Source organism: Flavivirga aquimarina (assembly GCF_030540835.1).
GTDB lineage: Bacteria > Bacteroidota > Bacteroidia > Flavobacteriales > Flavobacteriaceae > Flavivirga > Flavivirga aquimarina.
Genome location: NZ_JAUOEK010000169.1, coordinates 57,672 through 108,597 on the forward strand (window position 1 = coordinate 57,672; position 50,926 = coordinate 108,597).

Consider the following 50,926-nt stretch of genomic DNA (forward strand, 5'->3'; position numbering starts at 1 on the left):
TTATCGTCTTCAGCTTTTTCTAACTTTTCTACGATCTCAATATTCTTTTCATTGGCCTCATTTAATAAGTACTGTGTTTCTTGGTCTTTTGAAGAATTTACACGTGTTAAGGACCTTATGGAATCTGAGAGGTTAGTATGTTTATATAAATATTCTCTAGAAAGTTTAAAGTTTTCGGTAGCATTATAAATATTACTGACAACTAAAAATCCTTCATTAAGTATACTTGTAAAGTTATTTTCTTGCGCAATTTGCAAACCTTCGCTGGCAAAAGCTAAAGCTTTTTCGTAATCGCCAAGTTTGCTATAAATTTTACCATGGTTAATTAAGGCATCACTTTGTGTTTTTTTGTATTCGCCTTTTTTTGCTTGTGCTAAGGATTGCTCAATAATGTCTCTTGCTTTTCTGTAATTCTTTAAAAACATATAAGTTTTCCCTTCTGCTAAAAGAACTTCAGCTAGATTTTCATTTAAACCTTCTTCTTGAAATTTTGATTTAGCAGCTTTATAAGAGTCGAGCGCTTGATGGTAATTCTTTTTTGTTAAATAGACATCTCCAAAAATTTTATAAGATTTACCTAGGTTTTTGTTATCATTTATAATTCTTTGCATTTCAATGGCTTTGTTAAGCGATTGTATGGCGTTGTCTTCCTCTTCAATTATAAGTTGAAGTTTCCCTTTAATGGCATAAATGACTCCAATACTTTTTTTATTATCCGATTTTTTAGCCAGTTTTAAGGCTTCATCCAGATTTTTTTGAGCATCATAATAGTTGTATTTCTCCAATTCAACTTGCGACTGGTCTATACGGTAGTTAATACTATTTTGCTGTATCTCGGGGTCTTCGTCTATTGTTTTTTGAGACAAAGCACTGAGACTAAATAGTATAGTTATTATATATATGTAGTTTTTGATTTGGGACATTATTTTTTAATATTACTGACAAATATAACTATTTTATCGACAAAGTACACTTTTTTTCCGACAAATTACATATTAGATCAATTATTCGCTTAGAATATCCAGTTTCATTATCGTACCAACCTATTATTTTTACCATATTTCCAATAACAGATGTCATACCCGAATCGAAAATACAAGAATGTGTGTTTCCAACTATGTCAATAGAGACAATAGGATCTTCTGTATATTCTAAAATACCTTTGTAATGATTTTTGGAAGCTTCTTTAAAAGCATAGTTTATATCATCTATTGAAACATTTCTTTTTACATTAAAAGTAATATCGGTTAAGGAACCATTTATAACCGGAACTCTTATACCACATCCCCCAATAACCTCTAATAAATCCGGAAATATTTTAGTAAGTGCTTTTGCTGCTCCTGTTGTTGTTGGTACAATAGATTGGCCGGCTGCTCTGGCACGACGTAAATCGCGGTGGGGTTGGTCATGTAAACTTTGATCGGTAGTATAAGAATGAACTGTAGTAATATAAGCTTGATTAATACCACAAAGTTTATTAATAATATCAATCATTGGAGCCGCATTGTTTGTGGTACATGAGGCATTAGAAATGATGGTTTCAGATCCATCTATGCAGTCTTCGTTAACACCTCTAACTATTGTTTTTATAGTATCATCTAAAGGAGGAACACTTAAAACAACACATTTTGCTCCATTGTTTATATGATTTTGTAACTCAGTACTTGTTTTAAACTTTCCGGTAGCCTCAATAACAAAATCTATGTTATATGGTTCCCAATTGGTGGTTTTGGGATGATTGTTATTTAATAAAGGAACTTTTTCTTCGTTTACAATAATGTTGTTATCATCGTATGATACTGTACCATTGAATAGTCCATGAATACTATCGTATTTAAGAAGATGGCTTAAGGTTTTAGTATCGGCTAAGTCATTAATAGCGACAACTTTTATGTTTTTATATTCTTGAAGTAATCTAAAAACACGTCTGCCAATCCTTCCAAACCCGTTAATTGCAACAGTAATCATAATTAATTTATGTGTTTTTGCGCTCGATAAGAAGATCTTACCAAAGCACTACTTTCAACATGGCGGAAACCTAATTCGAGTCCAATGTCTTCGTATTCTTTAAACTGATCGGGGTTTATAAACTGTTTTACGGGTAAATGCTTTTTACTAGGTTGAAGGTATTGACCAATAGTAACGACATCAACATCATTTGCTTTTAAATCGTGAAGTGTTTCTATAACTTCCTCTCTGGTTTCTCCTAAGCCAAGCATAATACCAGATTTGGTACGTCTTTGACCTTGCTGTTTCAAATATTTTAAAACACCAAGACTTCTCTCGTATTGAGCTTGTATGCGAACTTCTCTAGTTAAGCGTTTAACAGTTTCAATATTATGAGATACAACTTCTGGAGCGACATCAATAATTCTGTCTATATGTAGTTCAATACCTTGAAAATCTGGAATTAAAGTTTCAAGTGTCGTTTCAGGATTCATTCTGCGTACAGCTTTAACGGTTTCAGCCCACATAATACTTCCCATATCTTTTAAATCATCTCTGTCAACACTTGTTAAAACAGCATGTTTAATTTTCATGATTTTTATAGATCGTGCTACTTTTTCAGGCTCATCCCAATCTACTGTTTCCGGTCTTCCGGTTTTTACACCACAAAAGCCACAAGAACGCGTACAAACGTTTCCTAATATCATAAACGTGGCGGTACCTTCTCCCCAACATTCACCCATATTAGGGCAGCTTCCGGAAGTACAAATAGTGTTTAATTTATATTTATCGACTAAACCTCTAAGTTCGGTGTATTTTTTACCAGTTGGTAGCTTAACACGAAGCCATTTAGGCTTGGCTTGTCGCTCTGGTAATATATTTGAAGCAGTTTCTGAATTCATACTGTAAAAATTGATCGCAAAGATACGAATAATGCTTTTAAAAGTACTTTATAAAGTGGTGAGGTACCAGATACTAAATCCTATTAAAAAAGAAATGCCTAGCCAGCTTAAAATGTGAAGTAGTTTAGATGGTTGCCAATCTTTGGGTGTGTGTTTGCTTGAAATTAGAATATAATTGATAATAGCATAAAAAGGAGCAGTAATAAAGGATAGAATGGTGGCTACTTTTATAAGGAAACCCATTTCTGATGCAAAAAATATAAAAATAACAATAGTTCCTGTTGCAAGTAAAGCTATCCAAAATTTGTAGGTTAGTTTTGAGTTTTTACCAAAAAGTAATTGTGTTGTTTTTGCCATGACTCTTGGTGAGGCATCTAACGTAGTGAGTGTCGTACTAAACATTGTTGTGAAAGCAGCAATACCAATTATAATATACGCCCAACTCCAACCACCTAAGCTGGTTTTGTACATATTTATTAATTGATTAGAAAATTTTCCAGCAGAGCTACTAAAAGTTTCCGAACTATTAAACATTACCAAAGCCCCTAATAGCAAAAAACCAATGCCTAATATGATAGTACCTATGTAACCGACGTTAAAATCGAATAAAGCAGATTTTGAACCATAAACTTTTGTGTCTTTCTTCTTTTCTATAGTCCAAACCGAATGCCATACAGAAATATCTAATGGAGCCGGCATCCATCCCATAAATGCGATAAGAAATGCAATTTCTACGCTATTATCTGGAAGTATTTGCTTAAAAGACATGGGGGTAGCGTTATTTAATGCCATACTTACAGCAATTAGAGTACTAATGGTTAATGTAATGATGATAACTTTCATTAACTTATCTAACAGTTTATACTTACCTATTAATAGTAATAACAAACAAACGGATGTAATGATAATGGTCCAAACCTCAGTACCACTTATAGAGGCCGTCTCTAAGTTTCCAAAAAGGCTAGAGGCTAAACCTGCGGTTACTATAGTAACTGCGGTTTGAATCGTAAACATGGTCGCTAAATTTAGTACGTAGTAGGTCGCTAAAACCCCTCTTCCTAATTTCTTGTAGCCGTCTAATAAACTTTCTCCGGTAGCTGTAGCATAGCGTGGACCAAATTGAAAAAACGGATATTTAAAGATATTTACTAAAAGTAAAGCCCAAAGTAACCCTAAACCAAAATCGGCACCAGCGCGAGTAGACTGCACTAAGTGTGATACACCCACGGCTGCTCCGGCAAATAATAAACCGGGACCTAAGTTTTTAAGTTTATTAATCATCCGTTTTTTTGAATAATTTCGGCAAGTAATTTTTTTGCACGCAGAAGCTTTACCTTAACATTATTTATAGGTTCATTTAATTTTTTGGAGATTTCTTTATAACTTAATTCTTGAAAATAGCGCAGGTTTATAACTTCCTGATAGTGCGGTTTTAATTTCTTGATATCTCGAAGCAGTTTTGCTAGATGCTGTTCTGTAATGAGTTCGTCTTCGGCAGAAGGTGATTCATCTAATATTTGATATACAGATTTATCATCGTTAGAAATAATTTGGGAAATAGAATTCTTTTCTTTTCGCAGTAAGTCTATATGGATGTTTTTAGAAATGGTAATAAGCCATGTTTTAAACTTGTACTTATCGTCGAATGTTGTAATTCTATCAAAAGCTTTTGAAAATGTTTGAATGGTAATATCCTCGGCATCATTTTCATTATGAATACGTTTTAATTGAAAACCATACACATCATCCCAAAAGACATCTAATAAGTAATTAAACGCTTTTTGGTCGTTTTCTTTTGCACGTTTAATAGCTTCGCTTATTTCCAATAATTAGGTTTTGATATAAGATTATTTATAAAGATAGTTAATTGTATAATAATTAAAAAAACTTCCAACAAAGGCAGTAAAGCTAACAGATCGGTTTCGTTTAATTTTTTTGAAGATTTTTTAAAAACAATATGTTGAATAATAGCTCTTAATAAAAATAAAGCTAAAACAACTTGCCATTGGTGTTTTATAACAACTAATGCGATTGCTAAAGCCCAAAACAGTAATTGAGAACTGTAAATTAAGGCCAATAAAATTTTATGCTTTAACTTATAGTATTTTGATGTTGAGACGTGACGTCTTTTTTGTTTAAACCAATTTTTAAAAGTTGTTTTTGGAGCTGATTCTACAAAGCTGTTTTTTGAAAAGCAGATAGCTGTGTTCTTTTTATTTGCTACCTTATTAACAAATAAATCATCATCACCAGAAAGCACTTTCATATGATCGACAAAACCATTGGTTTTGAAAAATGTAGTTTTTGTATAAGCTAAATTTCTGCCAACACCCATATAAGGTATCCCTAATTTTGCAAAAGAAAAATAGTGTATTGCTGTTACTAATGTTTCAAAACGGATGAGCTTGTTTAATAAAGAGTTTTTAATTTTTGAATAACCACTATAACCCAAAACAATATGTTTCTTTTTGCTAAAATGGTCGCTCATGTTTCTAATCCAATATTTCGAAAGAGGTTTGCAGTCGGCATCTGTAAACAAAAGAATTTCATTTTTTGAGGCTTTAATACCAAGTGTTAAAGCATATTTTTTATTTCCCCAAAAAGCTTCGGTATTTTTTACGTTTACAATTTTGATATTTTCATGTTGGTTTGCAAATTGCTCCATAACTTCTAATGTGTTGTCATTAGAAGCATCATTAATGAGAATGATTTCAAAACTTGGATAGTTTTGGTCAATAGCAGAAGGTAAAAAATTCTGTAAATTTTCGGCTTCATTTTTAGCGCAGATAATTACTGAGACCTCATTGTTTTTTCTAGATTTTTTTTCTTGTTCAAATAAAGCAAACCTTCCAAAGAAAAAAACATAAAAGATTACTTGAATAAAAACTACAGCAATGAATGTGTAGAGAACAAAATCAAGAAGTAACATAAATAATTATGAATGTTGAGGTTCATTACAATCACTAAATTGATCTGGAGTTTTTCCACAAAAACCACAGGCCTCACCACTTTCATTAAGCATTGGGTTTTGACTTGCACATGTGCCGGCAAATTTACCGTCCTTTTTTGTCCAAATTTTAATTGCAATTCCAGCAATTCCTAAGCCTAATAAGATGATGGTTATTAAAAGAAGTTTCATGTGATAATTTTTTGTTTATCAAAGATCATACTTCGACTTATTTCGACTGTGTCCAGCACAAGTCACTTAGCATAAGTATGTAACATCTAATTACTAATATTCCGTAAAGTTTAAAGGTTTTGTAAATGATGTTTCGATATGATTTATTTTCTACAAAGATAATGCTTTTCAATAAAAATAGTGTTGAATATAGTTAGGATATGTTATTTGGGTGACGGATTATATTATTTAGTGTCTCAATAAATAATTTGTACATTGAAATACTAACTAATTAAAATTTAATATTTATGAAAAAATTATTTGCAGAATTTTTCGGAACATTTTGGCTTGTTTTTGGAGGCTGTGGTAGTGCTGTTTTTGCAGCAGGTTATCCAGAATTAGGAATTGGTTTTGTTGGTGTTGCACTAGCGTTTGGACTTACTGTATTAACAATGGCTTATGCTGTTGGGCATATTTCTGGCGGGCATTTTAACCCAGCTGTATCTCTTGGTTTATGGGCAGGAGGGAAGTTTGAAGCTAAAAACTTAGTAGGTTATATTGTAGCCCAATTAATAGGTGCTGTAGTAGCTGCAGCTGCATTATATTTAATAGTAACTAACAAATCTGATTTTATCACTATTGGAGGCTTTGCAGCTAACGGTTATGGTGATTTATCTCCCGATAATTACTCTATGACAGCTGCATTAATTACAGAATTTTTACTAACAGCTTTTTTCTTGTTAATAATTTTAGGGAGTACGAATGCTAGAGCTCCTAAAGGCTTTGCTCCTATTGCTATTGGTTTGGGGTTAACTTTAATACATTTAATTAGTATTCCAATAACAAATACTTCGGTGAATCCGGCACGTTCTACGAGTCAGGCATTATTTGCTGGAGGTGATTTTACATCACAACTTTGGTTGTTTTGGGTGGCTCCAATTGCTGGTGCTATTGTGGCAGGTTTGATACATAAAACGCTATTTGATAAAGAATAATTGAGGGATTATCTTTATTTATATAAGAAGCCTCGCTTTAATAAATTAAAACGAGGCTTTTTTTATAATGTAATATATTGTTTACTGTAAGCTAATTTCTGCAACTGTATTCTCAACGGAGGCAATGGTGTTTCCTCCTTTTGGCTCAATAGTAATATTTAAAGCAAGTGCATTTTCAGCATACGGAATAGACATAAGTTGCCTGTCTGCTTCATTTAAAATCCCTAAGCTTACCATCTGACCTTGTAAATCGGCCCATATTTGGTAGCACTGTTCTTCTGGTAATTGAGGTAGTGAAACCACATCGATCATAGACGTTTTTTCTTTAGGGTTAATGTAAGCAACTGTTTTTAAGTCTTTTGCTCTTTCATTTCCTTTGATGATGTATTTTTCAGTCTCCGGATTATTGAGCTTTAATAGTTGCCTCATAACATTATCAAGCATCAGGTTGTTTTTTTCAATATCACTTCGTAAATCAAAAATTTCATCAACCACTATTTGGTTTTCTTGAGACAGTTTTTGTTTTTGACTATAGAAATGATAAGAAGTACCAGCAAAAATAAAGGCAGCAATACTAGCAGCTACGCTAATTTTATACCACGACTTGTATTTTTTCTGTGTATTTAGTTTAACAACTGGTTTCTCATCAAGCTCTTCTAAAATATTATTTAAGATGCTTTTAGGGGCCTCAACAGCATTACTTTTAGCTACAATTTCTAAATTGTATTGCAATGTGTTGTATTCATTCTGTACTTCTGGATATTTTGAAATATAAGATTCAACCTTTTCTGTTTCAACAGAAGTAGTTTCACCTAATAGATATTTTTCTAAAAGGCCAGAATTTAAAAAAGTAGTTATTTTCTCATTCATGACTTTGTTTAGTTACGGATTATAAATTTTTTTCAATTCACGTAATCCAATTTTTAATCTCGATTTTATTGTGCCCAATGGAATTTCTAATTCATCACTGGCTTCTTGTTGTGTCATGCCCTCAAAAAAGAGTGCATTAATTACTATTTGATACTTTTCATCAAGCTTTCTTAGATGGGTTTTAATATCTAAAACGTCTTGATTTAGTGCATTTGATGTTATTTTATATACGGATGAAGTTTCTATTTGGACTTCTTTATTGCTTTTATTCTTTAAAGATCTAACTTTATCGATAGCAGTATTATACGCAATTCTATATAGCCAAGTAAATAATTTAGCTTTGCTGGAATCGTATTTTTTTGAGTATCTCCATATTTTTACAAAACTTTCCTGAAGCACATCTTGTGCAGTATCATCATCTGATATTATCTTTTTAATAACACCAAATAATGAATCCGAGTAGCTTTCGTAAAGTAAAGCAATGGCTTTTTTATCGCCTTTTTCTAGGTAGTTAATTATTTCTTTTTCTGTAGATGAAATCAAAGTAAATTTGGTTTTAACAATTAAATCAGTATAGTGTTAATTGTGCCAAAGTTAGAAATTTCTTTTAAACTACAAGATATTTACTTCAGCTTCAATAGAAATATCGAAAAGTCTCTTAACTGTTTTTTGTATTAATGTGGAAAGATTTAATATATCAGAACCCTTTGCATTGCCATAATTTACAAGGACTAAGGCTTGATTTTTATGCACACCATAATCGCCAAATCGTTTACCTTTAAATCCAGCTTTTTCAATAAGCCAACCTGCAGGAATTTTTACTTCATCTTCTGAAATGGGGTAACTCGGAATGTCTGGGAAATTTTGTAATAATGTTTCGAAATGAGATTTTGAAATTACCGGGTTCTTGAAAAAACTACCACTATTACCTATCTCTTTGGGGTCTGGTAGTTTACTTTTTCTTATAGCTATAACCGCTTTTGAAACATCCTGAATGGTTGGATGTGCAATATGCATTATTTCTAATTGAGATTTAATAGCACCATAGTTTACATGAAGTTGATGATTGGTTTTGCTAAGTTTGAAGGTTACATTTGTTAGAATATATTTTCCTTTAGCATGTTGTTTAAAAATGGAATTTCTATAACCAAAATCACAATCAACTTTTGTAAAAGTTTTTAACGTTTTTGTGTCTAACGATATAGCTTCACACGATACAAAAGTATCTTTTAATTCAACTCCATAAGCTCCAATATTCTGGATAGGAGCAGTGCCAACATTACCTGGAATTAACGATAAGTTTTCAATACCTCCAAAATCATTATTAATGCACCAAAGTACAAAAGCGTGCCAATTTTCCCCAGCATTTACTTTAACAGTAACAAAATCATCGGTTTCGGAAATGATTTCTATACCTTTTAAATTAATATGTATAACAAGACCTTCAAAATCTTTAGTAAGTAACATATTGCTCCCGCCACCTAAAATAAGTTTGTTAGGATGTTCTTTGAGAACTAAAACCTGCTTTAATTCATCAATACTGGAAACAGAAATAAAAAATTTTGCTGATACGTCAATACCAAAAGTATTGTATGATTTTAAAGATATGTTTTGTTTTATAGACACTAATTATTGTAAACTTTTAAAGCCTCTTTTAAAATATTAACTGCTTTTATTAGACTTTCTTTTTTAAGTACGTAAGCAATACGTATTTGGTTTAAGCCAACGTTTGCCGTGGAGTAAAAACCACCAGCAGGAGCAACCATTATTGTTTCGCCATTAACATCAAAGTTTTCTAAAAGCCATTGTGCAAAATCATCAGAATTTTTTATAGGAAGTTCTACAATACAGTAAAAAGCACCTTTTGGTTTTGCTATTTTTACACCATCTATTTTTTGTAATTCTGAAATTAAAGTATTTCTTCTTTCTACATATTCTTCAATAACCGCATCAAAATAGCTTTGCGGTGTTTCTAGTGCAGCTTCACTAGCAATTTGAGCTAATGTTGGTGGACTTAAACGTGCTTGGGCAAACTTCAAAACGGTTTGGATGAGTGTTTTGTTTTTTGATACTAAGCATCCAACTCTTGCCCCACACATACTATATCGCTTCGAAACAGAATCAATCATAATGGTATGGTCTTCAAGTCCTGTTTCTTGCATGACAGAATAATGCGTGTTTCCATCATATACAAATTCTCGGTATACTTCATCAGCAATTAAAAATAAATCATGCTTTTTAACAATGGCTGCTAGTTTTTGTATTTCTTCTTTAGAGTATAGATAACCAGTTGGATTTCCTGGATTACAAATTAAAATAGCCTTTGTTTTTGGAGTAATCAATTTTTCAAATGCTTCGATTGGTGGTAAAGCAAAATTGTTTTCAATTTTAGAAATTACTGGAACTACTTTTACTCCAGAAGCTGTTGAAAATCCGTTATAATTAGCATAAAATGGTTCAGGGATAATAATTTCATCATCCACATCCATAATGCTTCCAAAGGCAAAAAGAAGCGCTTCACTACCACCTGTTGTTACAACAATATCATCATGAGTAACATGGATGTTGTGTTTAGAATAATACGCTGAAATTTTTTGCCTGTATGTCTCAGAACCTTCCGATCTGGAATACGCTAATATGTCTATATTGCACTCTTTTATCGCTTGTAAAGCAATTTCGGGAGTTTTAATATCTGGTTGTCCAATATTTAGATAATAAATACTTTTTCCTTTTTTTACAGCTTCTTCAGCATAAGGAACTAGTTTACGTATGGGAGATGCAGGCATTTGTTGCCCTTTTTTGGATATTATTGGCATTCTGTGAAAAATTATGCTGCAAAGTTGAGAAAATTATCTTAAATTTTTTTTAAAAAACAAAACTAAATAATCAAGTTAATATAAAAGATTCGTAAATTCATAATATGAAAATTATCATCTCATCAATCAATAAGTTTTTTATTGTTATTTCAATATTTTTTTGTTTCAGTAATCTTGGTTTTTCTCAAAATGAATTTGTTATTCAAAATAAAAAAAAATCGGACAAAATTAGTTTTAAATTAATAAGTAATCTAATTATTTTACCTGTAGAAGTTAATGGTGTAAAATTATCTTTTTTATTAGATACAGGGGTAAGTAAAACGATTCTTTTTAATGTTTCAGATACCCTAAAAATAAAAAATACTGAAACTATTTTTTTAAGAGGTTTGGGTGATAAAAAATCTGTAGAAGCATTAAAATCCAGAAATAATGTTTTTAAAATAGGAGATGTTACTAATTTCAATCAGGATTTATATGCGATTTACGATTCTAATCTAAATTTCACCCCCAGATTGGGTATACCAGTTCATGGCATTATTGGTTTTGATTTGTTTAAGGACTTAATAGTAGAGATAAGCTATTCTAAAAAGGTTATAACCTTAACGAAACCAGAAAAATATAAGTATAAAAAGTGTAAAAAATGCGAAAGATTAAATTTAGAATTTTACAATAACAAGCCTTATATCAATGCTGAAGTAACTATAGAAGAAAAAAAGATACCTATTAAATTACTAATAGATTCTGGAGGTAGTGATGCTTTGTGGTTGTTTGAGGATAACTCTTTAGGGATTAAATCGAGCAATAACAATTTTTATGATTTTCTTGGGCATGGTTTAAGTGGAAGTGTTTACGGTAAACGCTCAAAAGTTAAAAGCCTTTCTTTAAAAAGCTTTGAGCTTAAAATGGTTAATGTTTCGTATCCGGATTCGGTATATATATCACAGGCAAGAAAAATTAAGGATCGAAATGGCAGTGTGTCTGGCAATGTGCTAAAACGTTTCAATGTTATTTTTGATTATCAAAATGCAATGATTACATTAAATAAGAATGGTTATTTTAATGATAAATTTCGATATAATAAAAGCGGTATAGAATTAGCGCACAGTGGATATATGCTAGTAAAAGAAAGGGAAGGGGCTTCTGTTAGTAGTGCTCTTAATACGAATTATAAAAGCCAAAATGCTACAAAAATTATAATAAATCCTCGATATAAATTATCATTGAAGCCTAGTTATGTTATAGTGGAACTAAGAAAAAATTCTCCAGCAGAAAAAACAGGTTTGCTTGTAGGAGATTCAGTTTTGAGTGTAAATGGCAAGCAGGCTTATCAATTTAAGTTACAGGAATTAATTCAAATGTTTTATGGAAATTCGGGTAAACTTATTAAAATAGTAGTTTCAAGAAATAATATAATTCTAGCTTTCGAATTTAAGTTGGAAGATCTTTTTAAATAAAAAAAAGCCTAAACCGTAGTTTAAGCTTTTCTTATTTTCTTTATATAAAGAGTTTATTGCTGTACAATACTTTTGTCTTTCTTTTCTAATACACTTTTCTTACTAGAATCAATAACTAAGCCCTTTATTTTTAAAGCGACTGTAGGTGTTTCGGCATTAGATATAACAGTTATTGTTTTTCTAATAGGGTTTACTCTATTTGTATCGTACTTAACTTCAATTTCTCCGGTTTGTCCTGGTAAAATAGGATCTTTTGGCTTTTTTGGAATAGTACAACCACATGTAGATGAAACTTTAGAAATTATAAGAGGTGCATCTCCGGTGTTTGTGAATTCAAAAGTACGTACACCATTAGATCCTTTTTCGATAGTTCCATAATCGATTGTATCAGACTTAAATTCTATTTTTGCTACTTTATCTTGTGCGTATACAGAAAAACTGACTAGTCCGATAAATAAAATTGTAAATAACTGTTTCATTTGTCTATTTTTTATTGTTTTTATAAGGTAAAATGCCATTTGCATTATATTAAACTGATCTAAAACTTATTAAGATTTAAGTAATGTTTGATTCACTACTTTCAACCATAAATTCATGTCAAACATACTTACTTTTTCTACAATCTGCAAAAATATTAGATATATTACAGACATATTAACATATTCAACTAAGTTAAAAGTACGTATAACTTTTCTGAATAAACCTACCATAAATGTTAAATATTCAACGACCTCTGTTTTATGAATGATATTTATGGTTTCTATCTATAATAATCTTTATTTTTTTACTGTTTTTGAACCAGCTAGGCTTAATTTGCATATTAAAATATCATTTATTAATGAAATTAATAGCTAGGCTCATTTCACAGAAAAAGAAATATAAGTACTTTTGCACATCAATGTTCAAAAACTATTCCAAAGTATGCAAATACCTTCAAAATATGAAGCTAGTCAGGTAGAAAACAAATGGTATGATTACTGGATGAAACATAATTATTTTCATTCAGAGCCAGATGAAAGAGAGCCATATACTATAGTAATACCTCCGCCAAACGTAACCGGTGTTTTACACATGGGGCATATGCTTAATAATACCATTCAGGATGTATTAATTCGTCGTGCACGATTACAAGGCAAAAATGCTTGTTGGGTACCGGGTACGGATCATGCATCTATTGCTACCGAGGCTAAAGTAGTTGCTAAATTAAAAGAGCAGGGCATTGATAAAAACGATTTGTCTCGCGACGAATTTTTAAAACATGCTTGGGATTGGACACATGAATATGGAGGGGTTATTCTAGAACAGCTTAAAAAGTTAGGGTGTTCTTGTGATTGGGAGCGAACTAAATTTACAATGGATGATGACATGAGTGAAGCAGTCATCAAGGTGTTTGTGGATTTGTTTAATAAAGGCTTAATTTATCGCGGTTACCGTATGGTAAACTGGGATCCAGAAGCAAAAACAACTTTGTCTGATGAAGAGGTAATTCATGAAGAGCGACAAGGAAATTTGTATTACCTTAAATATAAAATCTTCACCCCGAACCTCTCCGAAGGAGAGGGAGAGCGTGAGAGTTCACCTCCTTCAGAGGGGTTAGGGGAGGAATATCTAACCATAGCAACAACACGCCCAGAAACTATTTTTGGAGATACAGCTATTTGTATTAATCCAAATGATGAGAGGTTTCAGCATTTACGAGGAAAAAAAGCTATAGTGCCCATATGTAATCGCGTTGTCCCTATTATTGAGGATGATTATGTAGACGTTGAGTTTGGTACGGGCTGTCTTAAAGTAACGCCGGCACACGATGAAAACGATAAGAATTTAGGAGATAAACATAATCTGGAAGTTATAGACATTTTTAATGAAGATGCTTCTTTGAATAGTTTTGGACTGCATTTTGAAGGGCAAGACCGCTTTGTGGCCAGAAAAGCAGTTGCTAAAGAATTGGAAGAAACAGGTGTTTTAGTAAAAACCGAAACCCATATTAATAAAGTAGGAACCTCCGAAAGAACAAAAGCTGTTATAGAACCACGCTTAAGCGACCAATGGTTTTTAAAAATGGAAGATTTGGTAAAACCTGCAATTAAAGCGGTTTTAGGTGATGCCCCTGAAATTAATCTGTTTCCTAAGAAATTTGAAAACACCTATCGTCATTGGATGGAAAATATTCGCGATTGGAATATATCACGTCAATTACTTTGGGGACAACAAATTCCGGCTTATTACTACGGAGATGGAAAAGAAGACTTTGTAGTAGCAGAAAATATAGAAAGTGCATTAAAATTAGCACAAGAGAAGACTTCAAACTCTGGGCTTCAGGCCTCTGATTTAAAACAAGATACCGATGCTTTAGATACTTGGTTTAGCTCGTGGTTATGGCCAATAAGTGTTTTTGACGGGATAAGAAACCCAGAAAATGATGATATAAAATACTATTACCCGACAAACGACTTGGTAACAGGGCCTGATATTTTATTCTTTTGGGTAGCACGTATGATAATCTCTGGGTATGAGTATAAAGATGAGAAACCATTTAGCAATGTATATTTAACAGGGTTGGTTCGCGATAAGCAACGACGTAAAATGGCTAAACAACTTGGTAATTCGCCAGATGCCTTAAAGCTTATAGAGACATATGGAGCAGGCGGTGTTCGTGTTGGTTTGTTATTAAGCTCTGCTGCTGGTAACGATTTAATGTTTGATGAGGCACTTTGTCAACAAGGGAAAGGTTTTGTAAACAAAATTTGGAATGCGTATCGTTTAGTTGACGGATGGGATACAGATACCAATATAGAACAGCCAGAGTCTAGTAAAATAGCGATAGATTGGTACGAATCTAAATTCCAGAAAGCTTTAATTGAAATTGAAGACCATTTTAGTAAGTACAGGTTGAGTGATGCGCTAATGACGATTTACAAGCTTATTTTTGATGATTTTTGCGGCTGGTTTTTAGAAATGATCAAACCAGGATATCAACAACCTATTGATGCTAAAACATTAAAAAGTGTTATTGCCATTTTTGAAGATAATTTAAAAATAGTACACCCTTTTATGCCCTTTTTAACAGAAGATATATGGCATTATATAGCAAACAGAACTCCGGAAGAAGCTTTAATTGTTGCAAAATGGCCAGAGTCTAAACAAATTAATGAAGCTTTAATTAATGAGTTTGAATTTGCTTCGGAAGTTATTTCTGGGATTAGAAATATTAGAAAACAAAAGAACATAGCTTTTAAAGATGCTATTGGATTCTCTATAATTAATAATGAGAAGGTAAATAAAACATTTGATAGTATTATTTCCAAATTGGGGAATTTAGAGAGCATCGATTACGTTTCTAATGCCATTGATGGTGCTTTAACTTTTAGAGTAAAGTCTAATGAGTATTTTATACCAATGGCTGGTAGCATTGATGTAGAAGCAGAAATTAAAAAATTAACAGAAGAATTAAATTATACAGAAGGCTTTTTAAAATCGGTACAAAAGAAACTCTCTAACGAACGTTTTGTTGCCGGTGCACCAGAACAAGTAGTTGCTAGTGAGAAGAAAAAAGAGGCTGATGCTTTGGCAAAAATTGAAACCCTTAAAGCGAGTTTGGCTAGTTTGAATTAGTGTTCAGTGTTCAGTCACAGTATTCAGTTTTTCTTGGCGTCTTTGTGCCTCAGCGAGAATTTTAATGCTCAGTATTCAATTACAGGTGTTGGTGATGTCCAGTAGGAAGTATTCGGTGCCCAATAGCAGGTAAAGCTAGTGTTGGCTGCTGTAGTTTAATGTTCAGTATAACTAATACTATCACCAACAGAAAGCGACCAAGTATCAACCATACCGGCATTAATTTCCAGTACATATTTTGCAGGAAATTTAGAAGGTAATGAGCTTTCATCAAAAGGTTTAGCATTTTTCTGAAAGCTCACTATGTTTTTGTTTTCGTTTATATAAATTAAGTCTAAAGGTATTTTGACGTTTTTCATATAGAAGAAACGTTCTCTAACATCCTCAAACACAAATAGCATACCTTGTTTTGTTTCCATAGAATCTCTATACATTAATCCCGTTTGAATATCGAAATCGGTGTCGGCTATTTCAATATCGAGTTTTACCAGTGTAGAATCAACAGATTTAAAAATGGTAAGTTCCCCTTCTTTTTTAAAAGCAATTTCGGTTTGTTTTATTACTTTTTTATTTTCTTTACAAAACGACATATTTAAAATTAAACCACTCGAAATTATAAAAGTTACTAAAGGGAAACGTTTAAAAAACATATTATTTAACAGCTGTTTTTGGTTTGTAAATAAACATAAAATATAAACCAATAAGAATAAATGGGATACTAAGCCATTGCCCGGTATTTAAATTAGCCCAATTAATGTATTCTTCTCCTTGAGGTTCCTTTGTAAATTCTATAAAGAAACGAATGGTCCATAGTAAGATTAAAAACAGCCCGAATAAAAAACCTGTTTGTTCTCTTTTTTTAGTTTTAGAATAGAAGTACCATAAAATTAAAAACACAAAAATATAACAGAAAGATTCGTATAGCTGCGATGGGTGTCTATAAGGGACTTTTTCCAGCAATTCTGTAAATTGAGGATTATCGGTTACGGCATTGTATGCTTTTTGTACATCTTTAATTCCTGTAAGTTGTGTAATTTGACCCTTGTAGTATTCGTCTTGAATAAAACGAACTCCTAAATTAGAGTCGGTAACTTTACCAATAATTTCAGAATTGATAAAATTTCCAATTCTTATAAAAATAGCTCCAGAAGCAACCGATATAACAACACGATCTAAGACCCATAATAATGATTTGTATTTATACTTTTTACGATACAAATACATACCTATTATAATACCTATAGCAGCGCCATGGCTTGCTAATCCTTGAAAGCCGGTAAATTCAAAGCCTCCTTTAAATTTGAATGGTAAAAAAATGCTAAAAAAGTCTTGCGATATTAATTCCGATTGATAAAACAAAACATGACCCAAACGTGCCCCTAGCATAGTTGCTAACACGGTGTAAATAAATAACGGATCTAGATAGTCTAAAGATATTTTTTCTTTAGTAAAAATACGCTTCATAATATACCAGCCAATTATAAAGGCAACGACCCACATAAGACTGTAGAAATGCAATTTGAAATTTCCAACAATGTCAATTCCAGTTACAGGATTCCAATCAAATTTTAATGTATGCATACGTTTTATTTTTTACTTTAAAAGTTCTAAAATTTCAACCTCAAAAATGATATTGGATTTTGCTGGAATTCCTCTACCTCCAGCTTCTCCATAAGCTAAATGATAGGGGATAAATAAGGTTGCCTTATCTCCAACATTTAATTGTTGTAATCCTTCTTTAAAACCAGCAATCATACTGGCATCCGGGCCAATATCTGCTGTAATAGGTTGGTATCTATTGGCTGCTTTAAGTTTTTCATTTACAGCATCTAAAGCTTCAGCTGTTTTTAAATTACTGGTTTGCAGTAGTTTTCCATTTTCAAAATATACAGCATAATGAGTAAGTACACTGGCATTTTCTGGTAATTTTTCACCAGAGCCTTTTTCGGTAATAATATATTGTAAGCCAGAAGGTAGCGTAATAGCTTCAGCTCGTTGTTTGTCAAATTTTTCTTTAGTGGCTTTTAAAATCGCTTCTTTTTTTGCTTTTCTTTCTTTTTCTTTACGCTCTGCTTCTGCAAAATGATTGTTAAATGTATTTGGAGCATCAAAAGATTTAGCTTCTTTACCTTTTCTTATAATGTTTAGTTCTTTAATTACAACATCTTCTACGGGTCTGTTTCTAGATGCGGTTTTTACATTAGAAATACTGTCTTGAACATTTATACCTATCACTAACTCACCAAAAACATTATACCCGTTGTCTAAGTAAGGTTTTGGAACTTCGGTAATAAAGAATTGACTTCCGTTTGTATTGCGCCCTGAGTTTGCCATAGATAAAATACCGGGTTTATCATGTTTTAAATCCGGATGAAACTCGTCTGTGAACTTATAACCAGGACTTCCATTACCAGTACCGGTAGGGTCACCTCCCTGAATCATAAATTCATTAATGACACGATGAAAAATAAGTCCATTATAGAATTTTTTTCCTTTATAAATACTATCTACCATGGTATTAGTGCCTTCTGCTAATGATACAAAATTCGCAACCGTTATAGGAGCTTTTTTTTGTGCTAATTTTGCAACCATAATACCTTCTGTAGTAATAAATTCTGCATATAACCCATCTTCAAGATCTGGATATTGGGTTTTGCATGAGGTTAAAGTTATTAAAAAAGTAATTAATAAAATTTTGATTGAATTTTTTAAAATGGTCATTTTAATTAGTTTGATTTTGGGTAATAGAATTTACTGTAACTTCACAAATTATAGGTGTACTACGACCTATTTTGTTTTCATCGCCATAATAACCATATGCTTTTTGTGACGGAAAAAGAAAGGTAATAGTTTCTCCAATTTTCATTAGTTTTAAACCTTCACGTAAACCCGTAAACAGTTCTTGTTTATCCATAGCATAGGTCTGGGTTTTAATATCTTCTTTTGAATATATCAGGCTGCCATCCAATGCTTTTACGTTGTAATTATAGTTTACAATATCTCCAAAAAGAGGCGTTTGTAATGTGTCTGTTTCTATTTTGTTATTGTAGTAATACCAGAAGCCGTTTTTTGAAGCTATATAACTTTTGTTTTGTGCTTGCATAATTTTTTCTATAGAAGCCTGTTCTTGTGCATTGAGTTTTTTATTTCGTTCTACCGAAGCATCTATAAAAGAACCAGTCTTTACAGAAATGGGGCGTCTGGTTTCAGGTGTTTTACAGTTTAATGCCAGTAAAACAATGGCTAATGTTAATAATTTATTCATCATTTAGGGCTTTATTATAACTAGGCAATATACTAATAAATTTAGCAACAGTTGCCTCTAGTGACAAATCGCTTTTTCCACCAGCAGCATTAGTATGACCACCACCACCAAAATGGGCTCTGGATAATTCGTTAACAGAAAAATTTCCTTTTGAGCGTAATGATATTTTTATAATGCCTTCTTGTTTATCTTCAATAAAAATAGCAGCTAGGATAGTATTTTTTAATGATAAGGCATAATTTACAACGCCTTCAGTATCCCCTTTTTTATAATCGTATTTAAATAACTCTTCTTGAGAAAGTGTTATATAAGCTGTTCTTGATTCTGGTATGACTTTTAAATTACTTAATGCACAACCAAGTAGTTGCAAGCGTTCGTAGCTATTTGTATCGTAAACATTGTTATGAATTTCTGTGTTTTTGGCTCCTTTTTCAATAAGTTGAGCTATTATTTGGTGTGTTTTACTAGTAGTAGATAAAAACCTAAAAGAACCAGTATCTGTCATGATACCAACATATAAGCAAGTCGAAATGTTGATGTCTATTAGGTGCGTATCGCCTAACATATCAATAAAATGATAGACCATTTCGCATGTAGAACTCATACTAACATCACTAAACATGTAAGTAGCATAATTATCGGGTGCTTGGTGATGATCAATCATGATTTTTAGAGCATGACTTTTAGCTAATATAGTTTCCATGCTACCAGCTCTATGAAAAGCATTAAAATCTAAGGTAAATATAATATCTGCAGCCTCAATTAATGCATTGCATTTTTTAGTCTGAGAATCATGCTTTAATATCATACCGTTTCCGGGTATCCATTTTAAGAAAGTAGGAAAATCGTTAGGAACTAAAACATGTACGTCGTGATTGCCTTTTAAAAGATAATGATAGAGGCCAAGCGTAGAACCGATAGCATCGCCATCTGGGTTTTTATGAGATACTATTACGATCTTTTTTTTAGTGGATAATAGTTGTTTTATGCTTGTGATGTCTTGTGTATTCATAGCTGACGAAGATACAACTTTTTAAAATTGGATAAACTTGTTTTTAATCGGAAAAGCATTACTTTTGCTGCAAAATTAAAACAATATAATGGCAACGAATAAAACATTTACAATGCTTAAGCCAGATGCTGTTGAAAAAGGACACATTGGCGCAATATTAGAAAAAATTTCAGCTTCAGGATTTAGAATCGTAGCAATGAAATTAACACAAATGACAAAAGCTGATGCAGAAGCTTTTTATGCAATACATAATGAGCGTCCATTTTTTGCTGATTTAGTTGAATATATGACTCGTGGCCCTATTGTTGCAGCTATTTTAGAAAAAGACAACGCTGTTGAGGATTTTAGAACATTAATAGGAGCAACAAACCCTGCTGATGCAGCTGAAGGAACGATTCGTAAACTATATGCAGCGTCTATTGGAGAAAATGCTGTACACGGTAGTGATAGTGACGAAAATGCAGCTATTGAAGGTGCTTTTCATTTTTCCGGGAGAGAGATGTTTTAAGTTATTTGGAAAGAAGAAATTATATAAAAAAAGCCTGTAACAAATACTGTTACAGGTTTTTTATTTTAAAAAGTATTAAATTACTTTCATATTTTTTGCATTTATTTCTTTTTAAAAATTTCTACATTATAATTAACTATAATTTAGAGTTTTTGTAATAAAAAAGTCTACCATTATAAATGATAGACTTGTAATTGTAAATTGTTAAAGTATATACGTTAGACTACTTTTACGTTTACGGCGTTTAATCCTTTTCTACCTTCTTGTAGATCGAATTCTACTGTATCACCTTCACGAATTTCATCGATAAGTCCTGAAATGTGTACGAAATGTTCTTTGTTGTTGTCTTCTTCAACGATAAATCCAAAACCTTTAGAATCATTGAAAAATTTTACGGTACCTTTACTCATTGTATTGTTTATATAAAAATTAAGTCACAAATATAGTATAAATAATCGTAGCTTTTTTGTTTTTTATAAAAATTTCGCATAAATTACCCTTGTGTAATTATCGGAGTACCAGTTTTTTAATAATTTCTTTTCCTAATTCCTCGTTAAGCATATTGATTATTTTTTGTTTCCCATAACTCAATTCTTCTCTAAGAACACTTGAAGTTAGCTGTATATATAACGTATCTCGTTCTAGGCTTATCGAGGCTGTGTAATTATTTACACCATTACCCATAAGGCTTGTCCATGCATCTGCAACATTCACTTTATTTAAGCCCTTTTCTAATTTATTTGTCTCTACAAATTCTTTAAGAGCATCTTGAATACTAATATGTTCGTTGTGTCGTTTTGCCATCGGTTTATTTATAACTTAAATATTTCATAAGATTGATGTACCTGTTTTACAGTTGCTTCTGTGCGCTCTGCATGAGTGTCGCTTATAAATAACTGTCCAAAATTTTCGTCATCTACTAATTTAATAATTTGAGTAACACGATGTTCATCTAACTTATCAAAAATATCATCTAGCAATAAAATAGGGTTTACGCCACTTTGGGATTTTATAAAATCGAACTGAGCTAATTTTAAAGCAATTAAGAATGATTTTTGTTGACCTTGGCTTCCAAATTTTTTAATAGGATGCCCTTCAATATTAAAATGCAAATCATCTTTATGAACACCAACGCTTGTGTATTGCAAAGCTTTATCTTTGTTAATGGCGTTTTGTAAAAGCGTATTTAATGAGCCGTTAAACAAGTCGCTGTGGTATACCAGATCTACCGTTTCGTTACCATTGCTAATAGCTTCGTAACGTGCTTTAAAAATAGGAATGAACGTTTTTAAAAAGGCATCTCGTTTCTCAAAAACACGAGTTCCAAAGTCTGTTAATTGATTGTTATAAACTTCTAAAGTATCATTATTAAAGGTATGATTTAAAGCGAAATACTTTAGTAATGCATTGCGCTGTGCCAGTATTTTATTATAGTTGATTAAATGGCTTAAATAGGTTTTATCACTTTGAGAAATGACACTATCTATAAACTTTCGTCGGGTGTCGCTACCTTCTGTAATCAAATCTCTATCGGCCGGCGAAATAATCACTAAAGGCAAAAAACCAATGTGCTCACTAAACTTTTCATAAACTTTAGCATTGCGTTTAATAACTTTTTTTTGACCTCGTTTTAGGCTAATAGCTATTTTTTCAGAATTATTGTCTTTTATATAATCGCCATTTATAACAAAAAAATCTTCATTGTGCTTAATGTTTTGGGTCGCCACCGGATTAAAATAACTTTTCCCAAAAGACAAATGGTAAATGGCATCAAGCACATTGGTTTTTCCAATACCGTTATTACCAACAATACAATTTATCTTATCATTGAAAGTAAACGACTTACTATCAAAATTTTTATAATTAAGTAATGAAAGTGATTTTAAAATCATACAAAAAGTAACTTAAAGGTCATTTAGTAGTGAAACTCTTTAAAAGAAGTGCAAATTATTGAAAAATATCAAATAAATACCCTTTTAGTTATGAAGAAAAATTATATTTTTGCGGGCATAAATACAGATAGAATACATGGCAACTTATAATAAAAGAGGATACAAACCAAAAAATAAAGTAGAGAAAGAACAAAACATTGAAGCAGACTCTACTACAGCTGAAGTTTTTAATACACTCGATGAGACTGCATCAAAGACAGAGGCGTTTGTTGAAAAAAATCAAATATATATTTTTATAATTATAGCACTTGTAGCTGTAATTGTTTTAGGATCTTTAGGGTATAAGGAATTTATATCAAAGCCTAAGCAGGTATCTGCTATGAACGATATGTTCCAGGCGCAAAAATATTTTGATCAAGCAGTTATAGGTGTTGAAAAAGATTCATTGTACAATTTGGCTCTAAATGGCGGAGAAGGAAAGTTTGGTATGTTAGATATTATTGATGAGTATGGTGGTACACCATCTGCTAATTTAGCAAGTTATTACGCGGGTACAGCTTACTTAAGATTAAAAAATTATAAAAAAGCTGTAGAGCATTTAGAGAATTTTAAAAGTGATGACGAAATATTAGCACCGATAGCTAAAGGAAATATTGGTGATGCTTTTGTGCAATTAAATCAGCCAAATGAAGCTTTAAGCTATTACGAACAAGCAGCCGAAATGCGTAATAACGACTATACAACACCTATGTATTTGTATAAAGCAGGAACTATTGCATTAGATTTAGGAGAAGCAGATAAAGCATTAACTTATTTTGAGAGAATTAAAAATGGGTACCCTAATGCAACAGAAGCCTCTAAAGTAGATGTGTTTATAGGTAAAGCTCAAGTATTGACAAATAAATAAATTGGCATAGCATGGCTACGGCAAATAAAAATTTATCCGATTACGATAAAACAACAATCCCAAACGCGAATAAATTTCGGTTTGGGATTGTTGTTTCAGAGTGGAACGATACCATTACAGAAGGTTTGTATAAAGGTGCATACGATACTTTGATTGCGCATGGTGTTTTGCCAAATAATATAATTCGTTGGGATGTTCCGGGTAGTTTCGAACTTATTTACGGAAGCAAAAAAATGCAAGAACAAATGGTTAATGCAGTTATTGCTATTGGTAGTGTTATTCAAGGAGAAACAAAACATTTCGATTTTGTTTGCGAAGGTGTAGCACAAGGTATTAAAGACTTAAATGTTATACATGAAACACCAGTAATTTTCTGTGTCCTTACAGATAACACAATGCAACAAGCCATAGAGCGCTCTGGTGGTAAGCATGGTAATAAAGGCACCGAAGCGGCTGTTGCTGCTATTAAAATGGCCGAATTACGCAGGAATAGTTAGTTTAGTATTCAGTATTCAGTATTCAGTATTCAGTGTTTGGTAGGTGATTTTCTTTGTGGCTTTGCGTCTTTGTAATATTATCTACGTAAGAAAATGTTTAACATGTGATTTTTGGCTATTCGTTTTATACTTCTAACTTCGCACTTCAACCTTCAAACTTTGTTTTTGTTTTGTTAACAATTTTTGGTATTCAAACCCCTGTTTTCTCCCTATTTTTAAGTATTTTTGAAGTATAAGCATTCAATTATTTTGTTTAAGCAACGCAAAAATAAAACCTTTAATTATAAATCTAGATTTTCTAAAGAAGATCAAAATGATTTAGGTTTAGAAGATAATTTTGACACCGAAGATTTTGCTTCCAAATGGCAACGACAAAGAGGTAAGAATGTTCAGGTTAAAGGTGCCCTGCCAGTGAGAACTTTAATTTTAGTTTTGGTATTATTATTGCTTTGTATGTATTTATTAGAGAAAAAATACATGTAACTTAAAAGCTTAGAAATTATGGGGATATTAAAATTGCGAAAAAATAAAAAATTTAATTACACACCGCGTTATTTCGATGATAAAGGTGAAGGCAACCCTTTTGAAATTAAACATAAATTTGATGAATATAGGAAGACTGTTGGTAGTAATGCAGGTTTAAAAACAAAAATTAATAATGCTTTAGATGACTTAAAAAGCAATCAGGACAGAGAGGTTAACAAGCGTGTTTTAATAATTGTAGCTATTCTTGTTCTGATATTTCTTTTTATCATCGATTTCGATTTATCTATTTTCTTTTCTAAGTAATACATGGCAGATATTATCCAGCTTTTACCAGATCATGTAGCCAATCAAATAGCTGCAGGAGAAGTTGTACAACGTCCAGCATCTGTTGTTAAAGAGTTGCTTGAAAATGCTATTGATGCAGACGCTTCAACCATTAAACTTATTATAAAAGATGCCGGAAAAACATTAATACAGGTTATTGATGATGGAAAGGGGATGAGTACTACTGATGCCCGTTTGAGTTTCGAGCGTCATGCCACTTCTAAAATTAGTACTGCCGACGATTTATTTCAATTACATACAAAAGGATTTCGAGGGGAAGCTTTAGCTAGTATAGCCGCCATAGCACATGTAGAATTAAAGACTAGACAAGAACAAGATGATGTTGGTAATGTTATTACCATAGAAGGTAGTAATATAGTTTCACAAGAAGTCGTAGTGACGCCAAAAGGAACATCCGTTTCTGTGAAAAATCTCTTTTTTAATATTCCTGCAAGGCGTAATTTTTTAAAATCAAATACGGTTGAACTAAGACACGTTATAGATGAATTCCATCGTGTGGCACTGGCACATCCAGATATTAGTTTTGTATTATATAACAACGGAAGCGAATCTTTTAATTTACCTGTTAGTAACTATAGGCAGCGTATCGTTAATATTTTTGGAAATAAAACCAATGAAAAGTTGGTGCCTGTTGAAGAGGATACTGAAGTTCTTAAAATATCAGGATTTGTTGGAAAACCTGAGTTCGCAAAGAAAACAAGAGGCGAGCAGTATTTTTTTGTAAACAACCGCTTTATAAAAAGTGCCTATTTAAATCATGCCATTACTTCGGCATTTGATGGTTTATTGAAAAATGGTACGCATCCAAGCTATTTTTTAAATTTAACGGTAGATCCGCAAACTATCGATATTAATATACACCCAACAAAAACGGAGATTAAGTTTGACGATGAGCATACTTTGTATGCCTTGTTGCGTTCGGCAGTAAAACATAGTTTAGGGCAGTTTAATATAGCACCCGTTTTAGATTTTGAACGTGATCCAAGTTTAGATACACCATACGATTATAAAAATAACGTTGCAGATACTCCTAAAATAGAAATAGACAGGAGTTTTAACCCATTTCAAGAAGAAACACAACCGAAAACAACTGGTACATCTACCTATAAAAAAGAACCTGTTGCAAATTGGGAAAGTTTATATGTAGGTTTAGAATCTAAAGGCACTAAAACGCAACAAGATTTTAGTGAAGTGCATTTTGAAAGTGAAGAGTCTACGCCTTCTATTTTTGATGATGAAAAACAAATAGAAACTGCAAATACGACCTATCAGCTTCACAATAAATATATTGTAAGCACCATTAAATCGGGTATGTTGGTTATAGATCAACATCGGGCTCACCAACGTATTTTATATGAAGAGCTTCTTAAAAATATGACTATTAAAGAAGCGGTGAGTCAGCAATTATTATTTCCGCTTCAGCTACATTTATCAACCCAAGAAATTACTATTATAAAGGAATTGAAAGGCGATTTAGAAAATACGGGGTTTGTATTTTCAAGTATTGATGACGAATCTCTTGAAGTTACAGGTGTTCCGGTATCGGTACCAGAAAGTGAAGTGCCTATTATTTTAGAACAATTAATTAGTGATGTAGAAAATGAAGTGCCGGATAGTAATTTTAGTGCAACCGATTTATTAGCAAAATCGATGGCGAAAAGTTTAGCCATTAAAACAGGACAATCATTACAGAAAGATGAACAAGAACATTTGGTAAATAAACTGTTTGCTTGTAAAGAACCAAATATTTCACCTACTAACAGGTCAACATTTATTACGTTAAGTGTTGATGAGTTAGACAAAAAATTTATATAGATTATGATGAGGATTTCAGAGACTGTTAAACATCTAATAATCATTAATGTGATTATATTTATAGGTACTTTAACAGTAGGTGAAGGTATTTTGTTTTATGATTTATTTGCCATGCATTTTCCGAAAAATGAAGCCTTTCAGCCATGGCAAATTATTACTCACATGTTTATGCATGGAGGGTTTGAACATCTTCTTTTTAATATGTTACTACTATTTTTTGTTGGGTCCGGACTGGAGTTTGCAATAGGAAGGAATAAGTTTTTGTTTTTATATATTTCTGCTGGTTTAGGGGCACTTATATTACAGCTAGGGGAGCATTATCTTAGATACCATTTAATGGAGACTCAAGCGTTGAGTTTAGGAGCAACACCAGAGCAAATAATTAAAATATTTAAAGAAGACAAAGTTTTTGTTGATATTGGCCCTAAATTTAATCAAATATATAACGGTATTACGCTTGGAGCATCGGGAGCAATAATGGGAGTATTTGCGGCTTATGCCTTTCTATTTCCAAATAGAGAAGTGTATTTACTTTTTCCTCCAATTCCAATTAAAATAAAATACCTAGCTATAGGTATGATAGGTGGTGATTTTCTAAGTGCACTTTTAACAGGAACTCCTTTATTAGCTAATAGTAATGTTGGTTATTTTGCACATGTTGGAGGCGCATTAACCGGCTTCTTAATTATGTGGTACTGGAAAAAAACGCAGTTTAACAGAAACCGTTGGAATTAATGACCTCGCTCTCTCAAGACATAAAAGATAAATTGTCCAGACTTAATGTGCTGGAAAAAATTATAGTTATTAATGTAGTTATTTATATTCTTGGCTTACTTTTAAAATCTAATTTAGGCTGGTTTGAATTACCAAGTGGCTTTTCTGATTTTATAATGAAGCCATGGGCTATTATAACCTATGCTTTCTTGCATTACGATTTTTGGCATCTTTTTTTTAATATGCTCTGGTTGTATTTTATAGGACGTATGTTTTTAAACCTCTTTAGTCCTAAGACAGCATTGAATATTTATTTTTTAGGAGCTATAGCCGGAGGTTTGTTGTTTATGTTATGTTATACTATGTTTCCTAATGTGTTTGGAACAAACTCGCGCCTATTAGGTGCTTCGGGTGCCGTGAGAGCCTTATTAATTTTTCTTTGTGCTTATATGCCAAATCAAGAACTCCGATTTTTTACATTTAATATAAAACTTTGGTATATAGGTGTTGCTATCGTTATAATTGATGTGATTGGCGTATTTTCTGGGATTAATAACCCCAATGGTAATTCCGGTGGTTATTTGGCACATTTGGGAGGCGTATTATTAGGCTATTTTTATGCGAAACAATTATTTAAGGGTCAAGATATAGGTAAAGGTTTTGAGCGGTTTATGGATACTGTTTTTAGCATGTTTAAGTCATCAAAAAAAGGACCGTTAAAAACGGTTCATAAAAATAAATCGAAAGTAGGTGGGTATACTAAAGCCGATTTTAAAGAGTTTAATAATCAAAAGAAAATAGATGTTATCTTAGATAAAATAAGTAAAAGTGGTTATGATAGTTTAACCGCCGAAGAAAAAGAGTTTTTGTTTAGAGCAGGAAAATAGTTTTTATTGGGGGAGACCAAAGATAGTAATAAGCAGACATGCATTTGGGGCAGGAAATACATTCGTTAGTCGAAAATTTCTTACATAAAGAGATTTATGAATTATCTTCTCTTTTTTAAATATTTCAAGAGGGATTAATGAGACAATCTAAATCCAGAACGTTATTTTATTGGATATTCTATTAGTTTTCTAAAAGAGAAATTAACGTGTTTACTAAAAAATAGTCAAGCAGTAAACATTAAAATAGAATTTGTGCATCGGTTTATGATGTTTAAATCATAATATGAAAAAATTAAGTTTTATAAATAAAATTATCTACTTTATAAATATAATTGTAGCACTTTTATTATTGTTTTCATTTGCCTTACCGTTTTTACCCCCTAAAACATTTTCCTTATTATCTGTACTTAACTTAGGTGTTTCGTTTTTAATATTAGTTAATGTATTGTTCTTTATCTTTTGGCTAGTAAAGCTTAAAAAGCAATTAATGCTGTCTTTTTTTGTGCTTTTTATTGGGTATATTTCTTTTGGGTCTTTGTATAAGTTTTCATCTTCAAAAAAGATAGAAAGCCCAAATAATATAAAGGTTATGAACTACAATGTAAGATTATTTAACCTTTACGATTGGATTCCTGAAAAAAATATAGAAAACAAAATTATAGATTTTATTAAGGAAGAGACTCCAGAAATTTTAAGTATTCAAGAATATCACCCTCATAAAAATATCGACCTTTCCTTTTTTAAACATAAATATGAGAAGCTTTCGGGAAAAAAAACAAAATACGGACAGGCTATTTTTTCACAGTATCCCATTGTGAATTCCGGATCTATTGCGTTTCCAAATACTGGTAATAATGCGATTTTTGCTGATATTGTAAAAGGCATTGATACAATTAGAATTTATAATATTCATTTGGAATCTTTACATATTGACACCAATGTTGAAACTCTTAAAAAAGAAGATTCCGAGCGCCTTTTTAATCGAATAGGAGCTACATTTAAGATGCAACAGTTTCAAACAGAATTATTTTTAATGCATAAAAAAAAGTGTAAACATAAGATGATTATATGTGGCGATTTTAATAATACAACATTCTCTTATGTGTATAGAAAAATTAAAGGTAATTTAAATGATACGTTTAAAGAAGCTGGAAATGGGTTTGGACGTACTCACGATTTTAAATTTTTCCCTATGCGAATTGATTTTATTTTTTCTGATGAAGCATTTTCTGTAAATGGTTTTAAAGCTTATGATGCTCATTATTCTGATCATTATCCTATTATGGCGACGCTTGATTTGGGAGGGGAAGAGTAGGTCGTATTCAGTGGTCAGTGTTCAGTGACCAGTATTCAGTTAGTTTAATGGAAGATTAAAAGGTTCTGTTTTTAGGCGTTTGTGTTTTCGCGTCTTTGCGATAAAAAAGATGTTCATTGTTTGGTAAGTTGTTGGAATTTGGTGTTTTTTTATTGAAGTTTTAAAATCTGTAAATCAAAATTAAGCCCAAAGTTTACATAAAAGTACAATCAATTGTATCCGCAATAATATGGATGACCAATCCCAAGCCTATTAAACGCGTTTTCTTTGGAAATAAAAGAATAATATATACTGCTATGGCATAATAGGAGTGTAGAGGATGAAAATTAATGCTACATCTACTAGGGTCGAAAATAGGGGTTGCCAGCAAATGATCTAAATCGATCCACATACCAGAAAACATAATTAGAAATGCCAGTTTCCAAAATCGTTTATACCAAATTAGCGCGACTAATAATGGAATAAAAATATGACATCCATAATGAACAACTGTTTGTAGCATTATTGTACAGTAATGGTTTGAGATTCTAAATAATTTAAAGCATTTGGGCCTTCATTAAAAAGTAAATCTAAAATACTTAGATTAGGTATAAAACCGTGTTTGTCACCAAACACTTGTGTGTAAGTTTCAAAATGTTGAATTGATTCTTTTTTAGCATTTACTAAGTGTCTGAAGTCTGTTATACCTTCAATTGTTTTTTGATACGTTTTAGATTTTGACGTGTTTAATTCTAATTGTAAACAGTCATAAATGACTTCGAGACATTTAAAATTATAATCTAAAATATAGTTGAATTTTGTATGAAACAAAGGTTGTAGTTCATCTTCGTAATATTCAAAAAAAGGCGATGTTCTATAAGCTGAAAGTAATGATTTCCAATGAAGGCTTTGCCATTTTTCTTCGTTAAAAATTTTTACATCTCGATATTTTTGACGATTCTTTTGCGAATGGATTACTGGAATGTTTAAAGCAAGTTTCCCGTTAGCACCATAAATATAGGTACGATTTCTATAGGTTTGTTTTAAGAAATTATCATCAACCTCATATATAATGTTCTTTGCTTTTACTATGGTAACAAAATGTGCTATGTTAGGAAAGTATGTAGGGTGTATTATGATATTCATTATTTTACTAAAAAGCTTCCGAGCCAAGTATATGCTATAAACATAACAGCAATAATTGATCCTATTAATGTTGTTGGATAACTAAAAGCACTTCCCAAAATAGCAATTAATAGCATGACAGAACCATAAATTAAATTAATAGTCTTGTTGTTTTTCTTGTTTGATAAAACCCCTGCTGTAAAGGGTAAAATTGTAGCAAGGAAAGTTAAACTCAAAATAGTAAAGTAAGTATCATTGGTTAAAATTGAGTAGGATAACATAATAAAAGAAGAAATTAGTAAAGAAAAAAGTACTTGTCCACTCAACTTTTCTTGTTTGTCTAAAAGATATTTTCCATGATTATCTAACATTAGTAGCATATTAGACAAGGGATCCATTACCCAACTTCCTAAGGCAAATAAGAGATAAAGAATAATAAGAGGTATCGCTAAATAAGTTAATCCACTTGCAGATAGTATTTTTAATGAAAATCGATAAATAAGGTAAATACCTATTATAAAGATCCACTGATTTTTATCTGACTTATTACCCATCCAAAAGACATATCTTAAATAAAGATTATAAATTTTATTTTTAGATTTTACGGCTGTAACCATTCCAGATCTAGCAAATTCTAAGTTAGGGTTTAATGTTAATGACTCTTTAAAATGAGTCAATGCTTTTTTTATATCGTTGTTCTCTAAATGACTCCATCCAACATTAGCGTGAGAGTGTGCGTCTTCAGGGTTGTCATTTAACAAAAATTCGATTGAAGAACTTGCTTCTTCTTTTTTATTTAATTTTGTTAATGCAGTTGTTCTTGCATTTAAGCAAAAGATACTTTTTGCATTAATTTTTAGTCCTTCATTGGCATATTCCAATGCATATTCGAATTTTTTTTGTGAAAGTAAAATGTATGATTTTTGACCAAAGAAATTTTCATCATATGGATTTATTTCTATTGCTTTATCAATATTCTTTTCAGCTTCTTTATTATCATTGTTATGTAAATAAATTTGTGATAATAAGAAATAAACGTGTTCATCATTTGGAGCTAAAGATCTAAGTTCTAAAGCTAAGCTTAAAGCCTTTTTTATGTTGCTATTTTGGAAAAAGCATTGAGCTAAATAATACTTAGAAGTAAAATTATCAACGTTTTCAGAAAGAGCTGTTTGAAAATAAGTGATAGCATCTTGGTATCTTCCCATTTCAAAAAGTTGAATACCTCTTTCTAAATTTGGACTATCCATTATTTTTTTATTTTTAAATAAGTTAGGATATCGTCGTAAAGTCCAGACTCATTAGAATATAACGCATAGTTTTTAGCAGAACTAAACCACTCTTTAGTTGATGCTTTCATTTTTTTGAAAGTTTTTATAATGTCTTTTGTTGATAGAGGCTTTGGCACACCGTCTTTAAATGATTCTTTAAGTTTTTGTTCTATAGCTATATCAATACTTGATTTTATATCTGCTCCAGAAAATTCTTTACTTTTCTTTGCAAGTTCATCTAAATCTATATTGCCTATAGGTTTTCCTTTTAGTTCAATATTAAAGATAGATTTTCTCGAAATTTCATCAGGTGGAGAAACAAATATTATTCTATCAAAACGTCCTGGTCGTCTAAAAGCAGGGTCTATATACCATGGTGCATTTGTTGCTCCTAAAACTAAAATACCATCGTTGTCAGATTCTATGCCATCCAATTCTGATAAAAATTGATTAATTACAGTTCTTCCTGCTGTTTTATTAATGTCATTTCTGTTAGCTCCAAGAGCATCTATTTCATCAATAAAAATAACACAAGGCTTATTTCTTCTAGCTGTTTCAAATATTTCATGTAAATTTTTTTCGGAATTTCCTAACCACATATCTAGAATATCATTAATGCCAATATTTATAAAGTTAGCATTAATCTCTCCAGCTGTAGCCTTTGCTATATGAGTTTTTCCACATCCTGGCGGTCCATAAAGCAAAATTCCTCCACCAATTTTTTTCCCATAAGCTTTATAAAGATCTTTGTGTATAAGAGGTTTGATTATCTTTAAATCTATTTCTTCTTTGACTTTGTCCATACCACCAACATCATTAAAGTTAATAGTGGGCTTTTTCAAAATACTTGATGCATCTTCATCTATAAAATCATAAGACGAATTTCCTCCTATTGAAGTTTTAAATAAACTTTCAAAATCTTCGTTTCTGTATTTGTTATTAATGGATAAGATATTTTGATAGATAGAAAGGGCACTAGAATGGTTATTTTGTTTAAGTAAACAATGACAATAAAGTTCAAGGTAATCTATATTATTACTCTTTTCTATAAGTTCTTCTAGGATTACTTCTGTTAAGTTATATTTAGATTGGTTAAAATAACATTTAGCTAAAAGAAATTTATATTTGCTTTTTGGTTCTTTGTCAAGAATTTGAATTAAATGATCCTCAGCTTTAATATAGTTTAAATTATTAATATAAATTTTTGCTACCTGTAACCTTAATTCTATGTTATCAGGAGAAAACTCTAGAGCTTTAAGAAGGCTTTCTAATAAAGAATTGTCCATATATTTATCCTACGTTTAAGCTTTTTTACGTGCTCTCCATTTGTTAAACCCAATCCATCCAAATAATAAAACAAGAAATGGAATAAAATAAGATGTCGCCTTACCACTACCACTTACTGTGGTAAAGAAACGTTCCCAACGAGGATTTTTTATACCATCCCAACTCATCCAAATGAATACTGGTTTACCTACTACATGGTCAAAAGGGACAAATCCCCATGCACGTGCATCAATAGAGTTATGACGGTTGTCTCCCATCATCCAATAATAATTTTGTTTAAAGGTATAAGTGTTTGCTACTTCACCGTTTATTAAAATCTGATTATCCTTAACCTGCAGTGTATTACACTCATACTCTGTAATGACACGCTTATATAATGGCAACACGTCTAAATTTATATCAATAGTTTTTCCTTCTTCGGGGATATATAGTGGGCCAAAGAAATCAACGTTCCATTTATAATTTGGATTGTGTGGAAAAACATTTGGGTCTCTTACGCCTTTTTTCTGCTTTATAGGGGTTATACTTGCAACGTTTGGATGGTTTTTAAACTTAGCTAAAGCTTCGTCTGAAATAGCAGAAAAATGGTAAGTATTTTGATCGTTTATTATTCTAAAGTCATCCGTTATATCATATCGTTTTTTAAGATATGCCTGGCTAAATTGATTTGTTTTTGGTTGTACAAAGTAGCTAAATTGTAAATGCGCTCTGTCTGGTAGCTCATTTTGCTTACCATTTATATATACATAACCATTTCGAATTTCTAATGAATCACCAGCAACGGCAACACATCTCTTTACTAAATTGGTTTTTTTGTCTATAGGCTTATAATAATTTCTATCTGGACGAAAATTATTCATATCCAGTAAAGTGTCTGCCGGTTGATTAAAAACGACTATTTCATTTCTGTCTATTTTTTCAAAACCGGGAAACCTTAAATAAGGTAATTGGAGTTTATTTATCCAAGAGGTTTTTCTTTCTTCAAAATTATCGTTAAATAAATATGATTTTGTTCCTAGTTTAGGAATGGTATCATGCACCATAGGAGCTCCAACAGTTGTCATAGGTATTCTAGCACCATAATGAAATTTACTTACGAAAAGAAAATCACCAACTAACAAAGATTTTTCTAGTGAGGATGATGGTATTGTAAAGGGTTGTATAAAATATGTATGAACTATTGTTGCAGCAACAATAGCGAATAAAATAGAACTCACCCAATCTCCTGCAGATGTTTTTGGTTGTAAATTACGATTTTCAATATGGCTAACATCTGCTATATAATTTAAATAGTAATTGTAAAAACCAAAAGTTATAATGGCTAAAAAAGTATCCATAGGCGAATTTTTACCAAAACTTCTGGCAGTTTCAACCCATACAACAGGAAACATGATTAGGTTTACTATTGGTAAAAATAATAAGATAACCCACCACCATGGGCGTTTTATTATTTTCATTAAAACGACACCGTTATAAACAGGTACAAAAGCTTCCCAAGCTTGTCTACCAGCTTTTATGTATAGTTTCCACGTACCTAAACCATGTATTACTTGTATAATCAATATGAATATAAGCCATTGCGAAAGCGTCATAATTTTATTTTTAATTTTTTATTAGTAGCTAAACTCATAAATGCTGTTACAAACTCATTAAGTTTTAACCAATATTTAACACATCTTTCATTGTGAATACTCCAGTTTTTCCTGCAATCCATTCGGCTGCAATTACAGCGCCTAATGCAAAACCTTGCCTTGTATGTGCTATATGTTCTATAGAAATTGAATCTACCTCACTTTCGTAGTTAACAGTATGTGTTCCTGGGACATTTTCAATGCGTTTTGCAATTATTGGAACTATTTTTTCGCCATTTTCGTTTAATTTCCAGTTGTCATAACCGCTATGTTGCGAAATAATATCGTTTGCTAAAGAAATGGCTGTTCCACTAGGAGCATCCAGTTTTTGCGTATGATGAATTTCTTCCATACTAACATTGTACTGTTTAAGTGTACTCATCATTTTTGCAAGCGTTTTATTAAGCTCGAAAAATATGTTAACACCTAAACTATAATTGGACGTATAAATAAATGCGCCTTTTTTCTCTTGGCACAAAGCGACTGCTTTATCGTAATTGTCTAACCAACCCGTTGTTCCTGAAATAACAGGTACTTGATTGTTTATACAGTTAGATATATTATTAAATGCTTCTGTTGGAATACTAAAATCTATAGCGACATCAGCTTTTGTAATGTCGTAATCTTTATCATCTTTGTCAACAGTCAATACAATGTTATGGCCTCGTTTAATAGCAATTTGCTCAATGGTTTTTCCCATTTTTCCGTACCCTAGTAAAGCTATATTCATTTAAAATTTAAAGTTTAAAGTTAATCCGAGATTGCTCGATGCATCAAATTCGTTAAATCTATAATGAGGTGCCAGCGATAAATTTTCATCTACATTATATTGCATTAAATGGGCATCTACATTAGCATCAATTATATTTAAGGCATAAATCCCGAGTGTTACTAATAATGAAATTTCTTTGTTTTTTCTATAGAATTCTTGAGCTCGTTCTAAATTTTCTGTAGTAACTCTTGGTGTTGTTAATTGTTCGCCATTAGAAAAATAGAACTCATCATCTGTAAAACCTGCTAATCTCCTCTTGTAAGCATCTCTATACCTGTTGTATTCTTTATTGTTCGTTATATAAAAATAAACTCCTGTACCAATAGCTCCATAAACTAATGGGATTTTCCAATACTTTTTATTGTAGGCTTGTCCAAGTCCTGGAAGTACAGCAGAATAGAAAGCTGCTTTAGCTGGGGATAAAGGGTTGATAGGTTTTTTAATTTCTATAATAGAATCTATAATGACTTCTTTTGGAAGTTTTTTTGTTTTCTTATCTTTTTCTTGTGCTGTTGCTGAAAAACAAAATAAAAAGGCAAAGATACTTACTATTAGAAATTTATTTAGCACTCTCAACTAATTTTTTAATACGATTAAAGTCTTCTTCTGAATGAAATGGAATAGTAATTTTTCCTTTTCCGTTTTTAGAGACTTTAACGTCAATTTTATGTCCAAAGTATTCAGAAAATGTATTAATACCTTTTTTTATGTATTTTGGAGCGTCTTCGTTGCTCTCTTTTTCTTTTTTAGATGTGGTTTTTACTTCTTGGGTTTCATTGAAGTTACGAACCATATTTTCGGTTTCTCTAACAGATAATTTATCAGATAATATTTTTTCGTAAATATCCAGTTGAATGGTTGTGTCTTCAATGTTAATAATAGCACGTCCGTGTCCCATAGAAATAAAACCATCTCGCATTCCGGTTTGGATGATTGGATCAAGTTTTAATAGGCGCAGGTAATTTGCGATTGTAGAGCGTTTTTTTCCAACACGTTCGCTCATTTGTTCTTGTGTTAAATTGATTTCGTCAATTAAACGTTGGTATGACAAAGCAATTTCTATAGGATCTAAGTCTTGACGTTGAATGTTTTCAACTAATGCCATTTCTAACGATTCCTGATCGTTAGCGATTCTAATATATGCAGGAATAGTTTTTAACCCAATTAATTTTGAAGCTCTAAAACGACGTTCTCCTGAAACTAATTGATAGCTGTTAAAATCTAACTTCCTAACAGTAATAGGTTGAATAATACCTAATTCTTTTATAGATGACGCTAATTCGCGTAATGATTCTTCACTAAAATTAGTACGTGGTTGAAAAGGATTAACCTCAATACATTCAATATCTAACTCAACGATATTCCCAATAACTTTATCGGCATTTTTATCTTTTACCGACTTAATATCGTTATCTGGGTCTTGTAATAAAGCAGATAAACCTCTTCCTAAAGCCTGTTTTTTGGTTGCCTTAGCCATATAATTTAAGTGTTTTTATTGATGATTTCTTTAGCCAAACTTAAGTAATTGTCGGCACCTTTACTACCGGCATCATAGTTAATTATACTTTCTCCATAACTAGGAGCCTCACTTAGTCGTACATTACGCTGAATAATGGTTTGAAACACCATGTTGTTAAAATGTTTTTGAACTTCTTCAACGACTTGATTAGACAATCTTAATCGAGCATCGTACATAGTAAGCAGTAGGCCTTCAATATCTAATTTGGGGTTATGTATTTTCTGAACACTTTTTATAGTGTTTAATAATTTCCCTAAACCTTCCAATGCAAAATATTCACACTGTATAGGAATTACTACAGCGTCTGCTGCTGTTAATGCATTTAATGTAAGCAGACCTAAAGACGGAGCACAATCAATTAAAATATAATCGTAATCATTTTTAATTTCTGTCAGTGTCTCTTTTAACATGTATTCACGTGCTTTTTTATCAACAAGTTCTATTTCAATAGCAACTAAGTCTATATGTGCAGGAATAATGTCTAGGTTAGGTGTTTCGGTTTTCATTATGGCATCTCTAATAGAAGTAGAGTGTTCTAGTAGTTGGTAGGTTCCTATTTCTACAGATTCTACATCTATTCCGATTCCAGATGTTGCATTTGCTTGAGGGTCAGCATCAATAAGTAATACCTTTTTTTCCAGCACGCCAAGCGATGCCGCTAGATTTATAGATGTTGTCGTTTTGCCAACACCTCCTTTTTGATTAGCAATTGCTATAATTTTACCCATGAAATGATTTGGTTTTGGTTATATTTTTATAAATTTTGTTATAAGAAAATATGAGCGAAAGGTAATGATTTTTGATAAAAAAACGACATTAAATTATGTTTAATAGTGACTATTAAGCTTAATTAATTCTAAATGTCGAGAGTTTATAATTTATAATTTTTCCATTTTCAAAATATAAATACAAATAATTTTTTTTAATAAGACTAAATGACGTAGTTGTTCTGTACATCCATACGTTTGAATGGATATCATTATAAGAAAACCCTAATACATTATTTATTTCATCTTTTCTTAAACCAATTAAATGGCTATAATCTTCATCTATATTGTTCTTTTTTAACTTATTTAAATTAATAATATAGTCAACATCTTCCGTGTCGTGTGTTAATATCTTAGTCAGATCTTTTTCAAGCTTCTGGTCTGTTAATTCATTTGTGTTTTTTTTGATTAATTCTAACCCTAAATTTAAATAATTTTCGGATCCAATACAATTAGGGTTGTATTTGATAATACTTAATCCATAACTTGGTGCTTCACTTAGTGTAATATTTCGTTGTATCACCGTATTAAAAACCATAGATTCAAAATGTTTAATTAATTCTTCCCGTAATTGATTGGATATGTTTGTTCTTGAATCGTACATGGTAATTAATAAGCCTTCAATATCAATATTCGGATTCGATGTTTTTTTTATACTTTTTATAGTTCTTAGTAGTTTGTTTAAACCTTCTAAAGCATAAAATTCACACTGTACTGGTATAATTACCGAATGGGACGCTGTTAATGCGTTAAGAGTTAATAATCCGAATGAAGGCGAGCAGTCAATAAGAATGTATTCATAGTTTTCTATAATATTAGCAAGTGCTCTTTTTAGCTTAAATAGATCAATAGATTTGGATTTATTTACTTCTATAGATGCTAGGCGTATGTTAGAAGGTATAAAATCAAAATGTGCCGAATCCGGTTTAACTATATTATATTTAGGTTTAAACGTATTGGTGAAAAAACTTAAGCTGCTGTATTTAATATCTAAAGGAACAAGACCTACACCAGAAGTAGCATTTGCTTGTGGGTCTAAGTCTATTAAAAGCACTTTTTTTTCAAGGATACCTAAAGTATCTGCCAAGTTTATAGCAGTAGTGGTTTTGCCAACGCCACCTTTTTGGTTAGCTATTGCAATGATTTTGCTCATTAGTTATTAGATAGGGGAAAGTAAAAATACAATTATTTATTAGGAATTAAAACAGAATTTACTGATAATTCATATAAAAAAATGGTATTAACTTACAAAAACCTCTTTACCAACAACTTTCAATCAATCAAAATTTCTAAGATTTTGATGGCTGCATCGCTAATTTTGGTTCCGGGTCCAAATACAGCTATGGCACCTGCATCGAATAAGTATTGATAGTCTTGTTTTGGTATTACACCGCCTACTATGACCATAATATCATTACGACCATATTCTTTTAAGGCTTTAATGACCTGAGGGACTAAGGTTTTATGTCCTGCTGCTAATGAAGAAACACCTAAGATATGTACATCGTTTTCTACAGCTTGTTTTGCGGCTTCTTGCGGTGTTTGAAATAAAGGGCCAATATCTACATCGAAACCAACGTCTGCATATCCTGTGGCTACTACTTTAGCACCGCGATCATGACCGTCTTGTCCCATTTTTGCAATCATAATACGAGGTCTTCTACCATCTTGTTCTGCAAAAATATCGGCTAATTGTTGTGCTTTTTTAAAGGATTCGTCGTTTTTTATTTCTTTACTATACACACCAGAAAATGATTTTATTTGTGCTTTATAGCGTCCAAACACAGACTCTAAGGCATCACTAATTTCTCCAAGAGTAGCGCGTTCGCGAGCAGCTTCTACAGCCAAAGCTAATAAATTATAATCCTCACGTAGGTGTGGATCTTTTGAATTCGCATCAGTCGAATTTAAGGAAAATTTTGCAGCTTTTGTTAACTTTGAAAGAGCTGTAGTTACTTTTTCTAAATTCCTCTCAGCTTTAATTTGATTTAATCGTTCTATTTGTTGGTTTCTAACGGTTTGATTATCGACTTCGAGTGTTGAAATTATATCTTCTTTTTCAAGCCTGTATTTATTAACTCCAACTATAATATCCTGACCGGAATCTATACGTGCTTGTTTTTTTGCAGCAGCTTCTTCTATTCGAATTTTTGGAATACCGGCTTCTATAGCTTTCGTCATACCTCCTAAGGCTTCAACTTCTTCAATTAAAGACCATGCTTTTTGGGCTATATTATGTGTTAGGTTTTCTACGTAATAACTTCCAGCCCAAGGATCTACGGTTTTTGTAATTTTTGTTTCTTCTTGTAAATATATCTGTGTATTTCTAGCTATTCGTGCCGAAAAATCGGTTGGTAAAGCGATGGCTTCATCTAACGCATTGGTATGTAGGCTTTGCGTGCCTCCAAAAGCTGCCGCCGCTGCTTCTATAGTTGTTCTTGCTACATTGTTAAAAGGATCTTGTTCTGTTAAACTCCAGCCACTGGTTTGACAATGTGTGCGTAATGCTAATGATTTTTCGTTTTTAGGATTAAATTGTTTAACCAGTTTTGCCCAAAGTATACGTGCTGCACGCATTTTAGCAATTTCCATGAAATGATTCATACCAATAGCCCAAAAGAAGGACAGCCGAGGTGCAAATGTGTCTATATCCATACCAGCAGCAAGTCCTTTTCTAATATATTCCAGACCATCTGCGAGGGTATAAGCTAATTCAATATCACAGGTAGCCCCAGCTTCTTGCATATGATACCCAGAGATGCTAATGCTATTAAACTTGGGCATTTTTTTACTGGTGTATTCAAAAATATCTGAAATGATTTTCATGGAAGGCGTAGGTGGGTATATATATGTGTTACGCACCATAAATTCTTTTAAAATATCATTTTGAATAGTGCCGGCTAGTAATTCTGGTGCAACACCTTGTTCTTGGGCAGCTACAATATAAAATGCCATAATGGGTAATACTGCACCGTTCATGGTCATGGAAACCGACATTTTATCTAACGGGATTTGATCGAAGAGTATTTTCATATCTTCAACCGAATCTATGGCTACACCAGCTTTTCCAACGTCTCCAACCACGCGTTCATGGTCACTATCGTAGCCTCTATGTGTTGCTAAATCAAATGCCACAGAAAGCCCTTTTTGTCCAGCAGCTAAATTACGTTTGTAAAAGGCATTACTTTCTTCGGCAGTACTAAAACCAGCATATTGCCTAATGGTCCAAGGTCTTCTAACATACATGGTGCTATAAGGGCCTCGTAAGTTTGGCGCTATTCCAGCAACAAATCCGAGATGTTCCAGATCTTTAATATCATCTTTGGTGTAGGTTGATTTTACCTCAATACCTTCAGCAGTCAAAAAAAGGTCTGGCTTTTCGGTTTTTGATTTTTTTTGTTTACTTTTTATTGCGATATGTTGAAGATCTTTTCTCAAGATTATTCAGGTTTCTTATTAAAATCTACTTTAGGTTCAGGTTTGTCCAAATCGACTTTAGAAAAATCGATATCAAAAAGCTTTGAATAAAATAAATCTAATGCTATATAGGTTGCTAAATATTTGTCTTTAATAACAGTTCTGTATTTACTATTTAATGGCGCTCCAAACAATTTGGGGCTCATACTGTTAGTTGTTACAAGTGCATTAAAGGTTGTTTTTAAGGCTGTGTCCTGGATATTGTTTGCTATGCAGTTTACAATAGAACTGTTATAGTTTAAATGGCTTTTAGCATTATTAGCATCCCATAGTGTATTTTCATTTTTTAAAGCTTTAAATACTTCGAGAGTATGGGCAGAGATAACATCTTCATATTTTACTCTTTTATAAGATGCATTCCTTACAAAGTTGCCGTAAGCTTGAGTTAGAGATACATTTTTACCTGTTTTGCTATAAAATTTCAGAATATCGTTTTCAAACGCATATAATGCTTCATGATACAGTTTTGAATTGAAATCATTACATGTCAATACGATAGGTTTATCGGTATATTTATAATCCGAAAATGAGTTGTCGTTTTTACAGTTTAGTAAAGTAAGTACTAATAAAAGTGTAATAATGTTAAAATTCAGGTTCATTTTATTATTCATTTTTTAATCGTTCTTGTTCTTTTTTTTCTGCCAACCGTTTTTCTATTATTGGCTCTATTAATGTTTTTCTTTGATTTGTTTTTACAAAAGGGTAAAGCTCTAACTCATGCTTCATTTTATCTTCTGGGTTTGGATGCTTATTCGTGCCTAATAATACAGCTTCTCCAGCTTTAAATTGGACATCTTCTTTGGCTGCATTTTCCTTAATTTTCCGCTGGATGGTACCCGTTTTTAACTGCTTTAAAAAGCCGCCGTTTTTTTCAATATTTTTGAATAAATCTAATGCTTTTTCGGCTAGTTGATTGGTAATGGATTCTATGTAATACGTACCGTCTGATGGATTATTAACAACATCAAAATAACTCTCGTGTTTTAAAACTAATAGTTGGTTTCTTGCAATGCGTTCGCCAAATTCATTGTCTTTATGGTATATGGAGTCGTAAGGTAAATTACAGATACTATCTGCGCCACCAAGAATTGCACTCATGCATTCGGTAGTTGTGCGTAGTAAATTGGTGTTATAATCGTATAATGTTTTATTGCGTTTTGTTGGAGTTGCCATAATGTGGCAATCTGGATTTGCTTGATATTCGGTTGCTAGTGTATCCCATAACATTCGCAATGCGCGTAATTTTGCAATTTCAAAAAAATAGTTTGTACCAACTGAAAGATGAAAGGTTATTTTTAAATTAGGTAAGATATTTTTATTAGTTTCAAAAAAACTTAAATACTCATTGGCATGTGCTAAAGCGTATGCCAATTGTTGGACCATATTTGCTCCTGCATTTTGGTATAACGAAACATTAATTGGAAGGGATTTTGTATGAGTTATTATCGTTTTAAACTTAGAGAAATCGTCTTTTAAACTGTTATACCAGTTCCCATTTTTTACTAAGTTTCCAATAATATCTGTATGAATATAGATGCCTTTATGAGATAGGATAGTTGTTAACTGTTTTACGAATGCTTCAGAAAGAAATAGTAATTCAAAATAGAGCGGTGTAGATACCGGATTGATATTTTCTAATAAATCGTTAATTGCAATAGTTTCCGAAGGAATAATAAATTTGATACTTTCGGCTCCTCTTTCTATAACATCAATGGCCTTCTCATTGGATTTCTTAACATCTGCTACAAAAATAGATTGGCAAATGTTCCATGTTGTTTTTGTATTTGAAACTTCTGGTAGTTCTTTAAAATCATCGGCATGATAAAATGGTTTTACAGAAATATCTTCATTAGTTTTCCAAACGAGTGTGTCATTATAATCAGCACCTTTTAAATCGAACTGTATTTTTTGTTTCCATTGTTTAGCTGAGACTGTATCAAATTCATTAAACAACTTATTACTCATTTTTTTTAGTTTTTAAACTATCTTCGTATTCAATAATATATATTTCTTCGTTATCGCGTTTCATATAATATGCTTCGCGCGCAAATTTTTCTAAACCATCTGAGGTGCTTAGTTTTTTTATGGCTTTATTATCTTTTTCTATTTCTTTTTTATAATATTCTTTTTCATTTTCCAAAGCTTCCACGTCTGTATTTAATTCGTGGTGTATGAGCCATGAATTAGCATCAAAAAATAGCATCCAAACTATAAAAGTGGCTAAAATTAGGGTAAGCCAATTTTTAAAAGGCTTGAAAAATTTATGTTTTAATAATCCCATTTACAGTTTTTCATTTATTATGGTTTTAACAATATCGATAGCCACAGTATTATATTTATTGTTAGGTATTATAATATCTGCGTATTCTTTCATAGGTTCGATAAATTGATCGTGCATTGGTTTTAATGTTGTTTGGTACCGTTCTAAAACTTCATCTAAATCTCTACCGCGTTCTGAGATATCACGTTTTAAACGTCTTATTAAACGCTCGTCTGTATCTGCATGTACAAATATTTTAATATCAAACATATCCCGTAATTTTGGATTTGTTAAAATTAAAATACCTTCAACAATCATGACCTTTCTTGGGTGTGTTAAAATAGTATCTCCGGTTCTATTATGTTTAACGAAAGAATATACCGGTTGGTGTACGGGAGTATTTTTTTTGAGATCTTTTAAATGATTTGTTAAAAGATCAAAATCGATAGAACGTGGGTGATCAAAATTTGTTTTTACGCGCTCTTCGTAAGATAAATGCGTCGTATCTTTATAATAGGAATCTTGCGAAATTACACCAACTTCGCCTTCGGGTAACTCGTTTAATATCTGATTTACAACCGTCGTTTTACCACAACCGGTACCGCCTGCAATTCCTATAATAAGCATGTGTTGATTTTAGAATTTTACGATCTACAAATTTACTTATTATTTATGTTATTTCTTAGTGATAAAAGAGTTTTAATGAGAATAATTAAATTAAACAGCAATAAAACTAATAAAATTGAAAATTTTAAAAAGTTTACCATGAAATCCTCCTTACTTGTCCATCAACCAGAATAATATCTTTACCCTTTTTAGCTGTTTTTACTTTTACCTTTCCGTTCTTTTTATAGGTCTTAATGTCTTTAGTTTCTCCTATTTGAAAACGATTTATTATGTATTCTGTACCATTGTTTTCAAAATAAATAAGACTGTTGCTGTCAACTTTTAAAGCTCCATCTGGAGTGTTTATATCAGAAGATTTAGAAACATATAATTTTGATATGGTAGCATTTTTAGTTGGTTATCATATAGATGATAAACATATTAAAATATTTGCTAATTGAAAAGTGCTTAAACAATTAGTGTGCCATTTTGTTTTAAGTATTAAAAAAGAAGTATCATTCTGTTACAGAAATTAAGTTTGTTTTTTTATTGGTCTCAACTTTAGTTAAAACTATATACTTTAGTGTATTTCGTTTTCAATTTCTAAAAAAATTTGACACGCACCAGCCTGCCGGCTGGCAGGTTTCACGAATTTACATTAATTCAGTTTTACAATATTTATTCTTTTTCTGTTGTTTTGGTATTTCACGAAAAAGACTTTCAGTCTGCTAAAATGAACCTATGGACTTGACTTCCAATCCATGGTTTATTTAAATTAAGCTTATTTTTTAATGTTTTTGACTTCTTCTTCGGTGACTATTTTATTGTTTTTATTTCCCCAACTATTGGTGATGTAATTCATAACATCAGCTACTTCGTCGTCACTTAATCCTAAAGCAGCCATATTGCTGTTATAAGTTATTCCGTTTACAACAATTTCTCCTTCTAGCCCATATTTAATACCTCTAATACTTTCTTCTCGTTTTTTTATAAGGTAATCAGATTTTGCTAACGGTGGGTATACATTTTCTACACCCTCACCATTAGGTAAGTGGCAAGACATACAAAAGTCTGTATAAATTTCGTTTCCTCTTTCTATACTTTCTTTTAATGGGTCTTGAGGGGAGTGTAAATTTGTATTTGAGTTAAATATAAATAATAATGCAAATAGGGAGATGGCAATTAATTTCATTCGTTTTTTTTATTCTTCTACAATAATTTTATAAATACCCTTTCCTTCAACAGCTATATAAATATAACCGTCTGGAGCTTGAACTACATTTCTAACACGACCTATATCTTCAAATAATTTTTCGCGTTTAACAACTTTGTTATTTTCTAAAATTAGGCGTTCAAGGTATTTGAATTTTAATGAGCCAACAAGTACATTAGTGTTCCAGTCTGGATATTTTTCTGAAGAGACAATAGCCATTCCACTAGGAGCAATAGAAGGCACCCAGTAAAAAAGCGGTTGTTCCATACCTTCTTTTTCGGTAATATCTGTAAATGAGGTTCCACTGTAGTTAATGCCATAAGAAATAACGGGCCATCCAAAGTTTTTACCTTTTTCTACAATATTAATTTCGTCACCTCCTTGCGGACCATGCTCATTTACCCAAATTGCTCCGGTAAAAGGGTTTTTTGCCATACCCTGTGGATTTCTGTGTCCGTAACTAAAAATAGCTGTTTTTGCATTTTGAGTATTTACAAAAGGGTTATCGGCAGGAATACTTCCATCATCATTCAGTCTATAAATTTTACCACAATCTCTGGTAATGTCTTGTGGGTTAACATCTCGATTACCTCTGTCTCCTATAGAAAAGTATAAGTAGCCTTCATCATCAAATTCTATTCGAGATCCCCAATGTTGTCCTTTTTTAGTATTAGGACCGGCTTTATAAAGTTTTTCTAATTCTACTAGTGAGTTGCCATTCAATTTAGCTCTAATTAAGGCTGTATTACCACCATCGTCTTCACCTTCAGAAGAAGCATAGGTCATATAAATCCAACCATTATTTTCATAATTGGGATGTAATTCAATATCTAAAAAACCACCTTGACCGCGAACATAAACTTCTGGTACGCCTTCAATAGTTGTTTTTACTTCATTTTTAAAATGAATGAGTTCTCCAGATTTTTCTGTAATTAACATACTTCCATCGGGTAAAAATGTCATACCCCAAGGAATGTTCAAACCTGAAACTACAAGTTCTGTTGTATAATTAAGAGCAATTGGTTCTTCTGCTTTTACTTCTGATTCTGTTTGTTGCGCACAAGCCGAAAATGCAATTAATATAATAATTAGTAATGAGTGAATCTGTTTCATGACAGTCTTTTTGATTTTAAATTTACATTAAAAAACATAATTAATGTTAATCCCAGTATAATAATTCACAGGATTTCCGGGATAATAGTATCTAGGTGCACTACCACCAAAACCAGACGTATTTATTAAGATTTGTGAGGCATAATGCTCATCAAAGATATTGTTTAAACCCAAAAAGGCGTTTAATTTTAGCTTTTTATTAAGATAAACTTTAAATCCTATTTTTAAATTAGTTAAGTTGTAACTATCAGAATACAAGCTATTAGCATCTGTAATTGGCATACTCCCTACGTATTGAAAGTTAATGTTTCCGTAAAAACCAAAAGCTGAATCAATGAGAATACCAGTATTAAATACATCAGATGGTACTCCCGTTAATTCGTTTCCAGAAAAATCATTTGTATTATCAATAAACTCTTTAAAAGTAAAATTATTTAAGGTGTAATTGGCAAATGTACTTATCGATAATTCTTCTTTTTTCAACCAATCGTAGTTTAAAGAGATCTCTAATCCGTCATGTTGTGTTTTTCCAGCATTAATTCCAATAAACTCATCTTGAGCCGTTCTTCTGGATACCAATAGATTCTTTATGTTTAATCTATAAACAGCCAAATTTAATTGGAGTTTGTTATTTAAAAGTGATGCTCGGGTTCCAATCTCAAAATTCCAGCCTGTTTCTGGTTTTAAATCCGTATTTATTTGCCCATCGGGTAATAATGTTTCATTTAATGAGATAGGAGAGAAACCATGACTAATACTAGAAAACAAACTAATGTTTTTTGAAAACAAATGGGATATCCCTAATTTTGGGGATACGATATTTTTAAATTTAAAACTTCCAGATTGATCTGGATTTTCAACTGAAACAGTAAATCTATCATCTAATTTGTAGGCTGTTTTATTTAGGTTGAAGCCCAAAGAAAGTGTTGTGTTTTCCGAAAACTCATAGTTGGTTTCAATAAAAACATTGTAATAATTTCTTTTTTCTTTAAAGTTAGATAATCTATTGCCTTTAACACTACCATTGCCGGTAGGGAAATCTTCATATAAGTTTTCAAAAGTTCCGTACGTATAAAGATCTTTAAAAAGCTCGCCACCAAGTGTCCAATTTAAATTTTTGTTGAATAATTTATAGTTGCCTAATAGTCTGGTTCTAATACCAAAAGCAAAGGTGTTTTCTTCTAAAATATTAAAAGGGCGTGGTTCATACGCGTCTCTAAAAGAAGTAAAAATACTTGTGACTTGTTTTAATTTTGAATGGTAATTATGATTCCAAGATAACCCAAATACACCGCGTTTTGAATCTTCAAACCCTTTTGATTGTTGCCAAGTAAAAGCTGCTTTTTCTGGATTGTTTAAATAATCGGTTTCATTAATAGAGCTAGGTATGAAGGCTTTTAAATCAACATAACTTGCCAGAAATGTTATCTCATTTTTTTTACTAATATAATGGCTACTATTCATAGTGAAGGTTTGTCTATTATAGGCATTATTTTCTCGATAACCATCGCTATGCGTATTACTATAAACAGCTCTGAAACTATTTTTAGTGGTGCCATGGTTTATGTTTACAATGCCTTTTCTTAACCCGAAAGAACCAATAGATAATTCACCATTTATATTAGAATTATTCAAATAAGCATTTTGTGGTGTTAAGTGAATAGTTCCTCCTAAACCAGCACCATAAATGCTTGAGCCAGCTCCTTTAATAATTTCAAAACGGGATATGGAAGCTAATTCAAAATCTTCAATGGTTGTTTCTCCACTTCCATTTGTTAAAGGTATATCTTTAAAATAAGCTCTAATTTTTGCAGTTCCAAAAAGGTTTCTTGAACCAATACCTCTAATTGTAATACGATTTGTATTAAGTGCGCCATTTTGCATAAAAACTCCAGGTGTTCTATTCAAAATAGGGGCAAAGTCTGTGTTATTTGATAATGCTATGTCTTTAGAAGTAATAATAGCAATGGATGCTGTTGCTTTCTTTAGTTTTTTCGGAATATGATTCGCATTAATAATAACTTCATTTAATTCGGAAGGGTTTATGTTTAGTTGAATAATGTAATATTGGTTTTCTGTAAGTTTAATTGTTTTAATAATATATCCTTCTTTTAGAAAAGTATAATGACCTTCTTTTAAAATCTCAAAACTGCCATCAGGATTTGATGATATAGATGTGTTAGTGTCAATATTTTTTATTTGAGTAAATTTTAATGGGGCACCAGTATCGGAATCAATTATTTTTCCTGTTATTTTTGATTGTCCATTCCCTAAGAAAGTTGCACAAAATAAAATGAAAGCAAGTATTTTTTTTGATTTTAAATACAAAATTATAGATTAGAGTTTTAAAACATCTAAAGTATGATTTTAATGTGATAAAATTTCAGGAAAAATTAATTGCAAAATGAATAAATAAAGTATATTTGCATTCCTTTAAAACAGGATAACCAATTCGGGGCGTAGCGTAGCCCGGTTATCGCGCCGCGTTTGGGACGCGGAGGTCGCAGGTTCGAATCCTGCCGCCCCGACTTTTTAATGTATCAAATAGTATTAAAAGCTTGTTAATCTAATGATTATCAAGTTTTTGTGGTTTTATAGCTATCATTTAATTTGAATAGATTTGGTTAAAAATGTGACCAATTCGGTTACCAAGCTATAAAATGTATAAAAAAGGTAACCGCATCATTTGATTTGACTTTTGTTTTTAATGTTCAATTTTAAAACAAAAGATTATGAAGACTTCAAGTACGTTCAGTATTCTGTTCTGGCTAAAACAAGCCAATGCCAAAAACGGAAAAGCACCGCTTTATGCGCGAATTACGGTAGATGGAAAACGATCAGAGCTATCCTTAAAAAGAAAACTCCCTATTAGTGATTGGGATGCCAACAAAAACAAATTAAAGGGCTTAAGTGAACAGGTCAAACAGGTCAACAATTATATCAAAGAGGTGAATGCCCAACTTTTCGAATCCTACCGAAAATTAAAAAGAGAAAACAAGTTGGTGACTTCCAGCATGATTAAATCGCATTTTTTGGGCATCGATGAAAGCAGTTACACCCTATCGGATATTATAGCATATCATAATGAACATATGAAGTCCACATTGCGCTGGGGAACACAAAAGAACTATTTCACGACCCATAAATATATTTATCTCTTTCTAAGTCAAAAACACAAAACAACGGATATCTACCTGTCAGACCTAAATTATAAGTTCATTATAGATTTTGAACGCTTTTTAAGGCACCGAAACGCTATGGGGAACAATACGGTGATGAAACATATAGAACGGCTACGTAAAATGGTCAGTCTAGCCCATAAGATGGAATGGACGGATAAAGACCCGTTCATAAATTTTGAAGCCAAGTACGAAAAAAAAGAAAGAACCTTTTTAACCTTAGAGAAATTACAGGCTATAGAAAACAAAGCGTTTAATATCCCAAGATTACAGCTGATCAAAGATTTGTTCGTGTTCAGCTGCTATACAGGTCTGTCCTATGGAGATGTAATGGGTTTAAGAACCAATAATTTATGTATGGGTATGGATGGAAAACAATGGATACACTCACAACGGGAAAAGACCAGTATTCCCATAAAGATACCATTGTTATCAAAGCCCTTACGTATCATTGAAAAGTATAAAAAGCACCCAAAATCCATAAATAAAGCAACTTTGTTCCCGACCATATCCGATCAAAAATTAAATTCCTATTTAAAGGAGATAGCAGACATTTGCTCAATACACAAGGATTTGACCTTTCATATAGCCAGACATACCTTTGCTACAACAGTGACTTTGAGCAATGGAGTCCCCATAGAAACGGTATCCAAGCTTTTGGGGCATTCAAAAATCACGACCACTCAGATTTATGCCAAGGTAATAGAGAGAAAGGTAAGTGAGGATATGTGTAAGCTGGAAGACAAGTTTTGAAAGCAGATAACATTTCTGTCCAGTTGATTTATTTAACTTATATAAGGGTCGTTAAGTCTGACGCAGTGCTACAACAGACTACTTCTAAGCTGTTGCATTTTTTAAAATGCTAGCCTAAGTGGCGATTGAATGTCACATTTGAGTGTTTTTATGGTTTTTACTGTAAATGACTGTTTTATCAGTTTTTTATCAACCTTTCTAATCCTTTGTAAACAAAGGCTTTACGGAGTAAATGAAAAATGTAGCGCTGCTTTAGCACGCTACCCTCTTGCTTCTCCCTTAGATTCGCAATGTCATTTACATAGAGTTTTTCTGTAAGATCATTATTCATTAAATAGATATCTTTGATTCGGGAAAAGCCTCCATAGTTCATTCTTTAAATAATAATTTCGTCGAAATAAAAGTTTAAAAATGTTAAAATTTTAATTTAATTTCTAAATTTGAGTTATTAATTATGTAAGATTATATATATTAAACCCGTTGTGCATTTAGGCGATATTAACTTTTAAGTTATTAATATTCCTATTAAACACGAACTTATTGATAAACTGGACTACTGTCATTGCTGTGATTTTGGACAAGATTCTATTTTTGAATCCATCAAAAGATTTAGC

At 31.8% G+C, this 50,926-nt stretch carries 50 protein-coding genes, 1 tRNA gene and 2 pseudogenes (1 of these 53 running past the window's edge); 14 read left to right on the plus strand and 39 right to left on the minus strand.

The window, feature by feature from the left end; all coding sequences use genetic code 11:
• The 7 genes from Q4Q35_RS17780 to Q4Q35_RS17810 form a co-directional block, all read right to left on the minus strand.
• Positions 1–866 carry the 5' end (the start) of an ATP-binding protein gene (locus Q4Q35_RS17780; protein WP_303279368.1) on the minus strand. Its footprint begins 1,315 nt before the window's first position, so the window shows 866 of its 2,181 coding nt (coding positions 1–866); it begins with the start codon at positions 864–866; its stop codon lies off the left edge, out of view.
• Positions 867–951: 85 nt separating this feature from the next.
• Entirely contained in the window at positions 952–1,968 is a 1,017-nt protein-coding gene (gene gap, locus Q4Q35_RS17785) for a type I glyceraldehyde-3-phosphate dehydrogenase (protein WP_303279369.1), read from the minus strand.
• A gap of 2 nt (positions 1,969–1,970) precedes the next feature.
• Complete coding sequence (gene lipA, locus Q4Q35_RS17790) at positions 1,971–2,849, minus strand: lipoyl synthase (RefSeq protein WP_303279370.1); 879 nt, start codon at positions 2,847–2,849, stop codon at positions 1,971–1,973.
• Between the two features lie 48 nt (positions 2,850–2,897).
• Positions 2,898–4,130: an Nramp family divalent metal transporter gene (locus Q4Q35_RS17795; RefSeq protein WP_303279371.1), complete on the minus strand. Its 1,233-nt coding sequence runs from the start codon at positions 4,128–4,130 to the stop codon at positions 2,898–2,900.
• Positions 4,127–4,675, minus strand: coding sequence for an RNA polymerase sigma factor (locus Q4Q35_RS17800; protein ID WP_303279372.1), 549 nt, complete (start codon positions 4,673–4,675; stop codon positions 4,127–4,129). The genes Q4Q35_RS17795 and Q4Q35_RS17800 overlap by 4 nt, the downstream gene beginning before the upstream one ends.
• The gene (locus Q4Q35_RS17805) at positions 4,666–5,778 is read right to left on the minus strand and encodes a glycosyltransferase (protein ID WP_303279373.1); all 1,113 of its coding nucleotides are present in this window, start codon (positions 5,776–5,778) and stop codon (positions 4,666–4,668) included. Before Q4Q35_RS17805 ends, Q4Q35_RS17800 begins: the two co-directional genes overlap by 10 nt.
• A 6-nt stretch (positions 5,779–5,784) precedes the next feature.
• The gene (locus Q4Q35_RS17810; RefSeq protein WP_303279374.1) at positions 5,785–5,988 is read right to left on the minus strand and encodes a membrane or secreted protein; all 204 of its coding nucleotides are present in this window, start codon (positions 5,986–5,988) and stop codon (positions 5,785–5,787) included.
• 287 nt (positions 5,989–6,275) lie between these two features.
• Here Q4Q35_RS17810 and aqpZ point away from each other — a divergent pair, with 287 nt between their 5' ends.
• A complete protein-coding gene (aqpZ, locus tag Q4Q35_RS17815; RefSeq protein WP_303279375.1) occupies positions 6,276–6,962 on the plus strand; it encodes an aquaporin Z in 687 nt (228 codons plus the stop codon).
• Positions 6,963–7,043: 81 nt separating this feature from the next.
• On the opposite strand, the gene Q4Q35_RS17820 is transcribed toward aqpZ, so the two are convergent.
• From Q4Q35_RS17820 to Q4Q35_RS17835, 4 genes are all read right to left on the minus strand, one after another.
• Positions 7,044–7,832, minus strand: coding sequence for an anti-sigma factor (locus tag Q4Q35_RS17820; protein WP_303279376.1), 789 nt, complete (start codon positions 7,830–7,832; stop codon positions 7,044–7,046).
• Positions 7,833–7,844: 12 nt separating this feature from the next.
• Complete coding sequence (locus Q4Q35_RS17825) at positions 7,845–8,375, minus strand: RNA polymerase sigma factor (protein WP_303279377.1); 531 nt, start codon at positions 8,373–8,375, stop codon at positions 7,845–7,847.
• Positions 8,376–8,444: 69 nt separating this feature from the next.
• Positions 8,445–9,458 (minus strand): UDP-N-acetylmuramate dehydrogenase, encoded by a 1,014-nt coding sequence (gene murB, locus Q4Q35_RS17830; protein WP_303279378.1) that lies wholly within the window; start codon positions 9,456–9,458, stop codon positions 8,445–8,447.
• Positions 9,458–10,648, minus strand: coding sequence for a pyridoxal phosphate-dependent aminotransferase (locus Q4Q35_RS17835; RefSeq protein ID WP_303279379.1), 1,191 nt, complete (start codon positions 10,646–10,648; stop codon positions 9,458–9,460). The genes murB and Q4Q35_RS17835 overlap by 1 nt, the downstream gene beginning before the upstream one ends.
• Positions 10,649–10,752: 104 nt before the next feature.
• Between Q4Q35_RS17835 and Q4Q35_RS17840 the strand changes: the two genes are divergently transcribed.
• Positions 10,753–12,102, plus strand: a complete 1,350-nt coding sequence (locus Q4Q35_RS17840; RefSeq protein ID WP_303279380.1) for a retropepsin-like aspartic protease — start codon at positions 10,753–10,755, stop codon at positions 12,100–12,102.
• Positions 12,103–12,155: 53 nt separating this feature from the next.
• Here the strand turns inward: Q4Q35_RS17840 and Q4Q35_RS17845 are convergent, their stop codons facing one another.
• Complete coding sequence (locus Q4Q35_RS17845; RefSeq protein ID WP_303279381.1) at positions 12,156–12,581, minus strand: DUF1573 domain-containing protein; 426 nt, start codon at positions 12,579–12,581, stop codon at positions 12,156–12,158.
• A gap of 442 nt (positions 12,582–13,023) precedes the next feature.
• Between Q4Q35_RS17845 and Q4Q35_RS17850 the strand changes: the two genes are divergently transcribed.
• The gene (locus Q4Q35_RS17850; RefSeq protein WP_303279382.1) at positions 13,024–15,717 is read left to right on the plus strand and encodes a valine--tRNA ligase; all 2,694 of its coding nucleotides are present in this window, start codon (positions 13,024–13,026) and stop codon (positions 15,715–15,717) included.
• Between the two features lie 155 nt (positions 15,718–15,872).
• Here Q4Q35_RS17850 and Q4Q35_RS17855 read toward each other — a convergent pair whose 3' ends face one another.
• The 5 genes from Q4Q35_RS17855 to Q4Q35_RS17875 form a co-directional block, all read right to left on the minus strand.
• The gene (locus Q4Q35_RS17855; protein ID WP_303279383.1) at positions 15,873–16,307 is read right to left on the minus strand and encodes a DUF192 domain-containing protein; all 435 of its coding nucleotides are present in this window, start codon (positions 16,305–16,307) and stop codon (positions 15,873–15,875) included.
• Between the two features lie 61 nt (positions 16,308–16,368).
• A complete protein-coding gene (gene lgt / locus Q4Q35_RS17860) occupies positions 16,369–17,298 on the minus strand; it encodes a prolipoprotein diacylglyceryl transferase (RefSeq protein WP_303279384.1) in 930 nt (309 codons plus the stop codon).
• A 12-nt stretch (positions 17,299–17,310) separates the two neighbouring features.
• Complete coding sequence (locus tag Q4Q35_RS17865) at positions 17,311–18,438, minus strand: peptidylprolyl isomerase (RefSeq protein ID WP_303279385.1); 1,128 nt, start codon at positions 18,436–18,438, stop codon at positions 17,311–17,313.
• 1 nt (position 18,439) lies between these two features.
• Positions 18,440–18,982, minus strand: a complete 543-nt coding sequence (gldI, locus tag Q4Q35_RS17870) for a gliding motility-associated peptidyl-prolyl isomerase GldI (RefSeq protein ID WP_303279418.1) — start codon at positions 18,980–18,982, stop codon at positions 18,440–18,442.
• Entirely contained in the window at positions 18,975–19,994 is a 1,020-nt protein-coding gene (locus tag Q4Q35_RS17875) for a DHH family phosphoesterase (RefSeq protein ID WP_303279386.1), read from the minus strand. The genes gldI and Q4Q35_RS17875 overlap by 8 nt, the downstream gene beginning before the upstream one ends.
• An 88-nt stretch (positions 19,995–20,082) precedes the next feature.
• On the opposite strand from Q4Q35_RS17875, the gene Q4Q35_RS17880 reads away from it, so the two are divergent.
• Positions 20,083–20,502, plus strand: a complete 420-nt coding sequence (locus Q4Q35_RS17880; RefSeq protein ID WP_303279387.1) for a nucleoside-diphosphate kinase — start codon at positions 20,083–20,085, stop codon at positions 20,500–20,502.
• Between the two features lie 218 nt (positions 20,503–20,720).
• Here the strand turns inward: Q4Q35_RS17880 and Q4Q35_RS17885 are convergent, their stop codons facing one another.
• The 3 genes from Q4Q35_RS17885 to recF form a co-directional block, all read right to left on the minus strand.
• A complete protein-coding gene (locus Q4Q35_RS17885) occupies positions 20,721–20,912 on the minus strand; it encodes a cold-shock protein (RefSeq protein ID WP_303279388.1) in 192 nt (63 codons plus the stop codon).
• Between the two features lie 97 nt (positions 20,913–21,009).
• Positions 21,010–21,306: a DciA family protein gene (locus Q4Q35_RS17890; protein WP_303279389.1), complete on the minus strand. Its 297-nt coding sequence runs from the start codon at positions 21,304–21,306 to the stop codon at positions 21,010–21,012.
• 8 nt (positions 21,307–21,314) lie between these two features.
• The gene (recF, locus tag Q4Q35_RS17895; RefSeq protein ID WP_303279390.1) at positions 21,315–22,394 is read right to left on the minus strand and encodes a DNA replication/repair protein RecF; all 1,080 of its coding nucleotides are present in this window, start codon (positions 22,392–22,394) and stop codon (positions 21,315–21,317) included.
• A gap of 136 nt (positions 22,395–22,530) precedes the next feature.
• Here recF and Q4Q35_RS17900 point away from each other — a divergent pair, with 136 nt between their 5' ends.
• From Q4Q35_RS17900 to Q4Q35_RS17935, 8 genes are all read left to right on the plus strand, one after another.
• Positions 22,531–23,301, plus strand: a complete 771-nt coding sequence (locus tag Q4Q35_RS17900) for a tetratricopeptide repeat protein (RefSeq protein ID WP_303279391.1) — start codon at positions 22,531–22,533, stop codon at positions 23,299–23,301.
• Positions 23,302–23,312: 11 nt separating this feature from the next.
• Positions 23,313–23,798, plus strand: a complete 486-nt coding sequence (gene ribH, locus Q4Q35_RS17905) for a 6,7-dimethyl-8-ribityllumazine synthase (protein ID WP_303279392.1) — start codon at positions 23,313–23,315, stop codon at positions 23,796–23,798.
• Positions 23,799–24,047: 249 nt separating this feature from the next.
• Positions 24,048–24,281 carry a hypothetical protein gene (locus tag Q4Q35_RS17910; protein ID WP_303279393.1) on the plus strand — a complete coding sequence of 78 codons (234 nt, stop codon included), beginning with the start codon at positions 24,048–24,050 and terminating at the stop codon, positions 24,279–24,281.
• A gap of 18 nt (positions 24,282–24,299) precedes the next feature.
• On the plus strand, positions 24,300–24,587 hold the full coding sequence (locus Q4Q35_RS17915; protein WP_303279394.1) for a riboflavin synthase subunit beta: 288 nt from the start codon (positions 24,300–24,302) through the stop codon (positions 24,585–24,587).
• A gap of 3 nt (positions 24,588–24,590) precedes the next feature.
• On the plus strand, positions 24,591–26,444 hold the full coding sequence (gene mutL / locus Q4Q35_RS17920) for a DNA mismatch repair endonuclease MutL (protein WP_303279395.1): 1,854 nt from the start codon (positions 24,591–24,593) through the stop codon (positions 26,442–26,444).
• Positions 26,445–26,447: 3 nt separating this feature from the next.
• Positions 26,448–27,179 (plus strand): rhomboid family intramembrane serine protease, encoded by a 732-nt coding sequence (locus Q4Q35_RS17925; RefSeq protein WP_303279396.1) that lies wholly within the window; start codon positions 26,448–26,450, stop codon positions 27,177–27,179.
• Positions 27,179–28,045, plus strand: coding sequence for a rhomboid family protein (locus Q4Q35_RS17930; protein WP_303279397.1), 867 nt, complete (start codon positions 27,179–27,181; stop codon positions 28,043–28,045). The genes Q4Q35_RS17925 and Q4Q35_RS17930 overlap by 1 nt, the downstream gene beginning before the upstream one ends.
• Positions 28,046–28,328: 283 nt before the next feature.
• On the plus strand, positions 28,329–29,360 hold the full coding sequence (locus Q4Q35_RS17935) for an endonuclease/exonuclease/phosphatase family protein (RefSeq protein WP_303279398.1): 1,032 nt from the start codon (positions 28,329–28,331) through the stop codon (positions 29,358–29,360).
• A 193-nt stretch (positions 29,361–29,553) separates the two neighbouring features.
• On the opposite strand, the gene Q4Q35_RS17940 is transcribed toward Q4Q35_RS17935, so the two are convergent.
• From Q4Q35_RS17940 to Q4Q35_RS18025, 18 genes and pseudogenes are all read right to left on the minus strand, one after another.
• Positions 29,554–29,862, minus strand: a complete 309-nt coding sequence (locus Q4Q35_RS17940) for a DUF6122 family protein (protein WP_303279399.1) — start codon at positions 29,860–29,862, stop codon at positions 29,554–29,556.
• Positions 29,862–30,485, minus strand: a complete 624-nt coding sequence (locus Q4Q35_RS17945) for a WbqC family protein (RefSeq protein ID WP_303279400.1) — start codon at positions 30,483–30,485, stop codon at positions 29,862–29,864. The genes Q4Q35_RS17940 and Q4Q35_RS17945 overlap by 1 nt, the downstream gene beginning before the upstream one ends.
• Positions 30,485–31,714: a tetratricopeptide repeat protein gene (locus tag Q4Q35_RS17950; RefSeq protein WP_303279401.1), complete on the minus strand. Its 1,230-nt coding sequence runs from the start codon at positions 31,712–31,714 to the stop codon at positions 30,485–30,487. The genes Q4Q35_RS17945 and Q4Q35_RS17950 overlap by 1 nt, the downstream gene beginning before the upstream one ends.
• A complete protein-coding gene (locus Q4Q35_RS17955) occupies positions 31,714–33,021 on the minus strand; it encodes an AAA family ATPase (protein WP_303279402.1) in 1,308 nt (435 codons plus the stop codon). The genes Q4Q35_RS17950 and Q4Q35_RS17955 overlap by 1 nt, the downstream gene beginning before the upstream one ends.
• Before the next feature lie 15 nt (positions 33,022–33,036).
• Positions 33,037–34,614, minus strand: coding sequence for a signal peptidase I (gene lepB / locus Q4Q35_RS17960; RefSeq protein WP_303279403.1), 1,578 nt, complete (start codon positions 34,612–34,614; stop codon positions 33,037–33,039).
• 64 nt (positions 34,615–34,678) lie between these two features.
• Positions 34,679–35,383 (minus strand): 4-hydroxy-tetrahydrodipicolinate reductase, encoded by a 705-nt coding sequence (gene dapB, locus Q4Q35_RS17965; RefSeq protein ID WP_303279404.1) that lies wholly within the window; start codon positions 35,381–35,383, stop codon positions 34,679–34,681.
• Complete coding sequence (locus tag Q4Q35_RS17970) at positions 35,384–35,995, minus strand: DUF5683 domain-containing protein (protein ID WP_303279405.1); 612 nt, start codon at positions 35,993–35,995, stop codon at positions 35,384–35,386.
• Positions 35,985–36,902, minus strand: a complete 918-nt coding sequence (locus Q4Q35_RS17975; RefSeq protein WP_303279406.1) for a ParB/RepB/Spo0J family partition protein — start codon at positions 36,900–36,902, stop codon at positions 35,985–35,987. Before Q4Q35_RS17975 ends, Q4Q35_RS17970 begins: the two co-directional genes overlap by 11 nt.
• Before the next feature lie 5 nt (positions 36,903–36,907).
• The gene (locus Q4Q35_RS17980; RefSeq protein ID WP_303279407.1) at positions 36,908–37,672 is read right to left on the minus strand and encodes a ParA family protein; all 765 of its coding nucleotides are present in this window, start codon (positions 37,670–37,672) and stop codon (positions 36,908–36,910) included.
• Between the two features lie 433 nt (positions 37,673–38,105).
• Positions 38,106–38,864: pseudogene (locus tag Q4Q35_RS17985) on the minus strand (ParA family protein); the annotation flags it as partial.
• A 119-nt stretch (positions 38,865–38,983) separates the two neighbouring features.
• Positions 38,984–41,152 carry a methylmalonyl-CoA mutase gene (gene scpA, locus Q4Q35_RS17990; protein WP_303279419.1) on the minus strand — a complete coding sequence of 723 codons (2,169 nt, stop codon included), beginning with the start codon at positions 41,150–41,152 and terminating at the stop codon, positions 38,984–38,986.
• Positions 41,152–41,799 carry a hypothetical protein gene (locus Q4Q35_RS17995; RefSeq protein ID WP_303279408.1) on the minus strand — a complete coding sequence of 216 codons (648 nt, stop codon included), beginning with the start codon at positions 41,797–41,799 and terminating at the stop codon, positions 41,152–41,154. The genes scpA and Q4Q35_RS17995 overlap by 1 nt, the downstream gene beginning before the upstream one ends.
• Positions 41,792–43,153 (minus strand): methylmalonyl-CoA mutase subunit beta, encoded by a 1,362-nt coding sequence (locus Q4Q35_RS18000; protein ID WP_303279409.1) that lies wholly within the window; start codon positions 43,151–43,153, stop codon positions 41,792–41,794. Before Q4Q35_RS18000 ends, Q4Q35_RS17995 begins: the two co-directional genes overlap by 8 nt.
• Positions 43,146–43,469 carry an FtsB family cell division protein gene (locus tag Q4Q35_RS18005; RefSeq protein WP_303279410.1) on the minus strand — a complete coding sequence of 108 codons (324 nt, stop codon included), beginning with the start codon at positions 43,467–43,469 and terminating at the stop codon, positions 43,146–43,148. The genes Q4Q35_RS18000 and Q4Q35_RS18005 overlap by 8 nt, the downstream gene beginning before the upstream one ends.
• The gene (udk, locus tag Q4Q35_RS18010) at positions 43,470–44,075 is read right to left on the minus strand and encodes a uridine kinase (RefSeq protein ID WP_303279411.1); all 606 of its coding nucleotides are present in this window, start codon (positions 44,073–44,075) and stop codon (positions 43,470–43,472) included.
• 760 nt (positions 44,076–44,835) lie between these two features.
• Positions 44,836–45,246 carry a c-type cytochrome gene (locus tag Q4Q35_RS18015; RefSeq protein ID WP_303279412.1) on the minus strand — a complete coding sequence of 137 codons (411 nt, stop codon included), beginning with the start codon at positions 45,244–45,246 and terminating at the stop codon, positions 44,836–44,838.
• 9 nt (positions 45,247–45,255) lie between these two features.
• The gene (locus Q4Q35_RS18020; protein ID WP_303279413.1) at positions 45,256–46,380 is read right to left on the minus strand and encodes a PQQ-dependent sugar dehydrogenase; all 1,125 of its coding nucleotides are present in this window, start codon (positions 46,378–46,380) and stop codon (positions 45,256–45,258) included.
• A 27-nt stretch (positions 46,381–46,407) separates the two neighbouring features.
• A complete protein-coding gene (locus tag Q4Q35_RS18025) occupies positions 46,408–48,708 on the minus strand; it encodes a TonB-dependent receptor domain-containing protein (RefSeq protein WP_303279414.1) in 2,301 nt (766 codons plus the stop codon).
• 125 nt (positions 48,709–48,833) lie between these two features.
• Here Q4Q35_RS18025 and Q4Q35_RS18030 point away from each other — a divergent pair.
• Positions 48,834–48,908, plus strand: a tRNA-Pro gene (locus tag Q4Q35_RS18030).
• A gap of 204 nt (positions 48,909–49,112) precedes the next feature.
• The gene (locus Q4Q35_RS18035) at positions 49,113–50,312 is read left to right on the plus strand and encodes a site-specific integrase (RefSeq protein WP_303279415.1); all 1,200 of its coding nucleotides are present in this window, start codon (positions 49,113–49,115) and stop codon (positions 50,310–50,312) included.
• A 488-nt stretch (positions 50,313–50,800) separates the two neighbouring features.
• Here the strand turns inward: Q4Q35_RS18035 and Q4Q35_RS18040 are convergent.
• A pseudogene (locus Q4Q35_RS18040) lies at positions 50,801–50,926 on the minus strand (IS982 family transposase); the annotation flags it as partial.

What these genes read in the sequence shown, in the direction of transcription:
- gap (WP_303279369.1), bottom strand. Translation starts at nt 1,968, where the DNA reads ATGATTACTGTTGCAATTAACGGGTTTGGAAGGATTGGCAGACGTGTT.
- lipA (WP_303279370.1), bottom strand. Translation starts at nt 2,849, where the DNA reads ATGAATTCAGAAACTGCTTCAAATATATTACCAGAGCGACAAGCCAAG.
- Q4Q35_RS17795 (WP_303279371.1), bottom strand. Translation starts at nt 4,130, where the DNA reads ATGATTAATAAACTTAAAAACTTAGGTCCCGGTTTATTATTTGCCGGA.
- Q4Q35_RS17805 (WP_303279373.1), bottom strand. Translation starts at nt 5,778, where the DNA reads ATGTTACTTCTTGATTTTGTTCTCTACACATTCATTGCTGTAGTTTTT.
- Q4Q35_RS17810 (WP_303279374.1), bottom strand. Translation starts at nt 5,988, where the DNA reads ATGAAACTTCTTTTAATAACCATCATCTTATTAGGCTTAGGAATTGCT.
- aqpZ (WP_303279375.1), top strand. Translation starts at nt 6,276, where the DNA reads ATGAAAAAATTATTTGCAGAATTTTTCGGAACATTTTGGCTTGTTTTT.
- Q4Q35_RS17820 (WP_303279376.1), bottom strand. Translation starts at nt 7,832, where the DNA reads ATGAATGAGAAAATAACTACTTTTTTAAATTCTGGCCTTTTAGAAAAA.
- Q4Q35_RS17835 (WP_303279379.1), bottom strand. Translation starts at nt 10,648, where the DNA reads ATGCCAATAATATCCAAAAAAGGGCAACAAATGCCTGCATCTCCCATA.
- Q4Q35_RS17840 (WP_303279380.1), top strand. Translation starts at nt 10,753, where the DNA reads ATGAAAATTATCATCTCATCAATCAATAAGTTTTTTATTGTTATTTCA.
- Q4Q35_RS17845 (WP_303279381.1), bottom strand. Translation starts at nt 12,581, where the DNA reads ATGAAACAGTTATTTACAATTTTATTTATCGGACTAGTCAGTTTTTCT.
- Q4Q35_RS17850 (WP_303279382.1), top strand. Translation starts at nt 13,024, where the DNA reads ATGCAAATACCTTCAAAATATGAAGCTAGTCAGGTAGAAAACAAATGG.
- Q4Q35_RS17855 (WP_303279383.1), bottom strand. Translation starts at nt 16,307, where the DNA reads ATGTCGTTTTGTAAAGAAAATAAAAAAGTAATAAAACAAACCGAAATT.
- lgt (WP_303279384.1), bottom strand. Translation starts at nt 17,298, where the DNA reads ATGCATACATTAAAATTTGATTGGAATCCTGTAACTGGAATTGACATT.
- Q4Q35_RS17865 (WP_303279385.1), bottom strand. Translation starts at nt 18,438, where the DNA reads ATGACCATTTTAAAAAATTCAATCAAAATTTTATTAATTACTTTTTTA.
- gldI (WP_303279418.1), bottom strand. Translation starts at nt 18,982, where the DNA reads ATGAATAAATTATTAACATTAGCCATTGTTTTACTGGCATTAAACTGT.
- Q4Q35_RS17875 (WP_303279386.1), bottom strand. Translation starts at nt 19,994, where the DNA reads ATGAATACACAAGACATCACAAGCATAAAACAACTATTATCCACTAAA.
- Q4Q35_RS17880 (WP_303279387.1), top strand. Translation starts at nt 20,083, where the DNA reads ATGGCAACGAATAAAACATTTACAATGCTTAAGCCAGATGCTGTTGAA.
- Q4Q35_RS17885 (WP_303279388.1), bottom strand. Translation starts at nt 20,912, where the DNA reads ATGAGTAAAGGTACCGTAAAATTTTTCAATGATTCTAAAGGTTTTGGA.
- Q4Q35_RS17890 (WP_303279389.1), bottom strand. Translation starts at nt 21,306, where the DNA reads ATGGCAAAACGACACAACGAACATATTAGTATTCAAGATGCTCTTAAA.
- recF (WP_303279390.1), bottom strand. Translation starts at nt 22,394, where the DNA reads ATGATTTTAAAATCACTTTCATTACTTAATTATAAAAATTTTGATAGT.
- Q4Q35_RS17900 (WP_303279391.1), top strand. Translation starts at nt 22,531, where the DNA reads ATGGCAACTTATAATAAAAGAGGATACAAACCAAAAAATAAAGTAGAG.
- ribH (WP_303279392.1), top strand. Translation starts at nt 23,313, where the DNA reads ATGGCTACGGCAAATAAAAATTTATCCGATTACGATAAAACAACAATC.
- Q4Q35_RS17915 (WP_303279394.1), top strand. Translation starts at nt 24,300, where the DNA reads ATGGGGATATTAAAATTGCGAAAAAATAAAAAATTTAATTACACACCG.
- mutL (WP_303279395.1), top strand. Translation starts at nt 24,591, where the DNA reads ATGGCAGATATTATCCAGCTTTTACCAGATCATGTAGCCAATCAAATA.
- Q4Q35_RS17925 (WP_303279396.1), top strand. Translation starts at nt 26,448, where the DNA reads ATGATGAGGATTTCAGAGACTGTTAAACATCTAATAATCATTAATGTG.
- Q4Q35_RS17930 (WP_303279397.1), top strand. Translation starts at nt 27,179, where the DNA reads ATGACCTCGCTCTCTCAAGACATAAAAGATAAATTGTCCAGACTTAAT.
- Q4Q35_RS17935 (WP_303279398.1), top strand. Translation starts at nt 28,329, where the DNA reads ATGAAAAAATTAAGTTTTATAAATAAAATTATCTACTTTATAAATATA.
- Q4Q35_RS17940 (WP_303279399.1), bottom strand. Translation starts at nt 29,862, where the DNA reads ATGCTACAAACAGTTGTTCATTATGGATGTCATATTTTTATTCCATTA.
- Q4Q35_RS17945 (WP_303279400.1), bottom strand. Translation starts at nt 30,485, where the DNA reads ATGAATATCATAATACACCCTACATACTTTCCTAACATAGCACATTTT.
- Q4Q35_RS17950 (WP_303279401.1), bottom strand. Translation starts at nt 31,714, where the DNA reads ATGGATAGTCCAAATTTAGAAAGAGGTATTCAACTTTTTGAAATGGGA.
- Q4Q35_RS17955 (WP_303279402.1), bottom strand. Translation starts at nt 33,021, where the DNA reads ATGGACAATTCTTTATTAGAAAGCCTTCTTAAAGCTCTAGAGTTTTCT.
- lepB (WP_303279403.1), bottom strand. Translation starts at nt 34,614, where the DNA reads ATGACGCTTTCGCAATGGCTTATATTCATATTGATTATACAAGTAATA.
- dapB (WP_303279404.1), bottom strand. Translation starts at nt 35,383, where the DNA reads ATGAATATAGCTTTACTAGGGTACGGAAAAATGGGAAAAACCATTGAG.
- Q4Q35_RS17975 (WP_303279406.1), bottom strand. Translation starts at nt 36,902, where the DNA reads ATGGCTAAGGCAACCAAAAAACAGGCTTTAGGAAGAGGTTTATCTGCT.
- Q4Q35_RS17980 (WP_303279407.1), bottom strand. Translation starts at nt 37,672, where the DNA reads ATGGGTAAAATTATAGCAATTGCTAATCAAAAAGGAGGTGTTGGCAAA.
- Q4Q35_RS17995 (WP_303279408.1), bottom strand. Translation starts at nt 41,799, where the DNA reads ATGAATAATAAAATGAACCTGAATTTTAACATTATTACACTTTTATTA.
- Q4Q35_RS18000 (WP_303279409.1), bottom strand. Translation starts at nt 43,153, where the DNA reads ATGAGTAATAAGTTGTTTAATGAATTTGATACAGTCTCAGCTAAACAA.
- Q4Q35_RS18005 (WP_303279410.1), bottom strand. Translation starts at nt 43,469, where the DNA reads ATGGGATTATTAAAACATAAATTTTTCAAGCCTTTTAAAAATTGGCTT.
- udk (WP_303279411.1), bottom strand. Translation starts at nt 44,075, where the DNA reads ATGCTTATTATAGGAATTGCAGGCGGTACCGGTTGTGGTAAAACGACG.
- Q4Q35_RS18015 (WP_303279412.1), bottom strand. Translation starts at nt 45,246, where the DNA reads ATGAAATTAATTGCCATCTCCCTATTTGCATTATTATTTATATTTAAC.
- Q4Q35_RS18020 (WP_303279413.1), bottom strand. Translation starts at nt 46,380, where the DNA reads ATGAAACAGATTCACTCATTACTAATTATTATATTAATTGCATTTTCG.
- Q4Q35_RS18035 (WP_303279415.1), top strand. Translation starts at nt 49,113, where the DNA reads ATGAAGACTTCAAGTACGTTCAGTATTCTGTTCTGGCTAAAACAAGCC.